Source organism: Moraxella canis, assembly GCF_002014965.1.
Taxonomy (GTDB): Bacteria; Pseudomonadota; Gammaproteobacteria; order Pseudomonadales; family Moraxellaceae; genus Moraxella; species Moraxella canis.
Genome location: NZ_MUXT01000007.1, coordinates 1 through 50,487, shown reverse-complemented (window position 1 = coordinate 50,487; position 50,487 = coordinate 1). Strand labels below are relative to the sequence as shown.

Below are 50,487 nucleotides of genomic sequence, written 5' to 3'. Positions count from 1 at the left end.
TATTTTAAATTAACAATGCCGAAAAAAATACACCCCCAATACCAAGAGATCCCCAAATAGTTCGGCAAATCAGGCAGGAAAAAGCCAAACCAATTGCCGATAAGCTGCACCAATGGTTACAAGAAAAAAGGCAGTTAACCACTAAAAATGCCAGTATTACTAAGGCGATTGATTATTGCCTGAAACGTTGGCAGGCACTGACTTAGTATCTAGATGATGGCAGGCTGCCGATTGATAATAATTGGGCGGAGAATCAGATGCGTCCGTGGGCACTTGGGCGTAAAAACTGGTTGTTTGCCGGTTCGCTGCGAAGTGGGCAGCGGGCTACGAATATTATGTCAATCATTCAGTCAGCTCGCTTAAATGGCTTGGATTTATCTGCTTATTTGACAGACTTGCCAAGACGCCTGCCTACTCAAGAGGATCTGGATGAGTTGTTGCCTCATCGCTGGGTGCCACCGCAATAAGGGTTGGTCGGATGCTTACAAGTTAAATCTTAACTTTCTTAGTAATAGCAAATCCCTATTTACATTCTTTAGTATACCCAGTTTTTATCTACGATATTTTCAGTATAGCTAAAAACCAAAAAAAAAGCTTGTCACAAATTTTTGACAAGCTTTTTTATTTAGAGAGTTTATATATCAGCCCAATTGAGTTACTATGAAATAAACTATGGTTCCTAGGTAGTTGCCAATAACATAGCCTACAGTTCCTATTACCATGATAGGTCCAACTAGCTTAGTCCATCCTTGGCTTATCGCTAAAGCGGCAGCTGTGGTAGGACCTCCAATATTAGCATTGCAAGCCAAAACCACTTCTTCAATATTAAATCTAAAGATTTTACCAATACCCATAGTTAGTATCAGATTGACTAAAGCGACTATAAGTACGAATATAAATAATAAAGGGGCATTGGTTATAATTAAACCTATTGATGCAGGGATACCAATTACTACAAAAAATAGGTAAATACAATAAGTCCCCAATTCCTGACTACCATTTAGTTTTTCAAATGAACTTTTAAAGAAAGATACAATAATAAATGTAATTGTGGTAAGTAATAAGTATTTATCTGTAATTAAGTTTATGATTAAATCCACAAAAATATTATTACTATCTCCTAATAAAGCCTTCAAAAAAGCAGAAAGTTTAAAAGAAATCAAAACTATAACCATGGATGCAGCCAAGTTAATTGCTATGTCTTTTAAAGAAATTAAGCTTGGCTTCCAATAAGCTTCAGATAGGGTTTGAGAGTTTGATGTAATAAAATCACTTTCTACAGCAGAAGTATGAGGAGAACCCCAAACACGTCTTACGAATGGCATGTTTGCTATAGCAATTAACACCAAGAAATAGGTAGCCATCATCATGTTATCTGCAACAATCGTTGCAGCATTAATACTTTCTGTTGGTGACAGTTTAGCAGACATAGCTGCATAGTTGACACCACCTCCACTATAAGAAGCTGAGATAATGCCACTAATCTTATCTAACTCAGGTATATAATTATGCAATATAAGAAACCCTAATACAGCGCCAATCATTGTCGCTACTGAAGATATTAGAAAAAGCAATAAGAGCTTCCAACTTTCCTTTACTAACGATTGCAAGTTAGTATTGAATAAGAGAAGAGGGATGGCTAGTGGAACTATATAACCCCAAACGATATCATAAGTAGGAGCATCAGTAGGTATAATCTTAAGGTTCGACGCGGCTATCGCAATTAATAGCGCTATGACCGCTCCTGGCACTTTACTAGCCCATTTAAAACGCTGCTCGATGAAAATTGCTGATGTAGCAGCGACCATAACGAATGTCCATAATGCCAAGTGGTCATTCGGCTCAATTAAAGTTTGCATACTGTTCCTCCTTAAACATAACCAAACTATCTTATATAAGGTTTTTAAATATTTAAATCTTAACTTCGCTTACGCTAGCGTAGAAGGCGCTTTTCTGCTTATTGTAACAGGCCCATAACTGGTTACCATAATCAAAGTGCCACCATTCAGAGGGTAGGTTACTAAATCCAGAGTTAATCATTGCCCAAAAAAGTAGTCGACGATAATAGCAAGCAGGATGGTCAGGTAATTTTTCATAAAAACCAGTATAGGATCGTTCGCTTGGTTCATCGAAACCAGAGCCCATATTAATCCAACTACCTGTTTCTATATCAAATAAAGTGACATCTATAGAGCCTCCGGTTGAATGAGGACTTATAAAATCCTGATTTGCAGGAGCCACAAATTTTAACAAAAGTTCATTACGCTCACTCAAACTAAGTTGCGGATATTTAAGATCAATAATATTACCAACTTGTCGTTGAAGCTCTAGCTGTACTGCTTTTGGTCTCCAAGCATCCAATACTATAATTCCTAGGTTTTCTGGAAGCAATTTAGCTGCTTGATGTAGTTTTTTTATTACGGAAGAACGTGCAGCACAGAAGTCTATGGAGTTAGGTACTTTTTGATGAAAATAAAAAGGATAAGATCTGATCTTTTCATCATTGGAAATAATATGTAAATCCTCGGAACAGTCAATCACCTCTATAAACTGCAAATCTTTCCATTCATACTCAGCCATTAAAGGTATAACATCTAACATCATAACCGTTATCCAATGTATATTCAATGAGTAATTAAAACAGTTTTATTTAATAAATATATAAATCGAATTCAATTATAACCATATAAAGTTTAATCTAGAGTATCATATTAGCTTCTTATAGTAAATATATTAGGGACTGACGTAGATAATATTTAAATCCCACACCATTTTCTCAATGTTTTAAGCTTTTGAGATGGTGTGCCATAGTTAAAACGAAATTCACATTCTTTGATAAAAAGATGAAAATATTTCTTGTCAATGCCATTGTACTTTCTAAGCACTCGTTTGGCTTGATTCCAAAAGTTTTCGACGCCGTTGATGCGATCGTGGTCTTTTGCAAACTCTCTTGAATGGTTAATTCTAAAATGCTTAAAATCACTCACATCAAGATCATGATAGCTTTTGTAGCAGTCTGTTTAAACAATACTATCAGGCTTGATTTTTCTTGTAATAATAGGCATTAGCATATTGGTTTTGGTGACTTTAACAACAACGGTATAAACTTTGCCATTTCGCGTTAAAAGCCCAAATACTGCTTGCCACTAGCGCCACGCCCATGCTGATCTTTACGAATACCGCCAAAGTAACTTTCATCAAGCTCAATCTCTCCGTCAAATAATTGGCTAGCTTCAAGATTGAGATTGCCTTTTATCACAAGTCTGATTTTGTGGTAAAATAATATGGCTTTATTGCACTGAATACCAAGCAAATCCGCCGACGTTCTAGCAGTAACTTTTGTGACAAAAAATTCAAGCAGTTTTAACTGTAATTTTTTACTTAATTTACAATGAGTTAGCTTCATATTTGCAGTATATCATATGTGCTAATCTACGTCAGCCGCATTTTCTTTAACTTTAGTGTTAGTTTCGGTTGAATGTATCACTGTATTCTGCTCTTTTCTTGCTCATGATAGATTCTTATTTAAGTTGATAGTTTAGCCAATGTTTTTCTCTGTTTTTTCATAATATATCAACTTTTAACCCATATTTGTACGAATCCAGCCAGCCAATATCATGGTAAACAAGCCATATAGAGCGTTGCGATGCCACCGTTCACACAAGAGAATATAGTGGCTTATTCGTAAAATTTTAAGTTTTTCTAGACAAATAACCATATATATTTTCGCTCTTCATGTTTTTATCAAAAGTATACTACTCAAAACACCAGCGGGTATAGAAAATACTTTAACACTATCATTTATACCCTTAGCAATTATCATGATTTTATTACCTATTTCACTGATACCTTATTACCTTTTGAATACAAAAACTATCATCACCCCAATTATTTAAAAACGGATTGTTTTAAGAGATTAACCAAAGCCAATGGGCGCTCCAATATCACGCCATCAAAGATATTTAAGCCATTTAACAGTCGATAGGCTTTTTGTAAAACTGGGCTCAAAAATCTTGTTTTTGGTCTTAAAATCCCTAAATTATCAATTAAGATTAAACGGTTTAAAAAGACAGATTTCCAAGAGAAAATTGATGAATTTTGAGCGCATTCAAGACAAATTAGCCATTTTGGCAGATGCCGCCAAGTACGATGTTTCTTGCTCATCAAGCGGTGGCAAACGAAAAAACCAAGGCGGGCTTGGCAACTCATCAGCTTCTGGCATTTGCCACAGCTACACCGAAGATGGCAGATGTGTATCTTTACTAAAAATTTTATTCACCAATCATTGTATCTATGACTGCGCGTATTGCACCTCCAGACGCAGTAATGACACGCCGCGTGCGGCTTTTACGGTCGAAGAAGTCGTTGAGCTGACCATGCAATTTTATCGGCGTAATTATATCGAGGGGCTGTTTTTAAGCTCTGGGATTTTTAAATCTGCCGATCACACGATGGAAAGGCTGATCAAAGTTGCCAAAACTTTACGCGAGGAGCATAAATTTTTTGGCTACATTCACCTAAAAACCATTCCCGGCGCCTCCCCCGAGCTTATGAAAGAAGCAGGTCTTTATGCCGATCGTTTGTCGGTCAATATGGAAATCCCAACCAAATCAGGGCTTGCCTTATTAGCGCCCGAAAAAGACCACGAAACCATCAAAGCGCCGATGCAGACCGTCCAAGAGCAGATCATTGAATTTAAAGACAGTAAAAAACACCACAAACACGCGCCCAGTTATACCCCTGCAGGTCAATCCACGCAGCTGATCATCGGTGCCGCCGGCGAAAATGATCACCAAATCGTGCGCTTATCGAGCCATTTTTATCAAAAATACGACCTAAAGCGCGTGTACTACTCAGGCTATGTGCCGATGCTGTCTGACAGCCGCCTGCCCGACATCTCAACGCCAGTGCCGTTTGTGCGCGAGCATCGACTGCATCAAGCCGATTGGCTGATGCGCTTTTATGGGTTTGCACCTGAGGAGATCGTCACCAAGGATGATCCGTTTTTGGATTTAGAATGCGACCCAAAACTGGCTTGGGCAATTCGTCATCGCGAGCATTTTCCAGTCTTTATTCAGACCGCGCCTTATGAGATGATTTTGCGAGTGCCGGGCATTGGCGTTAAGGTCGCCAAAAAAATCATGAAAACACGCAGGCATACCCAAATCACCCTTGATCACCTCAAAAAGCTTGGCGCCATGGTGAACCGCGCGCGTTATTTTGTGGCGACCACTAGCCCAAATCCTTATTTGAATCAATTAGACAGTGCGAATTTTCGCCAAATCGTGCTTGACCAAACCACCAGTAAATTCAAGCCAAGCAATCAGCCTGACTTGTTTGGCTAAGATTGGTGCTTGGTATGATAGATAGCTCAATGGATACTGTGCTGAGTTTTGATGGCAGCTTTGAGGGCTTTTTGAGCGCTGTGTTTGAGGGTTATGCGCTCAAGCTTTTGGGCGCTGATATTGTCAATCAGCACCGATATGTGCCGAGTTTTTTACAGACCGTCATCGACTGCCCGACCGATCCTGCCAAAGCCGCCCGAGTGATGACCAAGCTACAAGCGCTGTGCAGCAAAAAAGAGCTCAATGAGATTCTGTCAGCTTTTTTATCCGAAAACGACCAAGTGTACAGCAGCTTATACCGCTTAATTCAACAAAAAATCAAGCGTCCAAAACAAGCCATGTTGTCAAATCTGGGCGATCCGGATACGCTACTGGTCTCAAACTTGGTTCAAAAAGTTCGCCGAGAGCGTCATCGCATGTGCGCTTTTGTGCGCTTTGAGCATGGCGATGACGACTTGTATTTTGCCAAGATCATTCCAGATTTTGATGTCCTGCCGCTGATTGCGCAGTTTTTTCGGCGCAGATTTGCCAAGCAAAATTGGCTGATTTTTGATGTGCATCGCCACTATGGCATCTACTATAACGGCGCAGAAGCCAAGCCGTCTTTGGAGATGATTGTCGATATCGACCAAAAGATGATTCACGCCCCCAAAGTTTTTCATAGTGATATTGAATCCAAATACCAAAAGCTTTGGCAGGTGTATTTTAAACATATCAGCATCGAGGAGCGTAAGAATATCCGCCATCATGTACAGCAGCTGCCCAAGCGCTATTGGCGCTTTTTGACCGAAAAACAAGGCATTGAGATACCCTAACTTAGTCTGATCATTGAATATTTTTGTGCCCATCCCTTGAAAATTTTCTCCTTAACCATTATGAAGATGGGGAATTTATGTTAATTTTTTGGGGTAATTATGACCGAGCAAACTACCGAACAAACCGTCACAGAAGAGGTCGCGTCTGAGGCGACGACAGCCGATCAAGTTGAGGCACTTCAAAGTCAAATCCAAGCGCTAGAAAGTGAAGTCAAAGAAGCCAAGGAAGCGGCTGCCCGCGCAAATGCCGAAAGCTACAACGCCCAGCGCCGCATGGAGCAAGAAACCGATAAAGCCAAGAAATTTGCGCTACAAAAGTTTGCCAAAGAGCTTTTGGATGTGGTCGATAATCTTGAGCGCGCCATCGATGCCAGCCACAAAGCGGGTGCTGATGACGCCACACTTGAAGGGCTACAGCTGACCCAAAAATCTCTACTGACCGTGCTAGAAAAAAATGGCGTGACTGTAGTGGGTAACATCGGCGATGCCTTCAATCCTGAGATTCATGAAGCAGTAGGCATTTTCCCAGATGCCGAAAAAGACATCATCGGTCAAGTCCTACAAAAAGGCTACACTCTAAACGAGCGCACTTTAAGACCTGCGATGGTACTGGTCGGAGCGTAGCTCGGAGCTTGGGGATTTATTGAATAATTTCAATGGCTTAAAACAAAATAAATTTTTTGAAAAAAGTTCGATTATCCCCTTGAAAAGCCAAAAATAAAACAAATATAACACTCAAGCTTGGTGAGATTTTAAATTAAACTTTAAAGCTGAGCTAAGCACCAACAATTTTCAACATTAAAATAATTTTAAATCTGGAGTAAATTATGGCTAAAGTTATTGGTATTGACCTAGGTACAACCAACTCATGTGTGGCAGTACTTGAAGGCGATAAAGTCAAAGTCATCGAAAACGCAGAAGGCGCGCGTACCACGCCGTCGATTGTGGCATTTAAAGACGGTGAAACTTTGGTGGGTCAAGCTGCTAAGCGTCAAGCGGTCACCAACCCAAAAAATACGCTGTTTGCGATTAAGCGTTTGATCGGTCGTCGTTTTGAAGACAAAGAAGTCCAAAAAGACATCTCGCTAGTACCTTTTAAAATCGTCAAAGCTGACAACGGCGACGCGTGGGTAGAAGTTAACGGCAAAAAACAAGCGCCACCACAAATCAGCGCCGAAGTGTTGCGTAAAATGAAAAAAACCGCCGAAGACTATCTTGGCGAAACTGTGACCGAAGCGGTTGTCACTGTGCCTGCTTACTTTAACGATGCGCAGCGCCAAGCCACCAAAGATGCTGGTAAAATCGCAGGTCTAGATGTTAAGCGTATCATCAACGAGCCAACCGCAGCTGCACTGGCATACGGTATGGACAAAAAAGGCGGCGATAAGACAGTTGCTGTTTATGACTTGGGCGGCGGTACTTTTGACGTGTCTATCATTGAGATCGCTGACGTTGATGGCGAGCAGCAATTTGAAGTTTTGGCGACCAATGGTGACACTCACTTGGGCGGCGAAGACTTTGACTTGGCATTGATCGATTATTTGGTTGAAGAGTTCAAAAAAGATCAAGACGTTAACCTAAAAGGTGATGCCTTGGCGATGCAGCGCCTAAAAGAAGCTGCCGAAAAAGCCAAAATTGAGCTATCAAGCAGCCAGTCTACCGAAGTGAACTTGCCTTACATCACCGCTGATGCCACAGGTCCAAAACACTTGGTTGTTACCATCAGCCGCGCTAAGCTTGAAAGCCTGACTGAAGAGATGGTTGCTCGCACGATCATTCCTTGCAAAACTGCTTTGGAAGATGCTGGCTTATCAGCAAGCGACATCGATGATGTGATTTTGGTCGGTGGTCAGACGCGTATGCCATTGGTCCAACAAAAGGTTCAAGAGTTCTTTGGCAAAGAGCCGCGTAAAGACGTTAACCCTGACGAAGCCGTTGCGATGGGTGCCGCCATCCAAGGTGCGGTATTGTCTGGCGACAAAAAAGACGTTCTACTGCTTGACGTAACTCCGCTGACTTTGGGTATCGAAACCATGGGCGGCGTGATGACACCGATCATTGAGAAGAACACCATGATTCCAACCAAAAAATCACAAGTGTTCTCAACAGCAGCGGACAATCAGCCAGCGGTATCTATCCAAGTTTATCAAGGTGAGCGTAAAATCGCCAACCAAAACAAACTTTTGGGCAACTTTGATTTGACAGACATTCCACCGGCACCACGCGGTGTGCCACAGATTGAAGTCACCTTTGACATCAACGCTGACGGCATCATGAATATCAGCGCCAAAGACAAAGGCACTGGCAAATCACAATCGATTCAGATCAAAGCAGACTCAGGTCTGTCAGAAGCTGAAATCGAAGAGATGATTCGCACCGCTGAAGCAAATGCCGCTGAAGATGAGAAATTTGCAAATCTTGCAAACGCTCGCAACGAAGCAGATGGTCGTATCCATGCTGTTCAAAAAGCCTTAAAAGAAGCTGGCGACAAAGTGACGGCTGAAGATACCGCTTCTGTAGAAGCTGCTATCAGCGCGCTTGAAGCTGCCACCAAAGAAGATGATGCCGATGACATCAAGGCAAAACTTGAAGCGCTAGATAACGCATTCTTGCCAATCAGCCAAAAGATCTACGCTGATGCAGGTGCCCAAGGTGCCGAGCCACAGCCAGAACAAGCCAATCCTGCCGATGACGGTGTGGTTGATGCTGAGTTCACCGAAGTCAAAGACAAATAATCGCTGATTGCTTCACCAAAATAGCCCATCATAGATGGGCTATTTTTATTGAACCGGCAACACAAAAGCCCCAAAATCATTACATTCGACTTTGAATAAAGTGTTATACTATGACTTATTTGATTAATTTGCTACTTCATTGCACGGAGAAGCCATGAGCGATATTTTAAATCAATTCATCCCCATCTTTTTTGTGACTTTTGGGATTTTTATTTTATTTTTCTTATTTATGGGTGTTGGGTATCTCATCAAAAAAAAGCCGCTTAAAGGCTCTTGTGGCGGTGTGGCGACCTTGATGGGTGATAAATATTGCCAATTTTGTGGTAATGATCCCAATAAGTGCGAAAGCAACATTGATAAGATTGATGAAACAGCTCGCGAAAAACTCAATAAAATCGCCAAACAAGCTTAAACAGCATCAATAAAATCAGTCAAATGTATGATCATTTGACTGAGTTTATTTGGGTGATGATTATGCTCATCAAACAAGCGGCATCTGCCCAAATCCTTGTCTTTGGCGCATCACTTCATACAGCATCATCCCTGTCGCCACGCTCACATTCAGACTTTGGGGACGATCAGCGATCGGCGCCATAGGAATATAGACCAAAGTATCGCACAAAGTCTGCGTCAATCTGCGCATACCTTCGCCCTCTGAGCCCATGATGATGGCAACCTTGCCCCCAAAGTCGCACTCAAACGCTGGCTTAGCGGTATCATCAAGCGCCGTCCCAAATACGAACACGCCTGCTTTTTTGAGTTTCTCAAGGGTGCGAGCTAAATTGGTCACACTGATGACACTGATGACCTCCGAAGCCCCCACCGAAACCTTCGCAACCGTTGGTGTCATCGGTGCAGACTGATGGCGTGGGATGATCACTGCATCTACGCCCATCGCACAAGCGCTACGCAAGCAGGCACCCAAATTATGGGCATCAGTGATCTGATCAAGCACCAAAAACAGCGCCTCATCTTTGTCCATAAGCTCATCTAGCACCGCCTCATCTGCCATCGGCGTAGGGCGTGCCAAAGCGACAACGCCTTGATGCTGCGGACTGTCACAAAGCTCGGTCAGGCGCTCGCGCTGAGCGCTTTGGATACTGATCCCAAATTGCTCAGCAGACGCTGCGATACGTCGGTGTTCTTCGCTCATTTGACCATCATCACGCCTCTGAATAAATAAGCTTAGCACCTCTTCAGGGCGGCGTTTGAGCAGCATGCTGACAGCGTGGATGCCGTAAAAATAAGGATTTTTGGGTTTGGCTGGCTTAGCTTGACGAGATATTTTATTTAGTTTTTCTTTAGAATGAGATTTTAAGTTGCGGTGATCTGATTTTTGACCGTGTTTTTTCATGGTAGTATCTTTGAGTGATTACATTGATTATCATACCAGTAAGATCGGTATGGCTTGGTTTGGGTTAGGCTAAAGAATGTTGGTGAATAACCTGGCGAATCTCATCAGGCTCAAGCGTCACAAGCTCATCAACCATCGCGTCAGGCTCATGAGCATGGATGATATTCTTAAGTCGCTCGCCGAGTGCCAGATAGCGGTACCGCCGATGATGCGAAAGCCCCCGCCATGCTTGATACGCCATCTCACTGCTGATAATGACAAAGATATCGGCTGTTTCGTTAATGATTGTTAAATTTTGTTGAAAATTCTCCACCAAATCTGCGGGGATGAATCGCTCATACCAACGAATAACATCAATCTTAACGCCCCGCGCTGTTAATGTGTCGTTTAATAGCTTGCGCCCACCAACACCCCGCCAAATCAAAAGCCTACTGCCCGATGTCAGCGCTTGGATCTCAGCCATAGCCAGCATGCCTTCATTATTGGCAATCTTTGGTAAAATGACAGATATTCCACGATCAGTCAGCACTTTGGCAGTCGCCGAGCCGACAGCAACGATGGGCGCATCAGGCAGTGTTTGTTGCCAATCACGCCCACCATGTAGATCATCCAAATACTCAAGCGCACGCCGCGCCGACTCAACACTGGTCACCACAAGCGCATCGTAGTGATGATCAAGCCATGCGTGCATCATCGACACTTCAGCTTGTGTCATGGGCAGCGTTTCGATGTCTAATAGCGGCAGATCAATGACCGTCATATCCGTCATTTGGCGAATGGCTTGTCCGCGGTGCTTAGGTCGGGTATTGATGAGTAACGTTGGCATCATGGATTAATGTGCGTTTTGATAAACTTGTTTTAAGATATTATCCGCGCCTTGGGTTAGTAGCTCGTGCGCGATGTCCACTCCAAGCTGTTCGGCAGCTGGTTCATCCATCTGAGTTTCACCAGTCAATCTGAGTGATTGCTTCGCTTTTAATAAAGTCTTGCCATCCACCGAGCCGACGCGTCCGCGCAGGGTCAGTACACCCTCTTCAATCACGGCAAACCCTGCGATCGGCACCTGACAGCCGCCTTCAAGCGCGCGGTTCATGGCACGCTCAGCCAGCACGCACAGGCGCGTCTTAGGATGGTTTAGCGGGGATAGCAGCGACTTTATTTCTTCATCATCTTGGCGGCATTCAATGGCAAGCGCCCCTTGACCCACCGCAGGCAGCGACAGATCATCATCAAGCTCATGACGAATTCGCTCATGTAAACCCAAGCGCTCAAGACCACTGGTCGCCAAGATGATGGCGTCATATTCTCCTGCATCCAATTTGCCTAGCCGAGTGCCAACATTGCCGCGCAGACTTTTGATGTCCAAATCAGGTCTCGCCTGACGCAGCTGACACTCGCGGCGTAAACTGGATGTGCCAAGAACTGCCCCTATGGGCAAATCATCCAAACGCTCAAAACGATTAGACACAAACGCATCTGTCGGCGCATGACGCTCACAATACGCCCCAAGCATCAGCCCTTCGGGCAATACCATCGGCACATCTTTGAGCGAATGCACCGCAATGTCAGCGCGCTTATCATACAAAGCCTGCTCAAGCTCCTTAACAAACAGCCCCTTACCACCAATTTTAGCAAGCGGCGTGTCCAAAATCTTATCGCCTTTGGTGACCATCTCAAGCAGCTCAACTGACAGCGATGGGTATAATTGCTCAAGTTTCGCTTTGATAAAATTTGCCTGCCACAGCGCCAATGGACTTTGGCGTGTGGCGATGGTTAGGGTGCGCGTGGTCATATTTGATCCAAATCTTTGATAAATTTAACCTATTATAAGAAATTTGGCGAGCAAATACCAACATCTACCATGGATTTATTGATGATCTTTATGCTGATTATTATTAATTAGATATTTTTATTAATCAATTTATAAAATTGAGACAAAAGCACCATCACGCGCTGCCCAAAATTATGGTATACTTTGGGCACGTTTTTATCATTTGAAAGTCATACAAGGAATCACCATGAGCGAACAAACTTCAAGTATGTGGGGTGGTCGTTTTTCAGAGGCGACGGACAGTTTTGTGGCGGAATTTACCGCGTCGGTCAATTTTGATAAGCGCATGGCGCGCCAAGACATCCAAGGCTCAATCGCCCACGCCACCATGTTGGGTGCGTGTGGCATCATCACCCAAGACGAATCTGATCAAATCATTCAAGGTCTGACTCAAATTCAAGCCGAGATCGACAAAGGCGAGTTTGAGTGGTCGGTGGTGCTTGAAGATGTTCATATGAATATCGAAAGTCGCTTGACGGCGCTCATCGGTGATGTCGGCAAAAAGCTGCACACTGGTCGCAGCCGTAATGATCAAGTCGCTACAGATATCCGCCTGTGGCTGCGTGATGAAACAGATAATATCTTGGGGCTACTTGCCAAGCTACAAACTGGGCTACTTGATTTGGCAGCCAACCACACTCACACCATCATGCCTGGATTTACCCATCTTCAGACGGCTCAGCCTGTCAGCTTTGGGCATCACGTGATGGCATGGTTTGAGATGCTGGTGCGTGATAGCGAGCGTTTCGTGGATACGCGCCGCCGCATTAATCAAATGCCACTCGGATCTGCTGCACTGGCAGGCACTACCTATCCGATTGATCGCACCATCACCGCGCGTCTGCTTGGCTTTGAGGACATTTGCCAAAACTCACTGGATGCGGTGTCTGATCGTGATTTTGCCATTGAGTTTACTGCCAATGCGTCTATCTTGATGATGCACTTATCGCGCATGAGCGAAGAGCTGATCTTGTGGATGAGCGCTCAGTTTGGCTTTGTGCATATTCCTGATCGCTTCTGCACAGGCTCATCGATCATGCCACAAAAGAAAAATCCCGATGTCCCAGAATTGGTACGCGGTAAGGCAGCGCGCGTGTTTGGACAGCTCACCACTTTGCTGACGCTCATGAAAAATCAGCCGCTTGCCTACAATAAAGACAATCAAGAAGACAAAGAGCCACTGTTTGACTGCGTGGACACCCTAAGTGGTAGCTTGCTTGCCTTTGCCGATATGCTACCAAACATCACCCCAAATGCCGATAATATGCGTGCAGCGACCATGAAAGGCTACGCCACAGCAACGGACTTGGCAGATTATTTGGTCAAAAAAGGCTTGCCGTTTCGTGATGCGCACGAAGTGGTCGGTAAAGCAGTTGGGCTTGGCGTCTCAAAAGGCGTGGATCTGAGCGAGCTTTCGCTAGATGAGTTAAAAAGCTTTAGCCCACTCATCGGCGACGATGTCTTTGACTGTTTGACGCTTGAAGGGTCGTTGAGCGCGCGCGACCACATCGGTGGTACCGCGCCCAATCAAGTTTTGGCAGCGATTGAGCGCGGTCGTGAGCGGATCATCCATCCCACCAAAACCGCTTAAGGCTTAAGAAAGCCATTTAATCTAAAAATCCCATGCCATGCAGCATGGGATTTTAATTTCAAGATATTATTAAACCAAATTCACCCAATTAACGCACTTGAAGGCGCTTGGCATCAATCTCAATGCGGCGGTCATCACGATCAATCTCACCGTGAATGATCACAGTTTTACCCACCAAAGACTGTGGATTATTTTGATAATAATCATCATCAATCTCAACGATGATACTGCCTGTACCGTCTTGAAGCTCAAATTTTTCGTCGCCGACATAGCGTGTCAATTTACCTTGTACAACCACTTTTGTGTCATCACGCAAGGTCTTAGCCTGTGCGATGGTGCTATTTTGGGCAGCAGGCATCACAGCGGGGGCTTTGGTAGCTTGAGTTTGGTTGTTGGCGTGCGCAGTGCAAGCACTCAAAGTAATTGCAGCCACTGCTGCCACAGCGATATGTTGAATTTTCATAAACACCCCAAATAAGGTAAAAGCGAGATTTGATGCCATTAAACCACAAAAATCTTAAGCAAATTTTAAGCAAAACGGCGGTATTGTAACTGTGTGTTTAAAGTTATCTTAATCAGCTTAGATGATCGGATCAGATCATTCAGCCAAAAATCCGCCGCTTTGGCGCGCCCAAAGCGAGGCATACACGCCGTCTTTGGCGATCAGTTCATCATGACTACCCATCTCAACAATACGCCCTTCGTCCATCACCACCAGTCTATCCATCGAAGCGATGGTTGATAACCGATGAGCGATGGCGATGACGGTTTTGCCTGCCATCATATCATCAAGACTTTGGGTGATGGCGTGTTCAACTTCACTGTCTAGCGCACTGGTTGCTTCATCAAGCAATAAAATCGGCGCATTTTTGAGCATGACGCGGGCGATGGCAATACGCTGGCGCTGACCACCTGACAGCTTGACACCGCGCTCGCCGACCTGGGTATCAAGTCCTGTATTACCCTGCTTGTCTTTTAGGGTCTGGATAAAGTCCCACGCATGCGCTGCTTTGGCGGCAGCGATGATCTCATCATCGGTGGCATCTGGGCGACCATAGGCGATGTTTTCACGCACCGTGCGATGTAGTAGGGATGTATCTTGGGTGACCATGCCGATATTTTGGCGCAAAGATTCTTGGGTGATGGCTTTGATATCTTGATGATCGATGCAAATTTTGCCGCCATCAACATCATAAAATCGCAAAAGCAAATTGACCAGTGTGGACTTGCCTGCACCTGAGCGACCCACCAATCCGACTTTTTCGCCTGCTTTGATGGATAAGGTAAAATCGTCTAATAAAGGATGGGTTTGATTTTTTTTGCCATAATTAAAGACCACCTGACTAAAGTCAATCTGACCGTGTTTCACGTGAAACTCTTTGGCATTGGGATCATCCACCACATGATGCGGCGTGGTCAAAGTCTTCATGCCATCTTGGACAGTCCCCAGATGCTCAAACAAACTTGCCGTCTCCCAAAGCACCCAGTGCGTCAAGCCCTGCAAGCGAATCGCAAGCGCCCCTGCAACTGCCACCGCGCCTGCACCCACCACGCCAGACATCCACAAATACACGCTCATCGCAACCGATCCTGAGACCGTCAAAACCGCGATCATAGAAACCAAAATCTCAAGCAATGAGATGAGACGCATTTGGTTATGCACCTTGCCCAAAAAATGCTGCATGGCTTCCTTAGCATAGCCAGACTCTCGGCGTGAATGGCTAAATAGCTTCACCGTGCCGATATTGGCATAAGCATCAGTGATCCGTCCTGTCATCAAAGCGCGCGCGTCCGCCTGAGCTTGACTGGTGCGCTGCAGCCTTGGTAATAAAAACACCAACAAACCAGCCACCGCCAACACCCAAAACACAAACGGCACCATCAGCAGTGGATGAATGCCTGTCAAAACTGCGCCAGCACCCATCAAAAATGTAATGATAAAGACAAACACGCCAATCAGCGTCATCACCACATCACGCACCGCCAGCGCTGTTTGCATCACTTTGGCTGACACACGACCAGAGAATTCATCTTGATAAAACTGCATCGACTGACCCAGCATATGCTGATGAAAAATCCAGCGCAGACGCATGGGAACCACGCCTTGTAGGACCTGATGCTGAACAGTCGTCTCAAACAAAAGCACCAAAGGAATGAACGCGCTGATTGCCAGCATGATCAATAAATCTGACTTTTTTTGTGCCCAAAATTCACTGGGAGAATACAAATTGAGCCAATCAACAATTTGCCCAACCCACGCGTAGACATACGCCCAATAAATCCCAGAAATCGCCGTCAGCACGGTAAATAATAAAAGCCAACCGCGATAGCCATAAGTACAGGCATAAATAAAAGAAGCCAGCGAATGGGTATGGGTAGGTAAGCTGATATTAGGAAAAGATTCTAAACGTTTTTCAAAATATGAAAAGAACGACATAAGTGACCAATTTTATGAATAAAGTCATTCATTATAGCAGAATTATAATGGCTTGCCGAACACCCATCCGACAAGCCATCTTGACAATACGCCAAAACATGCAGCAGGATCACACCTCGTGATACAGCTTGCTGCCTTCTTCTTTATATTTCGCTTTCATTTCCGCCAAGCCTTGTTCTATGTCTAGCCCCTTGGCATAATCACGCACATTTTGGGTGATTTTCATGGAACAAAACTTCGGGCCACACATCGAGCAAAAGTGTGCCGACTTATGAGCCTCTTTTGGCATGGTCTCATCGTGCATGGAGCGAGCGGTGTCTGGGTCAAGTGCCAAATTAAACTGGTCTTCCCAGCGAAACTCAAAGCGTGCCTTAGACAGGGCATTATCACGCACCTGAGCGGCAGGGTGCCCTTTGGCAAGGTCAGCAGCGTGGGCGGCGATTTTGTAGGTGATGATGCCGTCTTTGACGTCTTTTTTATTAGGCAGACCCAAATGCTCTTTTGGCGTAACATAGCAAAGCATCGCCGTGCCATACCAGCCAATCATCGCCGCCCCAATCGCACTGGTGATGTGGTCATAACCAGGGGCGATGTCGGTGGTGAGCGGACCAAGTGTATAAAACGGTGCTTCTTGACAGACTTCTAGCTGCAAATCCATGTTTTCTTTAATCATGTGCATCGGCACGTGTCCAGGTCCTTCAATCATCACCTGCACATCATGCTCCCACGCTCTTTGGGTCAGCTCACCAAGTGTGCGTAGCTCGCTAAACTGTGCTTCATCATTGGCATCTTGGATACAGCCAGGTCGCAGTCCGTCGCCTAAGCTAAATGACACATCATACGCCTTCATGATTTCACAAATCTCATCAAAATGCGTGTACAAAAAGTTTTCTTGATGATGTGCCAAACACCACTGTGCCATGATAGAACCACCACGGCTGACGATGCCTGTCAAGCGACCCGCGGTCAGCGGTACATAACGAAGCAAGACGCCAGCGTGAATGGTAAAATAATCCACGCCCTGCTCAGCTTGCTCAATGAGCGTGTCTTTAAAAATCTCCCAGGTCAAATCTTCTGCCACGCCGCCTACTTTTTCAAGGGCTTGATAAATCGGTACGGTGCCAATCGGCACAGATGAATTACGGATAATCCACTCACGCGTTTCATGGATATTTTTGCCGGTCGATAAATCCATAATGGTATCCGCCCCCCAACGTGTCGCCCACGTCATCTTAGCGACTTCTTCTTCGATGCTAGACCCTAGGGCGGAGTTACCGATGTTGGCGTTGATTTTGACCAAAAAATTACGCCCAATAATCATCGGCTCACATTCAGGGTGATTGATGTTGGCAGGGATAATCGCACGTCCTGCCGCCACCTCAGAACGCACAAATTCAGGGGTAATCTCTGTTAAATTATTCGCCCCAAAATTCTGTCCTTGATGCTGACGCATGTCCACGCCGTCACGCTGACGCTGATTTTCACGAATGGCGATGTATTCCATTTCAGGGGTGATGATGCCTTGGCGTGCGTAGTGCATTTGGGTAACGTTTTTGCCAAGTTTGGCACGGCGTGGATTGGTGATGTGTGCAAAGCGAATGGTCTCGGTGCGGATGTCTTTGAGCCTTTCACGCCCAAACTCTGAGGTCAAGCCGTCTAATTGCTCGGTGTCATCACGCTCACTAATCCAGCCTTGGCGTAGTTTGGGTAAGCCTTGGTTTAGGTCAATCTTGACATCAGGGTCGGTATAGACGCCCGAGGTGTCATAGACCAAAATCGGTTCGTTTTTTTCAAGTCCGTCTTGGGCAAGTCCTGTGGGCGTGTCCGTCAGGCTGATTTCACGAAAGGGCACTTGGATGTCGGCTCGTGAGCCTTGGACATACACTTTGCGTGATGCAGGTAAGATACGGGTTAAATCTTTGGCGTCTTCATCATGTTGGGCGATGATTTGGTCAAGATTCGTGGCAGATTGGCTCATAATGTGTCCTTAAATTGGCTACAAATCAAGCCATTTAAAGACCATGCCAGCGGTGGCTTATCTTTAATTAACTTGATTCCTACGCAGGTATTAACCTTACAGGTTCAACGGTATTTGTTTATAATTCTTATGAATCTCATCATAAAAATAAAACAATCTCAACAGCTGATTGGCTGTACTCCGTCAAGTTATAAAATCAGTATATCATAATTTTGCTTCAGTGAATATTTTAATCAATCAGTGTTTTTGGCTTGTCAGCGATTGCGTCCGCCTGTTATCATATGCAAGCATACATATTTTGCCTACTTAGGAACATCGCATGAAAGTTTTGGTTTTAGGCGGCGGCGTCATCGGCACTACGACGGCGTATTATCTTGCCAAAAAAGGCGTCCAAGTCACTGTCATCGAGCGTCAGCATACCGTTGCTGAAGAGACAAGCTTCGGTAATGCTGGGCAGATCTCGCCAGGCTACTCAACGCCTTGGGCTGCTCCACAAATCCCCATGAAAGCTGTCAAATGGCTGTTTCAAAAGCACGCACCCTTGGCGATTCGTCCTGATGGGTCAAGCTTTCAGATGGCATGGCTTACCCAAATGCTCAAAAACTGCACCAGCGAGCGCTACGCCATCAATAAAGCGCGCATGATGCGAGTGGCTGAATATAGCCGCGACTGCTTTGGGCAGCTTCGTGAAGACACCGGCATCGGTTATGAGCACCGCACCCAAGGCACGCTTCAGCTGTTTCGCACCCAAGCACAGCTTGACCAAGTCGGTAAAGACATCGAAGTCCTCAAAGAATGTGGTGTGGACTATGAGCTATTAGACAAAGACAGCCTAAGCCAAGCTGAGCCTGCTTTGGCGCATGCGTCAGCACAGCTAACCGGCGGTCTGCGACTGCCGCACGACGAAACTGGCGACTGTAATTTATTCACCAAAGCCTTGGCTGAAATCTGCAAACAAATGGGCGTAGAATTTCGTTTTAACACCACGATTGACAAAATCACTCACGATCACCAAAAAATCACCGGCGTCATTGCGGATGGCGAGCTGATTACCGCGGACAGCTATGTACTTGCATTGGGCAGTTATTCACGCGCGATGGCAAAATCCTTGGGGCTTGATTTACCAGTGTATCCGGTTAAGGGATATTCGCTAACGGTGCCCATCACTGATGAAAGCCGCGCGCCCATTTCTACCGTCATCGATGAAACCTATAAAATTGCCATCACGCGATTTGATCGGCGCATCCGAGTGGGCGGCATGGCGGAGCTTGGCGGTTTTGATCTGAGCTTACGCAAGCAGCGCCGCGATACACTTGAGATGGTGACCAAAAGCCTGTTTGATGGCGGAGATTTGGCGAATGCAACTTTTTGGACAGGGTTAAGACCCATGACGCCAGATGGCACACCCATCATCGGTCAGACGCATTTTGAGAATCTGTATCTCAATACAGGTCACGGCACGCTGGGCTGGACCATGTCCTGCGGCTCTGGCAGCCTCATCAGTGATATTATTACCCATCAGACGCCTGACATCAGCCTTGAGGGGCTGTCATTGGCGCGTTATCAGTCAGTCTAAATAAGGAAAACTTATGAGCACAATCCAAAAATTTGACAGCAATGACACCTTAAGCGAAGTGGCGGTTCATGGCGGTGTGGTTTATTTGGCAGGTCAAGTACCTGACGATGATAGCCTTGACATCGTTGGGCAGTCACGCCAAGTCTTTGCTAATATCGATAAGGCATTGGCTTTGGCAGGCACTGATAAAAATCATCTGCTATCTGCTCAAGTATTCATCAAAAATTTGGATGATTTTGAAGGCTTTAATAACGCTTGGAAAGAATGGATGGCAGGCTCAACTCCGCCAGTAAGAGCAACCATCCAAGCCAACTTGGTCAATCCAAACTGGCTCGTTGAGATCATGGTAACAGCCGCCCAATCATAACCCAAAAAAAATACCGCAGCCGATGAGCTGCGGTATTTTTTAATTGTGATACAACTGCCTAACCACTTCACCAATCGTTTTGATGCCTTGGTCAAGCGTGTGGTCGTCTTGGGCGATCGACAAGCGGATACACTCTTTGGCGTGTGGATAATCCGCCGTCTGCATACCCACAAAAAAATGCTCGCTTGGGATAATCAGCGTGCCTTGCTCCTTTAAAATCTGATACAGCTTGGTCGTAGAAATCGGCAAACCCTCAAACCATACCCACAGAAAAATCGCACCTTCAGGCTGATGGATATAAACTGGATAATCTGCAAATTCTTCTTGGAGACGGCGGATGGCAAATGCGGATTGTTTTTTATAAAATGGGGAGATAAGCTCATCAGACAGGCGAATAATCTCATCATTTTCAAATAACGGTGTGGCAATCGCCGCCCCAAAGCGCACCGGCGATAGATTCACAATGGCGTTCATGTTGCTGACAGCCTTAGCAATCTTTGGATGCGCAATGATAATGCCCGTGCGCACGCCCGGCAGACCAACCTTTGATAGGCTAAAGCATAAGATGGTCTCATCATCCCACTCAAGGCTTGCGCCGGTGTGGATGATATTTGGAAACGGTGCACCATAGGCATTATCAATGATCAACGGGATGCCATGCTTTTTGGCAAGCTGTTTTAGATGCGCCATCTCACTGTCTGTCAGCACATTGCCTGTAGGATTGGTTGGGCGTGAGCAGCAAATTGCGCCAATTTGATTATTATTTAATTCTTCTAAATTTTCAAGAGCATCAAAATCAACTTTATATTTAAAGAATCCTTCATGACCTTCATGCGTGGTTTTTTCTATGATTGGCGGCAATGACACAAAATGGGATCCCTCAACTTGTACATCTGCATAGCCCACATATTCAGGCGCTAAGGGCAGTAAGATGGATTTATGGCTGCCATCACAAAACTGTCCTGCAAATAAATTAAACAGATAAAAGAACGCGTTTTGAGAGCCGTTGGTCAGTACGATGTGATCAGAGGTCAGCCCCCAACCATAGCGACGATTGAAAAATTCAACAAGCACTTTGATAAATTTGGCGTCACCTTGCGGCGACGCATAATTACTCACACTTTCTATCGCTGCGCCGCTGGCAGCGATCTGCTGGAGCGCTGCCTCATACGCTGCCGATACCTCTGGGATGTTGGCAGGATTACCGCCGCCAAGCATATTGATCGGCGTATCACTGTTTAGTGCACTGCCCAAATCATCCATCAGCTGTAGGATGGGGCTATCTTGAATAAATTTTTCGCCAAATTTTGAAAATTGCATTTCAAACCTTATGATTATTTTAATGTTTCATGTGAAACATTATTCAATGTATTTGACTTTTAAAGGCGGAAAACCATTAAACTCAACCGATGAATAAGAATTGGTATAGGCGCCTGTCGTCAGCCAGTAGAGTTTATCGCCGATCTCAAGGTCTTGAGGCAGCTTATAAGCTGCATCTTCATACATGATATCGGTGCTGTCGCAAGTTGGACCTGCCAAAATCACCGTACCTTTTTCGGTGGCGGTTTCCATTTTTGGCGTATAGACTGGATATTTGATCGCCTCACCCAAAGTTTCGATCAAGCCTTGGAATAAGCCCACATCTGTGTACACCCATCGGGTCAAATCAGTGCGTGATTTACGACTGATCAAGACAACTTCTGAGACCAAAACGCCACTGTCGCCCACCATAGAGCGCCCTGGCTCTAAGATAATTTCGGGCATCTCATCTTCATCGAAGTCTTCGGACAAATAGCGGTGAATCTCTTCGGCATAGACTGAAATTGGGTTGACTTCACTGATGTAATTGGTTGGGAATCCGCCGCCCAAATTGATCATTTGAAGCTTAATCCCTTCTTCATATTTCATCCAGTCAAACATATATTTAACCTTAGCAAGCGCATCATCCCACGCTGCCACATCTTTTTGCTGACTGCCCACATGAAATGAGATGCCATAAGGGACAAGACCTAGATTTTTTGCTTGGACAAGTAAATCGATCGCCATGTCAGGATGACAGCCGAATTTGCGTGAGAGCGGCCATTCGGCGGTGTCAGCACCATGCACCAAAATACGGACAAATACCTTAGAGCCAGGCGCGTTATTAGCGATATTAATTAGATCTGCTTTAGAATCTGTGGCATATAAAGTAATGCCTTTATTGTAGGCATACTTCACATGATCTGCTTTTTTGATGGTATTACCATAAGAAATGCGATCAGGTGACACGCCACAGTCCAGCACACGATCCAACTCATAAATCGATGCACAGTCAAAATTTGAGCCCAAATCAGCCAAATATTTGACCACTTCGGTGGCCGGACTTGCTTTCATGGCATAATGGATTTTTGCCTTAGGAAATAGCACGACCATCTCTTCATATTTGGTCTTAATTCGACTCAAATCAACCACCAATAAAGGCGTCTCTTGACCTTCTGCCGCTTGGGTAAATTTTTGCCACTGAGCTTGGCTAAAATATTGATCAATCTTAATCACTAAGACTTGCTCCTATAAAATTTTTTAAAGCTGTGTTGATGTGTTTTGTTAAGCAAATAATGAAACGCATCAAAAAAGCTTGCTTAAGTTTATTATAGCAAGCTTTTGGCGGTCGGGCTATGCTTTTGAGCATCGATCTTGTCAGTCGTCACGAGTGCGCACTTCTAATAGCTCAATCTCACAACGCAGCGGTGAGTTGGGCGGAATTTTACCAATCGCACGATCACCATACGCCAACTGCGCAGGCACGATTAATTCTCGCCTACCGCCAACTTGCATGGGCGCCACACTAACGCCTGAGTCATCAAAGCCTAGCACGCCCAAATCCCAACCTTTGATCACGCGACCTGTGCCGATCACGCACTCAAACGGACGACCACGGTGCGCAGAAGCATCAAACACCGTACCATCCATCAGATAGCCGGTGTATTCAGTGAGAATCAAGGCACCTTTAACGGCAGTTTTGCCTGTGCCAACCACAATATCTGTCGCTTTTATCATAAGCTTTACTTCTTATTCGGTCACTGAAGTATTGCTTGCCAAAGTGATGCGAGTGGTGTGTTCGGTTGACACTTTTTCAACTTGTGATAACGCTTCAGCCACTTTTTGTGCACTTAGGCTGTCTTGTGCCAGTGTGCTACTTTCGATGCCTTGGGTGTCTTGGGCGGTTGAGCCACTGACTTTTTCGATGGTGACGCGCGCACGACCTTGAGAAAGCGGTGCAATTTTAGCAAATGCGCCTTTTGACAAATCCAAGGTCACGCCATATTTACTAAAGCCGCCGCGGTCGTTCACTCGACAAACAACTGATTTACCATTGGCGGTATTGGTCACTTTAAGATGCGTACCAAATTTATGGCTGTTGCTGGCACAGGTCATCGCATTTTGGTTAAAACGCTCGCCATTTGCCGTTTTGCGACCATGAAATTTATCACCATAATAAGTGACGGTCGCCGCTTGAGCAGACAAGGCAGACAGCGCCAAAGCAGCTACAAAAATCTTTTTCATCATCTGATCCTTAGGCTTTTAGCCTTTGGTGGATTTATGTTGATTTCAGTGCAGTTTCACTAAAATCTCAAAAATAATGGCGTATCATAGCCAAATCCCATGATAATTACAAGGATTTACATATTCTTTGACAAATTTTTAACAATTGATATTTAATGTTACTAAAGTATTGCTAAGTCTGTCTTGTTTTTGATTGCCTTCAAATAAATAAGCTCAATATCTAAATTGAGCTTATTTATTAGGTGAGTTGCTATCAAGCGATCTAATCAGCGCAGGGGCTGATGTAAATTTAGACGAATGATTTCATTGTCATCCGCCAAATTTGCATTACGCCCTGACGAGCTTGGAAAATTATTATCATTAAGCACTGTAATAGTGCGATCATCTTCAATGATAATATCTTCGATGGTAAAAAATGGGAAAGTAAATCTTTGACCCACACCCATATCACCTGCTCGAACAGGACCGTACAAATGATCAGGATTATCAATGTTCATCAGATCAACAAGATCGGTGCGATCAACTGCTTGACCTGACTGGCCAAGTGTAATGCGGATCAATTTTTTATAGCCATTCCAATCGTTTTCGGTATCATCTCGCTCAATCACAATCCCTGATCGGTTATCAATCATCTGAAAATCACCAATCGCTGTCGCTCTTTCATCCAGCACAAACCAGTAATGGTTGCCTGTATAAGCTTTTTTCTGAACATCAAATTCAGAGATCAGCAACTGCTTGGTGCTTGCATCAGTTAATGGCTTTTCTAGCGTGGGGTATAAAAATTTGCCGTCAGCCGACAGCGCCATCCCTTCAAAGCCGCCACTGCGCTGCACGGTAGCAGGTGATGAGTATTTAGTGTCTAAAGGGTTTTGAGGTGAGCGCAGCTGCTGATTTTTCTGATTCGGATGTGGCAATGCGATCGGCGGATCAATCAAAACGCCTTGTTTATCAAAATGCAGTAAAAAGGGTCCAAACTCTTCACCGATCCAATAACTGCCGTCAGAGGTTCGCTGAATAGACTCAGGGTCAAAGTCTGCACCTGTTAAGAGTCTGTCAGCTGAGCTTTCATTGACAATTTCAAAGGGGATGAGCTTGTTAGGGTCGCGAAGCTGAATAAAATCCAATACTTTCACCTCGCCACTACCCCCTTCTTTGGAGCGAAAATCGACATCAAGATGATAAATCCGCAATAAAAAATCTGCCGAATTATCCTTGGCGCCATAACCATTATCTGCCAACACAGTATAGCTGCCATCATGGTTTTTTAGGGCGCCAGAAAACCCCTGAACCGGTTGTGCCTTAAAGGGTGCAACGATGCCATTAGCTGTCTTAGCTGCCCTACCTGAGATTGGACCTGTGGCATAAGTTTCGACATCCAGTTTGGCAAACCCTGTCAAAGTTGCCGCAGGATTTGCCCATGCCATAGATGACAAACCCGCCATCAGCGCTAAGAAAATATGTGTTTTGGCGATATACAGTTTCATTATAACTCCATAAATAGTACTTTTGATGGCATTGTAGTCAGCAATGATGACAATAAGACTTAGTTTTTATGACAATTTAAAGATCATAAAGTAAGTTAAAGCTCATAAAGTAAAGATCAAAAAAAAATCGCCCAACCAAGGCGGCTGAGCGATCAGGTCTCATCAGATATGCTGATTATTCCCATTCAATCGTCGCAGGTGGCTTACTTGAGACATCATAAACCACACGAGAGACATCCTTGATCTCATTCATAATACGCGTTGAGATTCTATCCACCAACTCATAAGGCAAATGAGCAAAGCGAGCGGTCATAAAGTCCACGGTCTCGACCGCACGCAGAGCGATCACCCACGCATAGCGTCTGCCATCGCCGACGACGCCCACCGATTTGACAGGCTGAAACACCGCAAAGGCTTGTGCGGTCTTATCATACCAGCCTGATTGGCGAAGCTCCTGCATAAAAATATCATCCGCTAAACGCAAGATATCGGCATACTCTTTTTTAACTTCACCCAAGATACGAACGCCTAAGCCAGGACCAGGGAAAGGATGGCGATAAATCATATGATGCGGAATGCCCAGTGCAACACCCAATTTACGGACTTCATCCTTAAATAAATCACGCAAAGGCTCGACCAGCTCAAACGCCAAATCATCAGGCAGACCGCCCACATTGTGATGTGATTTGATCACATGGGCTTTGCCTTGTTTGCTGGCTGCCGACTCGATGACATCAGGATAAATTGTGCCTTGAGCCAAGAACTTAACGCCATCAAGCTTACGCGCCTCTTCTGAGAACACTTCGATAAACTCGCGTCCAATAACTTTACGCTTAGCTTCAGGATCAGTCACGCCTGCAAGCGCACTCAAAAAACGTGCCTCACTGTCAGCACGAATCACACGAATACCCATATTGTCGGCGAACATTTGCATCACTTGATCGCCTTCGTTTAAGCGCAAAAGCCCATTATCCACGAACACGCACGTCAGCTGATCTCCGATCGCACGATGTAGCAGTGCTGCAACCACAGAGCTGTCCACACCGCCTGATAAGCCAAGTAAGACTTTTTGATCGCCAATTTGCTCTTGAAGCTGCTGGATGCGCATCTCGATGATATTTTCAGAATTCCACGCATTGCCGCAGCTACAAATGATGTGGACAAAGTTTGAGATCAGCTCCACACCTTTTTGGGTATGTGTGACCTCTGGGTGGAACTGCACGCCATAAAATCCACGGCTTTCGTCAGAAGCAGATGCATAAGGGCAGCTTGGGGTGGATGATGTCACAGTAAAGCCTTCTGGCAAGCTGGCTACTTTATCCCCGTGGCTCATCCAGACTTCGGATTGATTTTTTTCGTCGCTAATTTTGCTAAGCAGCTTATCTTGATGTGCGATATCAATTTTGGCATAGCCAAATTCATGCACATCACCCGCTTCAACCCTACCACCCAACTGCTCAGACATGGTCTGAAAACCATAGCAAATCCCCAAAACAGGCACGCCAAGCTCAAATACCGCTTCTGGTGCTCGTGGTGAGCCTGCTTCATGAACGCTTTCAGGACCGCCAGACAAAATAATCCCTTTGGGATTAAATGCACGAATCTCTTCATCAGACATATCAAAAGCGTGCATTTCAGAGTACACGCCTGCTTCGCGGACACGGCGGGCAATGAGTTGGCTGTACTGTGAGCCAAAATCAAGAATAAGAATGCGGTCTTGGGTAATGTTGGTCATTGAGACACCTTACAGATAAGTAGAATAAACGGCATAAAATTTGCGCTATTTTAGCATTTTTTGAGTCTAAAAATAAGTGGCTAATGCGCTTGAGCGCTTAAATTATCATGCATCAAGCCATGCTTTTAGCGCAGTCTAAAAAACCGATGCTTTTTAGGCATCGGTGTTATGATTTAGGCATCAATATCGGCATTGAGTGCATTTTCTTCGATGAAGATGCGGCGCGGCTCAACTTCATCTCCCATTAGGCAGCTGAATAAATGATCAGCTTTGATGGCATCTTCGATGGTGATTTTGAGCATTCGGCGATTTTCAGGATCCATGGTGGTCTCCCAAAGCTGCTCTTTGTTCATCTCACCCAATCCTTTATAGCGCTGCACATCCACACCGCGGCGCGCAGCAAGCATCAGCTGCTGCCAAAGATGATCAAAATTTTTGATTGCCAAATCTTTGTCACCACGGCGTAAAAACGCATCTTCTGACAGCACAGTATTCCACTCAGCAGTCAAGCGCAAAAGACGCGCATAGTCAGATGAACCCAAAAACCCTGTATCCAACAAATACTGATGTGGCAGGCGGTGAATATGAACGGTAACGCGCGGCAACCACTGTCCACTGCTGTCATCTTCGCCCAAGACTTGCACCGCTTCAACTTTGGCATCAAGCTTTGGCTCTAAGTCTTTGAGCTGATTTTCAAGCGCCAAAGCCCACTGGCTGACCGCCTGCTTATCACTGATCGCAGACACCTCAAGCTTAGGCAAGAAAGTCAGCGCATCCAGCAGATGAGACGGATATTTTGATTGCAGGCGTGTTTTAATCGCTTGGCTTTGACTGTAGTCCTTAAGCAGTTTTTCGAGCGCGACACCCGTCACAGGCGGCGTGTCTTTACTCAAAAACAGCTGATGATCATCAATGGTTGATGATAATAAATAAGCATCCAAAGCTTCGGTATCTTTTAAGTACACTTCCTGCTTACCGCGCTTAACCTTATACAAAGGCGGCTGAGCGATATAAATATAACCGCGCTCAATCAGCTCCGGCATTTGACGGAAAAAGAAAGTCAGCAGCAAAGTGCGAATATGGCTACCATCCACATCGGCGTCGGTCATGATGACGATTTTGTGATAGCGAATTTTATCAGGATTATATTCATCAGGTCCAATGCCTGTGCCCAGTGCGGTGATGAGCGTACCTACTTCAGCACTTGAAAGCATCTTATCAAATCGCGCTCGCTCGACATTCAAAATCTTACCTTTCAAAGGCAAGATCGCCTGCATTTTACGATTACGTCCTTGTTTGGCTGAACCGCCCGCAGAATCACCCTCGACGATGAATAATTCAGACAAAGCAGGGTCTTTTTCTTGGCAATCAGCCAATTTGCCTGGCAAGCCTGCGATGTCTAAAGTGCTCTTACGGCGCGTCATCTCTCGGGCTTTACGCGCTGCATCGCGTGCTCTTGCGGCATCGATGATTTTACTTGCAATGGTCTTGGCAGCAGCAGGATTTTCAAGCAAATATTCTGATAAGCGCTCATGCATGGTGGTTTCTACCACAGACTTGACTTCGCTTGATACCAGTTTATCTTTGGTTTGCGAGCTGAATTTTGGATCGGGCACTTTGACCGAAATGATGGCAGTCAAGCCTTCTCTGGCGTCATCCCCTGTGATTTGAACCTTTTCTTTTTTGGTGATATTTTCAGAATCAAGGTAGTGGTTAAGACAGCGTGTCAATGCCGAACGAAAACCAGACAAGTGCGTGCCACCATCTTTTTGGGGGATATTATTGGTAAAGCACAGTACTTTTTCGTTGTAGCTGTCTGACCATTGTAGCGCCACCTCAACACCAATGCCTTCTGCACCATCTGCGCTGAAATGAAAAATGTCGTTTAAGGTCTGTTTATTACCATTGATATAGCCAACAAATTCAGATAAGCCGCCTTTATGCTCAAACACCTGAGAGGTGCCTGTGCGCTCGTCGGTCAAGACGATACGCACCCCTGAATTCAAAAATGACAACTCACGCAACCGCTTGGCAAGGATATCATAGTCAAACTGCTGCACACCCTTAAAGATTTCAAAGCTTGGATAAAATCGAACCTGAGTGCCTGTCTGAGTGGACGGCTCAAGCTTAGACAGCGGAGCGTCAGGCACACCGTCAGTATAGCTTTGGGTGTGAGCATGACCATCACGCCAAATGTTTAAGACCAGCTTTTTGGAGAGCGCATTGACCACCGAAACGCCCACACCATGCAAACCACCAGATACTTTGTATGAATTGTCATCAAATTTACCGCCTGCATGAAGCACCGTCATAATCACCTCTGCCGCCGATACCCCTTCTTCAGGATGGATATCAACAGGGATGCCTCGGCCATTATCCATCACCGAGACAGATTCGTCATCATGGACGATGATATTAATCTCATCGCAGTGACCAGCCAGCGCCTCATCAATGGCGTTATCCACCACTTCAAATACCATGTGGTGTAAGCCGGTACCATCATCGGTGTCGCCGATATACATACCTGGGCGGACACGCACCGCCTCAAGCCCGCGCAAAACTCGGACATTTTTGGCAGTGTATTCAATGTCTTGTGCATCGACCTGTGGATTATTGTTGGTGCTATCGGTCATGAAACTTCCTTAAATATGGCGGTTAATTTTTAAGAAAATTACCCACGATGATTCATAAAAAAAACAGGGCTTATTATAGCATTTTTTTTACAAAAAGTCATTGTCATGCCTAGCTTTTGGCGGGTATTTTGTAGGCCTTATGAGGTGTAACACTCTTGAAATTCGCCTTGTTCCACATGAAACATCTTATAAGATAAATTTTCGGTATTAGGCTGACTTGACACAAAAGTCGCCGTAGAGATGTCAGGCTTAAGCGCTAAGATTTTTTGGTGCGTCTGTGCATTCAGACTGGTGATGATCACTTGACAAGGCAACGACAGCACTGTTTTGAGCAAAATTTCAATGGCATCATCATCAAGCTCAGCATCAAGATCATCAATCAAGACCACTGGCGGATGAGCTGTCTGCACCGATGCTTCCTGGATAGCATGGCACATCAGCTTTAGCTGAGACAGCTTCAGGGCGGTGATGAGCAGTTTTTTTTCACCGCGCGATAAAACATGCGTGGCTTGTTCGCGGATCTTTTGTCCTTGCTCGTTTTGAAAATGGATTTTGACATTGATATCCGCGCGGTGCGCACCGATGCGCGTATAACCTAAGTCGATGTCTTGATTAAGACGCGCCTTTAGGGTTTGGCTCAGGGGTTCTGAGTGGTCAAAACCTGCCAAATATTGAAGGCTAAGCGACGAATGATACTCAGGCAAAAGCTGCTTAATCATCTCATCAAAATACCCAACCCATTGATCAAAAACTGCCAAACGATGCTCGTGTAAAGCATGGGCATAAAATCCAAGCTGCTCATCCCAAGCAAAAAGCTCGGGCAGCTTATGATGAATGCCAGGCTGTTTTAATAGGGCATTTCTTTGCTTGAGTAGGCGCTGATATTGTAACCACTGATGATAAAACTTAGGCTGAATATGAAAAGCCAGCCAATCAAGCATCTGACGCCGAGAGACGCTGCCTTCATCCAATAAGCTCATGCTAACAGGATCGATGAGCAAGGTTGGCAGATGAAAGCTTAGCGTACTTTGGGTTGGGACGGTGTGATCATTAAATCTTAAAATGGTGTCTGACTTGCCTGTCTCGTCGAGCTTTTTTTGGATGGCAAGCGTGCATGGGTCTTCAAATGTTGTGCGCGCCCACACAGTGCAAGCGCTTTGATGGTGGCGGATGTATCGCCTAGGCTCATGGTGGCGAAAGCTTTTGCCTCGTGACAACAAAAACACCGCCTCTAACAGCGATGTTTTGCCACTTCCATTAGCCCCCACAATCAAATTACACGCCGCAAGTGTCAAATTCACCTGCTTAAGATTGCGCAGCTCATGTATTTGCAACTGCTTAATCATAGATTAGCGACGCATCGGCATGATGACATAGCGATGCAGATCATCGCCCGCTTGATAAATCAGCGCAGGTGAGCTTGGCTGATTGAGCTCAAGGCGAATCTCTCCTTCTAAGACATTGAGCACCGCGCGCAGATATGCCTCATTAAAGGTCAACTCAATGGCGTGACCGCTATAATTAACCCCAAGCATTTCTTCAGCTTCGCCAAGGGTTTTGTTGGTGACGCCCACTTTACAAAAATCTGTGGTGTCAAAATTCATCAAAACGCCTGGCTCATCTTTGGTATTTAGTACCGAGATGCGGCGCAGCACATCGACCGCTTCATCTTTATTAAATGAAACAATTTTATCATTATTGGCGGGGATCACGCGGCGATAGTCAGGAAATTTACCCTCAATCAGTCGTGCAGACAGCTTCACCGCGATCTCATTGCCAGTGTCTTCATCTTTTAGCACCAAGCCGACTTGTAAAAATTCTGTATCAAAACCAAGCTCAACGATATTAGACTCATCAACCGTTTTGGCAAGCTCAATCAGCAAGCGCTCCAATTCAGCCACTGCCTTACCTGGAATGATGACTTGATTGGGCGTATAAGTCTCGTCCAGAACTCGATGCGCCACTGCCAAACGGTGTCCATCTGTCGCAACTGCCGTCAGTGTATTTTCCCCAATATCAAACAGCATGCCCGTCAAATAATAACGCACATCTTGGGTCGCCATCGCAAAGCGCGTATGATGGATCAGGCTGCTAAGATCACCTTGGCTGATTTTTATCACACTCAAAGGCGCCGCCGTGCCGATGCTTGGAAAATCATCCGCAGGCAGGCAGCTTAATGTATATCTGCCCGTGCCACTGGTGATGATGCAGCGTGTGGTGTTCTCAGGCACATCAATCATCACCGTCTCTTCTGGCAGTGACTTACAAATGCTAAAAAACATCTCAGCTGGCAAGGTCGTGCTGCCTGGCTGGATACAGCCACCTTCAGGCAAAGCAAATCGTGTGGTCAGCTCAAGCTCCAAATCCGACGCTGTCAGTGTCAAAAATCCTTCTTCGAGCACCAATTTGATATTTGCTAAAATTGCAAAACGATGGCGCTTGTCTGCTGCCTTTACCACCAAATTGATGGCTTTGAGTAATAAGTCGCGATTGATAGATAATTTCATAAAAGCTCACTGAATGTGTTGGTTGCCAGGGCGGTGTTTAGACATATTCTAACATCATCTTCAAAGAATGATAATCCTTTTGAATTTTGGCATCTTGGGCGCGCAGCTCTTCGATCTTCTCACAGGCATGCATGACTGTGGTGTGGTCACGACCGCCAAACACCTGCCCAATTTCTGGGAAGCTGTCACGCGTCAATTCGCGAATGAGTGCCATCGCCATCTGTCTGGGTCTGGCGATGTGGCGCGCGCGTTTTTTGCCCATCAAATCCTTTGGGGAGATTTCATAATACTCAGCCACCAAATCACGAATGCTCTCAGCATTCAATGCCCGAGCGCGCGCTTGAACTTGGTCTTTGATGGCGTCTTTGACAAGTGGCAAGCTGACCGGCTCATTACGCAAAATGGTCGCAGACAGCTGCACGCGTTTAAGCGCCCCTTCCAAGCCACGCACATCTGGCGGTAGGTTTTGCGCCATATACAACGCACACTCTTTGGGCAGTAGCAAATTGAGCACTTGGGCTTTTTTTTCCAAAATCTGAACGCGCATCTCCATATCTGGTGGCTCAATCGACAGCTGCAAACAGCTTGATAAGCGAGAAATATAGCGCTCACCAAAACTGGTCATCTGTGAAGGCGGACGATCTGAGGCGAGCACCACTTGCTTTTGGGCGCCGCCGGCTGAAAACGCATCAAACAGCTTCATCAAAATTTCGGTAACCTTGGGCGCCTTTGAGCCACTGACCATATGCACATCATCAATGATCAGCAAATCCGCTTGGCAAATTTCTTTTTCCATCTGTGCGATGTCATTGGTACGAAACGCTTCCAGCGTGATCTTATAAAAGTGATCTTTGGTAAAATAAAAAAACCGCTTGCCGTATTTTTGATAGCGATGCGCCATGGCATGCATCAAATGCGTCTTGCCCAGACCTGATGAGCCATAGATAAAGATGGGACCGTAGTTATGTTTACTGTCTTTTTTAGAAAGTTCATTACAAGCGTTATACGCAGAGGCATTGGACTTACCTTTGACAAATACATCAAAAGTAAATCCTGGATCAATGGGCAGCCCTTCAACAATGCCCGGTTTTTTGGTGGTAGCTTTGTTGGTTTTGGTTTTTTTGAGCGCAGCGTCACTTGGCGTCGTACTCACCACCATCTCGATACGAACCGATCCGATCGCCCCTTTGCCATGCTGACGAGCAAGATCGGTGATTTGGCTTAGATAATTGTCTTTGACATGCCGCACCCACATCATGTTAGGCGCAAGCAGCAAAAGCTCAGTCTCATTCACTTCTGCCTTTAGGGGTGCGATCCATTGACGAAAGTCTTTATCCGCCATGGCAAACTGTAAATCAGGCAGGCACAGTTGCCACACACGCTCACCCAAATCATTTGGCGAGACGCTATCTTGCACTGGCAAATCTTCAAACAGACTCATGACTTATCCTAATTTAAAAAACAGCTCAAAGTAGATTTTGTACTGCGCATGACCCAAATTGCGCTCAATCGGTGGAGTGAAATAGTATCATAATTTGCTCAAATTACAAGCGTTATTTTTGTGGATAACTTTATGAATAACCTTGTGGATAACCAAAAATACTGACTTTTCCACAGTTTACGCACATTTTATAAACATTAATTTCCACAAGATAAGTCAATGAAAAATATAATAATATTGTGGTTATCCACAAAAATTTTTGGTTTATATTATTATTATAATTAGGTTTAAGATTAAATAATAAGGCGCTTTGGATTCTGTGGATAACTTTTAAAACTCGCCTTGAAAAAGCTTATCAAAGTCAATTATTTACCGCTCAAATATTAAACCTTTTGGGTGAAACAAAATTAAGTTTATGGCATAAAAATTTAAATTGAGTTCAATAACGAATTGACAACTCAAAAAATATTTGATAGTATTATCAAGTTTTTCACTCATTTAAAGTGAAAACATTAACTAGTTAATTGTAATTTGAGTTGTTCATCAGTTTCACTTTTGACAACTTTTGGCACCCTTAGGTGCTGACATCTTTAAAGGTGATTTATGAAACGTACATTTCAACCAAGCGTTTTAAAGCGCAAACGCACTCATGGTTTCCGTGCCCGCATGGCAACCAAAAAAGGCCGTCAAGTTTTGGCACGTCGCCGTGCTAAAGGTCGTCATCGTTTGACTGTGTAATATCCAGTCAAATTAAAAGCACCGATCATACGGTGCTTTTTTATGCCAAAAATATACGATGCCATGGCTTAATTATGTTAAAATCATGCCTATTTGTACAAAACCTGCCATTATGACACCTGTCCTAACTCAAACCCCTATAGATATAGCCGCCTCTTCGCCAACTGCTTACAGCTTTGAAAAACGCCACCGCCTGCTGACACCTGCTGACTTTAAAGCAGTGTTTGACTCACCCATCAAAAAGGTGCATACCCCGCATTTATTGGCATTCATTGCTCAAAATCAAGGCATAGCGTCAAGATTGGGTCTGGCAATCACCAAAAAAAAGCTAAAAAAGGCAGTGGATCGCAATCGACTCAAGCGACTGTGCCGCGAAAACTTTCGCCATCATCACGCTTCTTGGATGGCGATTGATGTGGTTGTTATTGTCAAAGTTGGCTATCCTAGAGAGTTTGACATCGCTACGGAAGTGGCAGAATTATTTAATAAAATTAATAAATTATACTCTGATAAATCGGCTGATTAGTTTTTGAATAGTTAGATATGTTAAAAAATATTCTACTACGATTTATCGAGATTTATCGCCGATGGATCAGTCCGATGATGGCGCCAAGATGTCGTTATTATCCCACCTGTTCGGCTTATAGCCGTCAGGCCATTATCTGGCATGGCGCCGCCAAAGGGCTTGGATTGAGCGTCCGCCGGATCAGCCGCTGCCATCCTTGGGGCGGCAGTGGCATTGATTTTGTTCCGCTACCTTTGGCTCGCTATCACTATCAGCCAAGCCGTATTTGTTTTTCTTATGTGCTCAAAGATGCTTTGAGTTATCGAGTGCGGCTTAATCATTTGATGAAAATCACTTAGTGCTAGGATTTATTCGCTCAAAACCTAAAAATCACCTTGTTAACCATGATTTATCGGTAACTTAAGCAATATTTTCTAGGATTTTACAGCTATTTTTAGTACAATAAAGGGTTTGAAAATCGATTTAGGCTAATGGCCTGTGTTGTTTATTGCTAATGGATTTGAATTTATGCAAAAAATTCTAAGAATTTTAATCATTGTGGCGATGCTGATCACAGCGTATTTGCTGATATTGGCGTGGCGTGATGACTATGCAGGAAAACCTGCAACCACGCAGCCAGTGGCAGCTCAAACCACTCATTCGGATGTGCCAACAACGCAGGCAACAGGCGACATACCCAGTCTGAGCGCAGGTTCTGTGGCGGATACGACCAGTGCAAACTTGATCAGCGTCAGTACTGATCGATATGAGATTAAGATTAATCCTGTGGGTGGCGACATTGTTTATGCTGCATTAAAGCAGTACAATGCCACCAAAGACAGTGCTGAGCCGTTTGTGTTGCTTGAGACGGATTCTCGCACTTATGTGGCACAGTCTGGATTGATCGGACGAGATGGCATTGATACCGCTGACGGTCGTGCGGTTTATCACAGTCCGCGCAGCAGCTATGTACTTAATCCAAGTGCTGGGTCTTTACAAGTACCTTTAACCTATCAAAAAGATGGCTTGACCATCACCAAGACCTATACATTTAATGCTGGTCATTACCCAATCAATTTAAGCTATAACATCAACAACAACTCTGATCAGCCATGGCAAGGTCAGATGTACGCGCAGCTAAAGCGTGACAGCAGCGAAGACCCTGGGTTGGATGATAAGGGCATGCTGAGCATGGCAACTTATCTGGGCGGTGCCTGGGGTACGCCAAGCGACCCTTATAATAAGCTTAAATTTTCTGATTTTGGCGATAATATCAATATCAGAAGTAAAGATGGCTGGGTTGCGATTGTTCAGCATTATTTTGTCTCCGCTTGGACGCCATCAAACAGCTTTGATGCCGACTTCTTTGCGCGCACGACCGGTAATGATTTTTATATCGGTTATAATAGCCCAGTGATCAATGTGGCATCCGGTAAGCAGATTACCTTAAATAGCACGCTATATGCAGGTCCAAAAGTACAGTCTGAGATGGCGCCGGTGGCCGAAGGCTTGAATCAAACCGTGGACTATGGACTGCTGTGGCCAATCTCAAAAGTGCTCTTTGCCATTTTGGATAATATCAATAAAGTGATTGGCAACTGGGGCTGGTCGATCATCGTTTTGACCTTGATCATTAAAATTGCACTATTTTGGCTGTCAAATAAAAGCTATGTTTCGATGGCGAAAATGCGCGCCATCGCCCCAAAACTGCAAGCACTCAAAGATAAGCATGGTGATGATCGCATGGCGATGAGCCAAGAGATGATGCAGCTGTACCGTGACGAAAAAGTCAATCCTATGGCGGGCTGTTTGCCAATTTTGATTCAGATGCCAATTTTCCTGGGGCTTTATTGGATGTTGGTTGAGTCGGTGGAACTGCGCCATGCGCCTTGGATCGGCTGGATTACCGATTTGTCAGCGATGGATCCTTGGTTTATTTTGCCGATTTTTATGGGTGTGACGATGTTTGTGCAGCAAATGCTCAATCCGCAGCCAACCGATCCGATGCAAGCAAAAATGATGAAAATTTTACCCGTAGTTTTTGCAGTGTTTATGCTGTGGTTCCCAGCAGGTTTGGTGCTATACTGGACGGTGAATAACTTATTTAGTATGATTCATCAGCATCTTGTCAATAAGCGCGTGGAGCGCCAGATGCAAGCAAGACAAGCTTAATTTGATCTCTTAAAATCCCACAAATCCTAAATTTGTGGGATTTTTTATGGCTGTCGTCATGCTCTTATGAGGTAATAAATTTATGAGCCAATAACCAGTGCTAGCAATTTTTTGTGCAATGATGATAGAATAAAAGGTTAACTTAGCAAAAGATCTTATCAGTCTATGACAACCAATATCCAACAACTACCTACCATCGCCGCCATCGCCACCCCTATCGGTCAAGGCGGCGTTGGTATCATTCGACTGTCAGGTAAGGATGCTTATCGCATCGGCTGCTTGATTACCGGGCGCTCAACTCTGACGCCCAGAGTAGCGCATTTTGGCGGTTTTTATGGTCAAGAGGGAGTGATTGATGAGGGTGTGGTGATTTATTTTAAGGCGCCGCACTCATTCACTGGAGAGGATGTGGTGGAGCTGCAAGGTCATGGCGGCATGGTGCTACAAAATATGCTGCTAGCTCGAGTGTTTGAGCTTGGCGCGCGTCAAGCCACAGCGGGGGAATTTACTTACCGAGCTTTTGAAAATGATAAAATTGACCTGGTGCAGGCTGAAGCTATTAGTGATGCCATCTCAGCCACTTCGGTTGCTCAAGCAACCAGTGCCATTCGCTCTTTGACTGGTGAATTTTCCCAAAAAATCAATAAGTTATTAGATAAGCTTATTCATCTTCGTTTGTATGTGGAGGCATCGATTGATTTTCCTGATGAAGAAGATGTTGATTTTTTGTCAGATGGTGTCATAGAAAGCAAATTAACTGAAATCTTGGCAGGCATAGATCATATTTTGGCGACAGCAAAGCAAGGTCAGCTGCTACGCGATGGCGTGCATGTGGTGCTTGCCGGTAAACCCAATGCGGGTAAATCCAGCCTACTTAACCGCCTATCAGGCACTGAGCGCGCCATTGTCACTGATATCGCTGGTACCACGCGAGATACGCTTGAGGAAACCTTGGTGTTGGGTGGTCTGACGGTGCATTTGACAGACACAGCTGGGCTTCGTGAAACCACCGATCATGTCGAAAAAATTGGCATCAAGCGAGCATTTGATGCGATCCGTCAAGCGGATGTGCTGATGATGGTGTATGATGTCACAACAGAAACTGATCCGTTGGCATTGGCTGATCAGCTGTTTTGTGAAGGTATGAACGAGGATGTCAGCGATATGATTCGCCAAAAATTGATCTTGGTGGCAAATAAAAGTGACTTATTGGCATCGAAACCGGTTTTGCGGGTTTCGCAAGAAACCAAATCAGCGCCAAAGCTTGTTTATGTCTCATGTGAAACAGGTGAAGGACTTGATGAGTTGATTGAAGTTTTAACCCAAAAAGTGGGCTTTCATCCCCCTGAGAACAGTTTGATTGCCCGCACTCGTCATATCGATGCTTTGAATCGTGCCAAAGCGTTCGCCATCGAGGCGCATGAGCAGCTTACCATATACCATGCCGGAGAGTTGGTCGCAGAGAGCCTAAGGCAGTCGCAGCAAGCATTGGGCGAGATCACAGGTCAGATGAGTGCAGATGAGCTGTTGGGTAAGATTTTTTCTAGTTTTTGTATTGGGAAGTAGTGCCTTATCACCAGTAAATCTTAACAATCCTATTGGTGGATATTTTTATAACACATTAGATTTGATTATTTTTAGTTAATAATAAAAATTCAGGAGTTTTGATGCATTGCCCATTTTGCAATAAAGCAGATACCAAGGTAACCGATTCTCGGTTAGCTGCCGAAGGTGCGCAAGTGCGCCGCCGTCGCCAATGTTCGGCGTGTGGTGAGAGGTTTACAACCTTTGAAATCTGTGAAATCGTGATGCCAAGAATCATCAAAACCAATAGCCGAATCGAACCTTATGACCAATCAAAACTTAGACGCTCAATTTCACTACCGCTCCAAAAGCGCCCCATCAGCGCCGATGAAATCGAAGCTTGTATCAGTCGCATAGAGCATGAGCTTAGAAAAACCGGTGAGCGAGAAGTATCAAGTAAGATCCTAGGTGAGATTGTGATGAATGAATTAAAAACGCTTGATGATGTGGCTTATGTGCGCTTTGCCAGTGTGTATCGTGATTTTCAGGACATTGGTCAGTTTCAGGCTGAGCTTGACAGGATTAATCTGCCAAAACACGGTGAATCTTCATGACTGACAAATCATTTACTCAGCAAGATATTTATTATATGCAGCTTGCCATCGCAGAGGCAAAAAAAGGCATTTATACCACCAGGCCTAACCCTGCCGTTGGCTGTGTCTTGGTCAAAGATGGCATGGTGATCGGTCAAGGATACCATCCAAAAGCCGGTCAGCCGCATGCTGAGATTTTTGCCTTGGCTGATGCCAAAGCGCAAGGTTTTGACACCGAAGGTGCAACAGCCTATGTGACACTTGAGCCATGCAGCCATACGGGGCGTACACCGCCTTGTGCTGATGCGCTCATTGCTGCGGATCTGAAGCGGGTTGTCATCGCAAGTTTAGATACCAATCCCAAAGTTGCCGGTAATGGCGTTAAAAAACTTCAAAATGCGGGAATTGAGGTCTTGGTGGGTGTGTGCGATCAGCAAGCTGCCAGGTTAAATTTGGGTTTTTTGAAGGCGATGAGGACGGGCTTGCCTTATGTGAGGCTAAAGACCGCAAGTAGTCTGGATGGACGCACAGCGATGGCATCGGGCGAATCCAAATGGATTACAGGATCGGAGGCACGCGAAGATGTGCAGCGGCTGCGCGCTCGGAGCGCCGCGATCATTACAGGGTCCGGCACCATCATGGCAGACGATCCTGCGATGACGGTGCGAAGCAAGCAGCTTGGCGTGGATCTAAAGATGATACCTAAGCCCAAGGTAGCCATTGTCGATCGTAGAGGCAGATTATCAGCATTAGATAATTATCAAGTCCTAAATCACGAGGATACCTTGATTTGGCGCGATGATTTACTTAGCCTGCTACAAACTTTGGTATCACAATACGCTTGCTATGATGTATTGATAGAGGCGGGTAGTGAGCTGTCTGGGGCGTTTATCACAGAAGGCTTGGTCGATGAGTTGATCGTATATCAAGCGCCTTGTATTTTGGGTCAAGATGCCCGTCCGATGTTTGCATGTCAGCTTGATCAATTAGCGCAGCAGCATCGATTTGAGCTGCATTCTGTCGATAAAATTGGCAACGACATTCGACTGATTTATCAAAGTTTAACTTAATTTATTTTAGTGAATTGGTTAATTAAACTTGGTTGTCCACAGCTTATTTTAATGAGTATTTTATGATTGAGTATTAAGAAAACTGATTTTTTAGGCTTGTGGATAACTGTGATTATTAAGGATTTTATATAATCCAAATTATGATTAACTCTTTGATTTTTATAATTATTAATATTTACTTTAAGAGCAAATATTAGCCTGTGGAAAACTTAATGGCGTGATTGTACTTGTAATTTGTATCACTGTCATCATAAAAAAGTTTTCCACAATTTTATGAGAAATTATTATGTTTACAGGAATTATTGAAACCACAGGTAAGCTCAAATCCATCACCCAAATTGGCGGTGATATTCAGCTCGTGATCCATGCGCCAGAGATGGATTTTAGCGATGTCAATCTTGGCGATTCGATCGCATCAAATGGCATCTGTCTGACGGTGGTAGATATTGGTGATAAGACCTATGCGGTGGACGTATCGCGCGAAACGCTGAGTAAAACGGCTTTAAAAAATTGGCGCACTGGCGATACGATCAATCTTGAAAAAGCCATGCTGCCAACTACACGTTTTGGCGGGCATATTGTGGCAGGGCATGTAGATGGTGTAGGTGTGATCCGCCACATCTCAAAAGACGCCCGTTCGATTTATATAGAAATTGAAATTCCAAGTGAGCTTATGCGCTACACCGCCGACAAAGGATCGATCACTGTTGATGGGATTAGCTTGACAACCAATGCCATCAAGCCCGAACAAAACATCGTGTGCCTTAATATCATTCCGCATACAGCTGAATGTACTAACATTGATCGGCATTGGTCAGTGGGCGGACTTGTGAACATTGAGGTGGATTTGATTTCTCGATATCTTGAAAGATTATTGCTGACCTCCAACCAAGCACAAAAATCTGCCGGTAACATTTCCCAAGAGCTGCTGAATAAGGCGGGATTTTATCTTTAATTATTAAATTTTTATTTATTAAAAAAAATTTATATTATTTAATATAACTAATATTTTAATTATTTAATATTAAAATATTAGTTATAAATAATAAAATAAAATTAATTAATAAATATAAATAAAGGAATTTTATGGATCATCTTACTCAACCAAAACTGCGTGTCATATTTGCAGGGACGCCTGAATTTGCTGCGGTCAGCCTAAGGCGTCTCATTGATTTACAAGATGTCTTAAATATACAAATCGTCGCAGTTTATACGCAGCCGGATCGTAAGTCTGGACGAGGTCAAAAATTGACCGCTTCAGCGGTTAAGCAAGTGGCGCAGGCCTATGATATACCAGTTGAGCAGCCGGTGAGCTTTAGCCTAAAGTACCAGCCCGAAGATGGGATTAGTGGCGCTGTTTCACGTGAAACTTTGGCTAATTATCAGCCTGATGTGATGATTGTCGCAGCGTACGGGCTGATTTTACCTTTGGGTGTTTTAAAGATACCAAAATTTGGGTGCTTGAATATTCACGGATCACTGCTGCCCAGATGGCGCGGCGCGGCGCCCATTCAGCGTGCCATCATGGCAGGGGATCCAGAAACTGGCATTACGATTATGCAGATGGCAAAAGGTTTGGACACAGGCGACATGCTTTATAAGGTAGCGTGCCCGATTTTGGATACCGATACTGCTCAGACACTTCATGATAAGCTGGCAATCATTGGCGCTGATGCGATAACCACGGTATTACAAAATCTATCGCATTTTCAGTCATTGGCAGAAACTCAAGATGATAGCTTGGCAAATTATGCCGAAAAAATCCACAGCCAAGACGGATTGATCAATTGGAATCAAGATGCCTTGACAATCCAGCGTCAAATCCGTGCGCTCAATGCTTATACTTATTATAAGTCGGAGCGTATCAAGGTGTTAGCGGCGCTACCCATCAAATCTGATCAAACCACATCAGCGCCAGTTGGCCAGATCGTAAGCGTGGGCAAGAATGCCATTTTGGTTGCCTGTGGCGCTAGCGCCAAGGGTGTTCAGCATCTGATTAATATTACAAGTATGCAATGGCCAGGTGGTAAGCCACTGACAGCCGAACAAATCTGCCAAAGCAATAAAATCTGTGATGGCGACTATTTTGAGATGAATTCTAATGACAAATAATATAAAAAAACTACAAAATCATGAGCTTTCATCTCGATCAAAAGTGATATTAGTTATTGAAGAAATTTTAAATGGTAAATCACTATCAGAGCTGCTTGATCCTTTACTAGAATCAACAGAGGTGAGTAGCCGAGGATTTGTGCATGAACTGCTACTAGGCACCTTGCGCCAGTGGTGGGCATTATCTAGAATTTCTGAAAGCTTGATTGAAAATCCTGTGACGGATCAAGGGGTGCAGGCTGCCATAAATATCGGTTTGTACCAACTGATCTATATGAATACCCCAGAATATGCAGCGATTAATGACACGGTCGAGGCATTAAAGCAGCTTGGTAAAGGGCATGGCGCAGGGCTTGTCAATGCCATTCTTCGAAAAACCCAAAAGTCAAAAGACAAATTCACCAAAAAAGTCAACAAAAATCACAGTTTGCCAAATTGGTTGGCTAAGCAGCTCAAACAAGACTGGGGTGGGTATTATGATGAGTTAGGCAGAGCACTTAGATTTGCCGCGCCTATTTTTTTAAGAGTTAATACTAAGTTTTCAGATGTCGCCTCTTATTCTCAGATTTTAGATGAGCATCATATCCAGCACAGCGTGGTATCGCTTGGATATGATCAGGCAGAAGCCATCAGGCTAGATGGCGGTGTGAAAATCAGTGAATTGCCTTATTTTGATGCAGGATGGGTGTCTATCCAGGATGCGCATGCGCAGTTGGCAGGGTTTTTGTTAACCCCTACTCTACAAGCGCAAAGCGACAATTTATCAGTCTTAGATATGTGCTGCGCCCCAGGGGGTAAAACCACGCATTTGCTTGAGATGTTTCACATGAAACATCTGACCGCCGTTGACAGTGAAAGCGCTCGATTAAAAAGAGTCCACGAAAACATCAGTCGCCTTAAGTTTGATACACAAAATATTTCAGTGATCCCTGCTGACGGCACCTCTTGGCGCTCAGATCACTCATTTGATGTGATTTTGCTTGATGCGCCCTGCACCGCCACAGGTGTCTTGCGTCGCCATCCAGATATTGGACTATTAAGGCAAGCACAAGATGTTGAGACTACCGTTCAATTACAAAGAGCCATATTAGATAATCTTTGGTCGCAGCTAAAAGTTGGCGGCGTGCTTTTGTATGTGACGTGCTCGATCCTAAAGGCTGAAAACGAGATGCAAATCAGTGATTTTATGGCAGTTCATAATGATGCGCAAGCCATGCCTTTTGACCTTGGCTTGCCGCATCAAATCAAGCAGCACATAGGCTATCAATGCTTGCCTTTGGATACTAAAGGTGGCGATGGCTTTTATTATGCTTTGCTGACCAAAACTGCATAATAATGACCGTTTTATAAATGCGACTTAGATAGGTTGGTAAATACTGACCATAAGGCTTTAGATGATTAATTGGGTTTTGGGCGCTAACTTTAATCCGTATCTTAAATAGCTTATTGATCGGTGATCATAACACTTAAACAGATCGAATTAAATATTTTAAACATATGGCTAAATTGGCAACATTTAAAATTGACGGTGTATCGGTGTTAATCATAAAAAAAAGTGGCGCGATCATCAGTCCGTCGATAGTTCGCCAATCGCTGAAAATTTGTGCTAAAATTAGCTCAATTTATCGTTAAGACATTAAGACAGTTGGAGTTTTTATGCAATATATCAGTACCCGCGGCAAGACTCAGCCGATGCAGTTTAGCGATGTACTTTTGATGGGGCTTGCGCCTGATGGGGGTCTGATGCTGCCTGAAACTTATCCAAGCATTGATGAAGCCACTTTGGAAAAATGGCGAAAGCTTAGCTATACCGAGCTTGCCTTTGAGATCATGTCGCTGTTTGTGACTGATATTCCTTCAGATGATTTAAAAAATATTATCAATAAAACTTACACTCAAGCAGCATTTGGCAGTGAGGACATTACGCCTGTGACGCGTCTTTATGATCGGTTGGCACTGCTTGAGCTGTCAAATGGTCCGACGCTTGCTTTTAAAGACATTGCCATGCAGTTTTTGGGTAATGCGTTTGAGTATGTGCTCAAACAAAAAAACGAGCGCCTTACTATCATCGGCGCTACATCTGGTGATACAGGCAGTGCAGCTGAATATGCGCTACGTGGTAAGGACAATATCGAAGTTTTCATGATGTCGCCTGAGGGTAAGATGAGTGCTTTTCAGCGGGCGCAGATGTATAGCTTGGATGATGCTAATATTCACAATATCGCGGTGGAGGGGATGTTTGACGACTGTCAAGATATCGTCAAAGCCCTTCAAGAAGATGCAGAATTTAAGGCTAAATATAGCTTAGGCACGGTCAATTCGATCAACTGGGGTCGTATTTTGGCGCAAATTGTGTACTATTTTAAAGGTTATTTTGGTGCAACTACCGATAATAGCCAAAAGATCAGTTTTTGTGTGCCTTCTGGGAACTTTGGCAATATTTGTGCTGGTCATATCGCACGCGAAATGGGCTTGCCGATCGATCGATTGATCGTCGCAACCAATGAAAATGACGTCTTGAATGAATTTTTTAATACGGGCAAATATACGCCGCGCACTTCAAGCGAAACCTATGTCACGTCTAGCCCATCGATGGATATTTCAAAAGCGTCCAACTTTGAGCGTTTTGTGTTTTTGCTGCTTGATAAGGATAGTGCACAGGTCGCCAAATTATTCGGTGATGTCAAAAGTGGCAAGGGGTTTGATTTGTCGGATAATCTAAACCTGGTGAATAAAAAATTTGGATTTATTGCCGGTAAATCCACGCACCAAGACCGCTTGGCAACGATCAAAAAAGTCTATGATGACACGCACCGATTGATCGATCCGCACACCGCTGATGGGGTAAAAGTGGCGCTTGAAGTACAAAAAGCAGATGAGGTGATTTTGGTTGCCGAAACAGCATTGCCTGCTAAGTTCCAAGAAACCATTGTGGAGGCGGTAGGCGAGATGACCTTGCCGCGTCCTGAACACACCCAAGGCTTAGAAGATAAACCTCAATATGTCACCGTGGTGCCGAACGATGCTCAGGCGGTGGCGGCATTGATTGAGCAACATGTCGCTGCGCGCTGATTGATGAGCTATTCATCACTAACACCTAAGCAGTCGATGCTTGCCTTGTGGTATGTGACCAATACTTCGTTGATCTCATATTATAAGCTTGCCAATCATTATGGCGACGCAGCGTCTGCATTGAACCAAACTCAAGGTGCTTGGCAATCGCTTGGCATCCATGCGGCGCATATCAAGCGCTGGCAAGATGCCAAAGATGTGTTGGCTTTTCTTGATAAAGTTCACCAAGATGTGGCTCTTAAGATATACGGCATCAGCTATGTGGGCGATGAAGATTATCCCGATGCACTAAAAAGTATCTACGATCCGCCGCCGGTACTTTTTTATCGTGGTCATTTGGCGCGCCTTAAAGACCGCCAGATTGCCATCGTGGGTAGTCGATCGCCGACTGAAGCCGCCCAAAAAATCACTTTTGATTTGGCGCAGTATCTTGTCCAGTCAGGGTATACCGTCACCAGTGGTCTGGCGCAAGGCGTCGATAAGCAGGCGCATCTGGGCGCGCTGTCTCAATTACCTGCCTTATCGGGTCGTACTGTGGGTGTCATGGGAACGGGCATCGATGTGTGCTATCCACGCAATCACAATGCGCTTTTTGCCCAGATCATCGAAGATGGCGGCTGCTTGGTCAGTGAGCTTTTGCCTGCGACACCAGCCAGCAAACACACTTTTCCCCGCCGTAATCGTCTGGTGGCAGGTCTATCACTTGCCACAGTGGTTACGGAAGCGGCGCTTCAAAGTGGCTCTTTGATTACGGCTCGTCTCTCAGCAGAACAAGGCAAGCAGGTGTTTGCGGTACCAAGCCACATTCACAATTCTAATGCCGAAGGCTGCCTGCATCTGATTCGTGAAGGGGCGACATTGATATACCATCCTGATCAAATTTTAGAAGATCTAAGTCAGCAGGATCAAGAGTTTTTTAATGCCTTACCAAAAAGCTTTAGCCAAGGTATGTCAATATTTAGCGAAGAGTCAAGTCAGTTAAGCACTCGCTCATCCCAAGTCTCTGACACAGATACTTTGACAAACCCAAGCCCACAGGCAGTTATCAATAGTCTGCCGCCCACCGCTCACACTGCCTTTGTGCCAGAGCATTTGGCGGATTTATATGCTTTGATTGGCGAGCCTTGCGATCTGGATCAGCTTGTTATTAGCAGTCAAAAAGAGACCGGCAGTCTATTAGCAGAACTGATGGAGCTTGAGATATTGGGCTTGATCAAGCAGGTAGGGGGACGCTATGGTAGGGTCTAAACCAATTTTTGTGGCTGATGAGCTGGATTTGGCTGCCAGCTATTTGCAGACAGGCGGTGTGCTGGCATATCCTAGCGAAAGCGTCTGGGGGCTTGGCTGTGATGCACTCAATGCTGACGCCATTCATCAAGTCATCAATCTTAAGCACCGTGATATTGGTAAAGGTTTGATTGTGTTGACAGATTCTGCCGAACGCTTAAAACCTTTATTGAATGTTTCACATGAAACCTCTTTAATTGATCATATGCAAACATTCTCGGATGAGTTTGCGCAGCAACATTCCCGCGCCTTGACATGGCTTGTGCCCATTGAGCCGTCGGCATTACCCTCAGTGCTGATCGGCGCACATGACACTTTGGCGGTGCGCATCACCACGCATCCTTTATTAAAGGATGTATGCCAAGCCTTGATCTCACCTGCTAACCCTTATGGCTTTTTGGTGTCAACTAGCTGTAATCCTGCTGGGCAAGCGCCCGCCCAAAATTTGACACAAGCAATGGAATATTTTGGCGATCAAATCGCTTACTTGGATGTGGATGGGTTGGGCTTTGATCAGCCAAGCTGTATTAAGGATCTGTTAACAGGTGATATCTTAAGATAGATAAGTCATGAAGGTCAGCCTAAAATGAAAAAGCACCCATCAGGTGCTTTTTTGCTGAACATCCAAGATTATTTTAGACGGCGTTTGCCTGACAAAATTTCATAAATAAATAATAAAATCATCGCACCGATCACAGAAAAGATCAAATAGCTAAACCCTGAATGCGCATTAACCCCTATCATACCTGCAATGAATGCACCGACATATGCTCCTGCAATGCCCAAAATTATGGTCAGTATCCATCCCATACTATCAGCACCAGGCTTGAGTGCTCGCGCCAATAATCCCACAACAAAACCCACAATCAACACCCAAATCATTGAAAACATCGCCATTTCCTTAGTTATAATAATTACTTTGACAACCATTATAGCGATTACTACCGGTAAAATGGTTTATAATCCTGTAAATGAAGTATAGCGTGTGTGAGTATTCTTGCTTAAGCTTATCAAACAGCCCTCGATATCAAGGGCTGTTTAATGATTATTTATCTACCGTTTCAACCACATTCAAATCAAATCCTGACAGGGCATTGAATTTGATTGGGCTTGATAACAGGCGCATGTCCTTGACGCCTAGGTGTTTGAGGATCTGCGCGCCAACCCCAATGGTCTGATAAGGTGCGCGGCGAGTTGGTGAAGCTGTAGAGTGTTTATCTTTAAGCGCCTCAAAGCCATCAGCAAGATTGAGCGCATCATCATGACCGATCCATACCAGCACACCATGCTCTGCGGTGGCGATCTCTGCCAATGCATTTTGGATATTCCAGCGGCTGCCGCTGGTATGAATCCCAAATAAGTCTTTCATGGGCGAAAAGCTATGTACGCGCACTGTGCTGACGCCGCCAGTAGGCTTGCCTTTGACAAATGCCAAATGAACATCATCTGAACCAAACTCACTGAAACGATAGGCGGTAAAGTCTCCATGTTCGGTTTGGACGGCAAAGTGCTCAACTTCGCTGACGGTTTGTTCTGTTGCCATGCGATATTGGATCAAATCAGCGATGGTGCCAATTTTTAAGCCGTGTTCTTTGGCAAATATTTCTAAGTCATCGCGGCGCGCCATTTCGCCATCTGGCTTGATGATCTCAACGATGACCGAAGCGGGCTCAAGCCCTGCCAGACGCGCCAAATCACAGCCTGCTTCGGTGTGACCTGCACGGTGTAGTACGCCCCCTTTTCGAGCCATGATGGGGAAAATATGCCCTGGTTGGACGATGTCGGTTGGCTTGGCATTGGCTGCGACGGCGGCTTGGACAGTACGCGCACGATCAGATGCCGAGATGCCTGTGGTGACGCCTTCAGCAGCTTCGATGGATAAGGTGAAATTGGTGCTGAATTTTGCGCCATTTTTATCGCTCATCAAAGGCAGCTCAAGCTGCTGACAGCGCGCTTCGGTCAAGGTTAGGCACACCAAACCGCGTGCGTGCGTGATCATAAAGTTAATCGCCTCAGGCGTAATGTGATTTGCCGCCATGATCAAATCGCCTTCATTTTCGCGGTCTTCGTCATCCATTAAGATGACCATTTTTCCTGCTTTGATGTCTTCGATGATTTCAGGAATAGTATTTAAAGCCATAATGTTCTCTTGTTGGGATTTGGGTTATCTTAGCATATTTGCCATCAACTATGGGGGCAGATTTGATTTTATAAAGGCATTGGGCTATGAAGATGGGCAGATTTGGCGTTTAAGATTTTAGCCAATTAATAAAGGCAAAACTGGCTTGCTCTTTTTGGTTATCGGCAAAGTCATAAAATCGCATGCCCATCAGTGCATCGGGCAGATACTGCTGTGGGTGATAGTGATTGGGATAATCGTGCGGGTAGATGTAGCCTGCGCCATAGCCTTCAGCTTGCATGAGCTTGGTGACACCATTTCTTAGGTGTAGCGGGACGGGAGACTGATCGGTTTCGGCAAGCTTGAGCGCGCGATTGATGGCGTTGTAGCTTGAATTTGACTTTGGGCTAGTTGCCAAATAGATAATCACTTGCCCCAAAATAATGCGCGCCTCAGGCATACCGATGGACTGAACCGAGCGCAGCCCAGCATCCGCTAAGAGCAGTGCATTAGGATTGGCAAGACCGATGTCTTCGCTAGCTAAGATCACAAGCCTTCTTGCCACAAAGGCGGGATCCTCACCTGCCGCCAATATCCGAGCCATCCAGTACACCGCCGCGTCTGCATCCGAGCCGCGCACGGATTTGATCATCGCAGAGATCAAATCGTAGTGACCATCACCAGATTTATCATAGCGCACCAAGGACTGACCTGCCACAGCAGCGACAGAAGCGTTATCGATGATGATCGGCTCAGGCGCTGCTGCCACAAGTTCAAGCAAATTCAGCGCGCGCCTGCCATCGCCTTGAGATAAGTCAATGAGCGCCGTTAGATCATTGATTTGAATGTCTTTGGTTTTTAGCAGGGTGTCTTGTCGTATTGCACGCACGACGAGCGCGCGAATTTCATCATCACTCAAAGGCTCAAGCCGATATACCTGACAGCGTGACAGTAGCGCGTTATTGACGCTAAAAGAAGGATTTTCGGTGGTCGCACCGATAAAAGTGATCTCACCTGTCTCAACTGCTTGTAATAAAGCATCTTGCTGCGCTTTATTAAACCGATGAATCTCATCCACAAAGACGACAGGCGGCTCATGAAATAGCCCATCGTCCGATCTTAGCACTTCTCTGAGCTCTTTGACGCCGCTACTGACCGCTGATAAAGGGCGAAACGGACGACCAACAGCATCAGCCAGTAGCATCGCAAGCGTCGTTTTGCCAATCCCTGCCGATCCATGCAAAATCATAGATGGCAAAAACCCTTGGCGTACGATATTAAAAATCGGTGCGCCGTCACCGAGCAGATGAGTTTGACCGATGACGGCATCAAGGGTGGTTGGGCGCATGCGTTCGGCAAGAGGTGTCATGAGGGTCTCTTTGCTAGGTTGGATTTTGATTGGCTTTGTGCTATTTTAGCACAATCAATCCTGTCTTGACGGTCATTTATGAAGATCAGCTGCCCATGTCGTTATCCTGCCCAGTCTCGCCCCTTAAGCTTGGGTGAGCGGCAAATGGCGCTCAGCGTGTTTGGTGATGCGCTCAAACTGGATGATATTCGCCTAAAGACCGCATGGTGGGTTATCCAAGGCTATGCTGTCTCGCCTAATGGTCATATCTATTTTCATCCCAAAGATTTTTGTGAAGATTTTTCATCTCAAAGTTTGGTGATGCGCGCTTGGCTCATTCATGAACTGGTGCATGTCTGGCAGGTGCAGCAAGGCATCAGGGTGTTTTGGCGGGCGTTATTTAACCGACGCTATCGGTATCAATGGATACAAGGAAAGGCGTTTTTGACATACGGCATCGAGCAGCAGGCGCGCATGGTTGAGGATTTTTATATGCGCCGTGAGCGTGGCAAAGACTGCAGTGAATGGTATGCTTGTGTGCCCTTTTTAAAATCTGGTATTGTTCAAAACCTATA

The 50,487-nt window shown here is 45.1% G+C and carries 42 protein-coding genes, 3 pseudogenes and 1 riboswitch; of the genes and pseudogenes, 23 read left to right on the top strand and 22 right to left on the bottom strand.

What is annotated here, in order from left to right; all coding sequences use genetic code 11:
• Positions 1-47 precede the first annotated feature (47 nt).
• Positions 48-467, top strand: a pseudogene (locus B0180_RS06175) (IS66 family transposase); the annotation flags it as partial.
• A 174-nt stretch (positions 468-641) separates the two neighbouring features.
• On the opposite strand, the gene B0180_RS06170 reads toward B0180_RS06175, so the two are convergent.
• The 3 genes and pseudogenes from B0180_RS06170 to B0180_RS06160 all read right to left on the bottom strand — a co-directional run bounded on the left by B0180_RS06170 (position 642) and on the right by B0180_RS06160 (position 3,406).
• The gene (locus B0180_RS06170) at positions 642-1,859 is read right to left on the bottom strand and encodes a DUF819 family protein (protein ID WP_078256139.1); all 1,218 of its coding nucleotides are present in this window, start codon (positions 1,857-1,859) and stop codon (positions 642-644) included.
• Positions 1,860-1,911: 52 nt separating this feature from the next.
• Positions 1,912-2,604, bottom strand: coding sequence for a M15 family metallopeptidase (locus B0180_RS06165; RefSeq protein WP_078256138.1), 693 nt, complete (start codon positions 2,602-2,604; stop codon positions 1,912-1,914).
• Positions 2,605-2,756: 152 nt separating this feature from the next.
• A pseudogene (locus tag B0180_RS06160) lies at positions 2,757-3,406 on the bottom strand (IS1595 family transposase).
• A gap of 685 nt (positions 3,407-4,091) precedes the next feature.
• Between B0180_RS06160 and B0180_RS06155 the strand changes: the two are divergent.
• From B0180_RS06155 to nqrM, 5 genes are all read left to right on the top strand, one after another.
• Positions 4,092-5,345 carry a putative DNA modification/repair radical SAM protein gene (locus tag B0180_RS06155; protein WP_078256137.1) on the top strand — a complete coding sequence of 418 codons (1,254 nt, stop codon included), beginning with the start codon at positions 4,092-4,094 and terminating at the stop codon, positions 5,343-5,345.
• Positions 5,346-5,359: 14 nt separating this feature from the next.
• The gene (locus tag B0180_RS06150; RefSeq protein ID WP_078256136.1) at positions 5,360-6,160 is read left to right on the top strand and encodes a TIGR03915 family putative DNA repair protein; all 801 of its coding nucleotides are present in this window, start codon (positions 5,360-5,362) and stop codon (positions 6,158-6,160) included.
• Positions 6,161-6,259: 99 nt separating this feature from the next.
• Positions 6,260-6,784: a nucleotide exchange factor GrpE gene (gene grpE / locus B0180_RS06145; RefSeq protein ID WP_078256135.1), complete on the top strand. Its 525-nt coding sequence runs from the start codon at positions 6,260-6,262 to the stop codon at positions 6,782-6,784.
• A gap of 203 nt (positions 6,785-6,987) precedes the next feature.
• Entirely contained in the window at positions 6,988-8,895 is a 1,908-nt protein-coding gene (dnaK, locus tag B0180_RS06140; RefSeq protein WP_078256134.1) for a molecular chaperone DnaK, read from the top strand.
• 154 nt (positions 8,896-9,049) lie between these two features.
• A complete protein-coding gene (gene nqrM, locus B0180_RS06135) occupies positions 9,050-9,307 on the top strand; it encodes a (Na+)-NQR maturation NqrM (protein WP_049238003.1) in 258 nt (85 codons plus the stop codon).
• Between the two features lie 69 nt (positions 9,308-9,376).
• Here nqrM and rlmB read toward each other — a convergent pair whose 3' ends face one another.
• The 3 genes from rlmB to hemC form a co-directional block, all read right to left on the bottom strand.
• Positions 9,377-10,249, bottom strand: coding sequence for a 23S rRNA (guanosine(2251)-2'-O)-methyltransferase RlmB (rlmB, locus tag B0180_RS06130; protein ID WP_078256133.1), 873 nt, complete (start codon positions 10,247-10,249; stop codon positions 9,377-9,379).
• A gap of 64 nt (positions 10,250-10,313) precedes the next feature.
• Positions 10,314-11,078: a uroporphyrinogen-III synthase gene (locus B0180_RS06125; RefSeq protein WP_078256132.1), complete on the bottom strand. Its 765-nt coding sequence runs from the start codon at positions 11,076-11,078 to the stop codon at positions 10,314-10,316.
• Between the two features lie 3 nt (positions 11,079-11,081).
• Positions 11,082-12,041, bottom strand: coding sequence for a hydroxymethylbilane synthase (gene hemC / locus B0180_RS06120; protein WP_078256131.1), 960 nt, complete (start codon positions 12,039-12,041; stop codon positions 11,082-11,084).
• 226 nt (positions 12,042-12,267) lie between these two features.
• Between hemC and argH the strand changes: the two genes are divergently transcribed.
• Positions 12,268-13,671, top strand: a complete 1,404-nt coding sequence (argH, locus tag B0180_RS06115; protein WP_078256130.1) for an argininosuccinate lyase — start codon at positions 12,268-12,270, stop codon at positions 13,669-13,671.
• A gap of 88 nt (positions 13,672-13,759) precedes the next feature.
• Here argH and B0180_RS06110 read toward each other — a convergent pair whose 3' ends face one another.
• The 3 genes from B0180_RS06110 to thiC all read right to left on the bottom strand — a co-directional run bounded on the left by B0180_RS06110 (position 13,760) and on the right by thiC (position 18,086).
• Positions 13,760-14,134: a NirD/YgiW/YdeI family stress tolerance protein gene (locus B0180_RS06110; protein WP_049237993.1), complete on the bottom strand. Its 375-nt coding sequence runs from the start codon at positions 14,132-14,134 to the stop codon at positions 13,760-13,762.
• A 135-nt stretch (positions 14,135-14,269) separates the two neighbouring features.
• Positions 14,270-16,108 (bottom strand): ABC transporter ATP-binding protein, encoded by a 1,839-nt coding sequence (locus B0180_RS06105; protein ID WP_078256128.1) that lies wholly within the window; start codon positions 16,106-16,108, stop codon positions 14,270-14,272.
• 109 nt (positions 16,109-16,217) lie between these two features.
• Complete coding sequence (gene thiC / locus B0180_RS06100) at positions 16,218-18,086, bottom strand: phosphomethylpyrimidine synthase ThiC (protein ID WP_078256127.1); 1,869 nt, start codon at positions 18,084-18,086, stop codon at positions 16,218-16,220.
• 59 nt (positions 18,087-18,145) lie between these two features.
• Positions 18,146-18,279: riboswitch (TPP riboswitch) on the bottom strand.
• A gap of 126 nt (positions 18,280-18,405) precedes the next feature.
• Between thiC and B0180_RS06095 the strand changes: the two genes are divergently transcribed.
• Together B0180_RS06095 and B0180_RS06090 are read left to right on the top strand one after the other, a co-directional pair.
• Complete coding sequence (locus tag B0180_RS06095; protein WP_078256126.1) at positions 18,406-19,662, top strand: D-amino acid dehydrogenase; 1,257 nt, start codon at positions 18,406-18,408, stop codon at positions 19,660-19,662.
• A gap of 13 nt (positions 19,663-19,675) precedes the next feature.
• Positions 19,676-20,029, top strand: coding sequence for a RidA family protein (locus B0180_RS06090; RefSeq protein ID WP_078256125.1), 354 nt, complete (start codon positions 19,676-19,678; stop codon positions 20,027-20,029).
• Positions 20,030-20,068: 39 nt separating this feature from the next.
• Here the strand turns inward: B0180_RS06090 and B0180_RS06085 are convergent, their stop codons facing one another.
• From B0180_RS06085 to dnaA, 10 genes and pseudogenes are all read right to left on the bottom strand, one after another.
• Positions 20,069-21,349, bottom strand: coding sequence for a valine--pyruvate transaminase (locus B0180_RS06085; protein ID WP_078256124.1), 1,281 nt, complete (start codon positions 21,347-21,349; stop codon positions 20,069-20,071).
• A gap of 39 nt (positions 21,350-21,388) precedes the next feature.
• A complete protein-coding gene (locus B0180_RS06080; protein ID WP_078256123.1) occupies positions 21,389-22,564 on the bottom strand; it encodes a type III PLP-dependent enzyme in 1,176 nt (391 codons plus the stop codon).
• A gap of 141 nt (positions 22,565-22,705) precedes the next feature.
• A complete protein-coding gene (locus B0180_RS06075) occupies positions 22,706-23,065 on the bottom strand; it encodes an FKBP-type peptidyl-prolyl cis-trans isomerase (protein WP_078256122.1) in 360 nt (119 codons plus the stop codon).
• Between the two features lie 12 nt (positions 23,066-23,077).
• Entirely contained in the window at positions 23,078-23,572 is a 495-nt protein-coding gene (locus tag B0180_RS06070) for a septal ring lytic transglycosylase RlpA family protein (protein WP_078256121.1), read from the bottom strand.
• 266 nt (positions 23,573-23,838) lie between these two features.
• Positions 23,839-24,972: pseudogene (locus B0180_RS06065) on the bottom strand (esterase-like activity of phytase family protein); the annotation flags it as partial.
• 259 nt (positions 24,973-25,231) lie between these two features.
• The gene (gene guaA / locus B0180_RS06060; RefSeq protein WP_078256119.1) at positions 25,232-26,791 is read right to left on the bottom strand and encodes a glutamine-hydrolyzing GMP synthase; all 1,560 of its coding nucleotides are present in this window, start codon (positions 26,789-26,791) and stop codon (positions 25,232-25,234) included.
• A 173-nt stretch (positions 26,792-26,964) separates the two neighbouring features.
• Entirely contained in the window at positions 26,965-29,424 is a 2,460-nt protein-coding gene (gyrB, locus tag B0180_RS06055; RefSeq protein ID WP_078256118.1) for a DNA topoisomerase (ATP-hydrolyzing) subunit B, read from the bottom strand.
• Between the two features lie 137 nt (positions 29,425-29,561).
• Positions 29,562-30,770, bottom strand: coding sequence for a DNA replication/repair protein RecF (gene recF / locus B0180_RS06050; protein WP_078256117.1), 1,209 nt, complete (start codon positions 30,768-30,770; stop codon positions 29,562-29,564).
• 3 nt (positions 30,771-30,773) lie between these two features.
• Positions 30,774-31,931 (bottom strand): DNA polymerase III subunit beta, encoded by a 1,158-nt coding sequence (gene dnaN, locus B0180_RS06045; protein ID WP_078256116.1) that lies wholly within the window; start codon positions 31,929-31,931, stop codon positions 30,774-30,776.
• Positions 31,932-31,968: 37 nt separating this feature from the next.
• On the bottom strand, positions 31,969-33,372 hold the full coding sequence (gene dnaA / locus B0180_RS06040; protein ID WP_078256115.1) for a chromosomal replication initiator protein DnaA: 1,404 nt from the start codon (positions 33,370-33,372) through the stop codon (positions 31,969-31,971).
• A gap of 603 nt (positions 33,373-33,975) precedes the next feature.
• On the opposite strand from dnaA, the gene rpmH reads away from it, so the two are divergent.
• The 13 genes from rpmH (at position 33,976) to B0180_RS05975 (ending at position 47,007) form a co-directional block, all read left to right on the top strand.
• Positions 33,976-34,110 carry a 50S ribosomal protein L34 gene (gene rpmH / locus B0180_RS06035; protein ID WP_003662232.1) on the top strand — a complete coding sequence of 45 codons (135 nt, stop codon included), beginning with the start codon at positions 33,976-33,978 and terminating at the stop codon, positions 34,108-34,110.
• An 85-nt stretch (positions 34,111-34,195) separates the two neighbouring features.
• Positions 34,196-34,636 carry a ribonuclease P protein component gene (rnpA, locus tag B0180_RS06030; RefSeq protein WP_233424941.1) on the top strand — a complete coding sequence of 147 codons (441 nt, stop codon included), beginning with the start codon at positions 34,196-34,198 and terminating at the stop codon, positions 34,634-34,636.
• Between the two features lie 17 nt (positions 34,637-34,653).
• On the top strand, positions 34,654-34,974 hold the full coding sequence (gene yidD, locus B0180_RS06025) for a membrane protein insertion efficiency factor YidD (protein ID WP_078256114.1): 321 nt from the start codon (positions 34,654-34,656) through the stop codon (positions 34,972-34,974).
• A gap of 169 nt (positions 34,975-35,143) precedes the next feature.
• Complete coding sequence (gene yidC, locus B0180_RS06020; protein ID WP_078256113.1) at positions 35,144-36,787, top strand: membrane protein insertase YidC; 1,644 nt, start codon at positions 35,144-35,146, stop codon at positions 36,785-36,787.
• A 165-nt stretch (positions 36,788-36,952) separates the two neighbouring features.
• A complete protein-coding gene (mnmE, locus tag B0180_RS06015) occupies positions 36,953-38,353 on the top strand; it encodes a tRNA uridine-5-carboxymethylaminomethyl(34) synthesis GTPase MnmE (RefSeq protein WP_078256112.1) in 1,401 nt (466 codons plus the stop codon).
• 101 nt (positions 38,354-38,454) lie between these two features.
• Positions 38,455-38,925 carry a transcriptional regulator NrdR gene (gene nrdR / locus B0180_RS06010; RefSeq protein WP_078256111.1) on the top strand — a complete coding sequence of 157 codons (471 nt, stop codon included), beginning with the start codon at positions 38,455-38,457 and terminating at the stop codon, positions 38,923-38,925.
• Positions 38,922-39,974, top strand: coding sequence for a bifunctional diaminohydroxyphosphoribosylaminopyrimidine deaminase/5-amino-6-(5-phosphoribosylamino)uracil reductase RibD (gene ribD, locus B0180_RS06005; RefSeq protein WP_078256110.1), 1,053 nt, complete (start codon positions 38,922-38,924; stop codon positions 39,972-39,974). Before nrdR ends, ribD begins: the two co-directional genes overlap by 4 nt.
• 286 nt (positions 39,975-40,260) lie before the next feature.
• Entirely contained in the window at positions 40,261-40,929 is a 669-nt protein-coding gene (locus B0180_RS06000) for a riboflavin synthase (protein ID WP_078256109.1), read from the top strand.
• A gap of 131 nt (positions 40,930-41,060) precedes the next feature.
• Positions 41,061-42,086 carry a methionyl-tRNA formyltransferase gene (fmt, locus tag B0180_RS05995; protein WP_078256108.1) on the top strand — a complete coding sequence of 342 codons (1,026 nt, stop codon included), beginning with the start codon at positions 41,061-41,063 and terminating at the stop codon, positions 42,084-42,086.
• On the top strand, positions 42,076-43,419 hold the full coding sequence (rsmB, locus tag B0180_RS05990; RefSeq protein ID WP_078256107.1) for a 16S rRNA (cytosine(967)-C(5))-methyltransferase RsmB: 1,344 nt from the start codon (positions 42,076-42,078) through the stop codon (positions 43,417-43,419). The genes fmt and rsmB overlap by 11 nt, the downstream gene beginning before the upstream one ends.
• Positions 43,420-43,742: 323 nt before the next feature.
• Positions 43,743-45,158 (top strand): threonine synthase, encoded by a 1,416-nt coding sequence (gene thrC, locus B0180_RS05985; protein WP_078256106.1) that lies wholly within the window; start codon positions 43,743-43,745, stop codon positions 45,156-45,158.
• 3 nt (positions 45,159-45,161) lie between these two features.
• A complete protein-coding gene (dprA, locus tag B0180_RS05980; protein ID WP_078256105.1) occupies positions 45,162-46,406 on the top strand; it encodes a DNA-processing protein DprA in 1,245 nt (414 codons plus the stop codon).
• Entirely contained in the window at positions 46,393-47,007 is a 615-nt protein-coding gene (locus B0180_RS05975; RefSeq protein ID WP_078256104.1) for an L-threonylcarbamoyladenylate synthase, read from the top strand. The genes dprA and B0180_RS05975 overlap by 14 nt, the downstream gene beginning before the upstream one ends.
• A 68-nt stretch (positions 47,008-47,075) precedes the next feature.
• Here B0180_RS05975 and B0180_RS05970 read toward each other — a convergent pair whose 3' ends face one another.
• The 3 genes from B0180_RS05970 to B0180_RS05960 all read right to left on the bottom strand — a co-directional run bounded on the left by B0180_RS05970 (position 47,076) and on the right by B0180_RS05960 (position 49,933).
• Positions 47,076-47,336: a GlsB/YeaQ/YmgE family stress response membrane protein gene (locus B0180_RS05970; protein ID WP_078256103.1), complete on the bottom strand. Its 261-nt coding sequence runs from the start codon at positions 47,334-47,336 to the stop codon at positions 47,076-47,078.
• A gap of 154 nt (positions 47,337-47,490) precedes the next feature.
• Positions 47,491-48,585 carry a bifunctional 3,4-dihydroxy-2-butanone-4-phosphate synthase/GTP cyclohydrolase II gene (ribBA, locus tag B0180_RS05965; protein ID WP_078256102.1) on the bottom strand — a complete coding sequence of 365 codons (1,095 nt, stop codon included), beginning with the start codon at positions 48,583-48,585 and terminating at the stop codon, positions 47,491-47,493.
• Positions 48,586-48,694: 109 nt separating this feature from the next.
• Positions 48,695-49,933: a replication-associated recombination protein A gene (locus tag B0180_RS05960; RefSeq protein ID WP_078256101.1), complete on the bottom strand. Its 1,239-nt coding sequence runs from the start codon at positions 49,931-49,933 to the stop codon at positions 48,695-48,697.
• A 78-nt stretch (positions 49,934-50,011) separates the two neighbouring features.
• Between B0180_RS05960 and B0180_RS05955 the strand changes: the two genes are divergently transcribed.
• Positions 50,012-50,487 (top strand): type IV secretion protein Rhs (locus B0180_RS05955; protein WP_208609389.1); only part of this gene is annotated, 476 nt, incomplete at its 3' end.

Coding starts and splice junctions, on each gene's coding strand:
- B0180_RS06170 (WP_078256139.1), bottom strand. CDS start 1,859: ATGCAAACTTTAATTGAGCCGAATGACCACTTGGCATTATGGACATTC.
- dnaK (WP_078256134.1), top strand. CDS start 6,988: ATGGCTAAAGTTATTGGTATTGACCTAGGTACAACCAACTCATGTGTG.
- B0180_RS05970 (WP_078256103.1), bottom strand. CDS start 47,336: ATGTTTTCAATGATTTGGGTGTTGATTGTGGGTTTTGTTGTGGGATTA.
- nqrM (WP_049238003.1), top strand. CDS start 9,050: ATGAGCGATATTTTAAATCAATTCATCCCCATCTTTTTTGTGACTTTT.
- dprA (WP_078256105.1), top strand. CDS start 45,162: ATGAGCTATTCATCACTAACACCTAAGCAGTCGATGCTTGCCTTGTGG.
- B0180_RS06095 (WP_078256126.1), top strand. CDS start 18,406: ATGAAAGTTTTGGTTTTAGGCGGCGGCGTCATCGGCACTACGACGGCG.
- B0180_RS06165 (WP_078256138.1), bottom strand. CDS start 2,604: ATGATGTTAGATGTTATACCTTTAATGGCTGAGTATGAATGGAAAGAT.
- B0180_RS05960 (WP_078256101.1), bottom strand. CDS start 49,933: ATGACACCTCTTGCCGAACGCATGCGCCCAACCACCCTTGATGCCGTC.
- rlmB (WP_078256133.1), bottom strand. CDS start 10,249: ATGAAAAAACACGGTCAAAAATCAGATCACCGCAACTTAAAATCTCAT.
- rsmB (WP_078256107.1), top strand. CDS start 42,076: ATGACAAATAATATAAAAAAACTACAAAATCATGAGCTTTCATCTCGA.
- B0180_RS06070 (WP_078256121.1), bottom strand. CDS start 23,572: ATGAAAAAGATTTTTGTAGCTGCTTTGGCGCTGTCTGCCTTGTCTGCT.
- B0180_RS05975 (WP_078256104.1), top strand. CDS start 46,393: ATGGTAGGGTCTAAACCAATTTTTGTGGCTGATGAGCTGGATTTGGCT.
- argH (WP_078256130.1), top strand. CDS start 12,268: ATGAGCGAACAAACTTCAAGTATGTGGGGTGGTCGTTTTTCAGAGGCG.
- rpmH (WP_003662232.1), top strand. CDS start 33,976: ATGAAACGTACATTTCAACCAAGCGTTTTAAAGCGCAAACGCACTCAT.
- yidD (WP_078256114.1), top strand. CDS start 34,654: ATGTTAAAAAATATTCTACTACGATTTATCGAGATTTATCGCCGATGG.
- B0180_RS06000 (WP_078256109.1), top strand. CDS start 40,261: ATGTTTACAGGAATTATTGAAACCACAGGTAAGCTCAAATCCATCACC.
- B0180_RS06110 (WP_049237993.1), bottom strand. CDS start 14,134: ATGAAAATTCAACATATCGCTGTGGCAGCAGTGGCTGCAATTACTTTG.
- ribD (WP_078256110.1), top strand. CDS start 38,922: ATGACTGACAAATCATTTACTCAGCAAGATATTTATTATATGCAGCTT.
- dnaA (WP_078256115.1), bottom strand. CDS start 33,372: ATGAGTCTGTTTGAAGATTTGCCAGTGCAAGATAGCGTCTCGCCAAAT.
- nrdR (WP_078256111.1), top strand. CDS start 38,455: ATGCATTGCCCATTTTGCAATAAAGCAGATACCAAGGTAACCGATTCT.
- ribBA (WP_078256102.1), bottom strand. CDS start 48,585: ATGGCTTTAAATACTATTCCTGAAATCATCGAAGACATCAAAGCAGGA.
- B0180_RS06085 (WP_078256124.1), bottom strand. CDS start 21,349: ATGCAATTTTCAAAATTTGGCGAAAAATTTATTCAAGATAGCCCCATC.
- rnpA (WP_233424941.1), top strand. CDS start 34,196: ATGCCTATTTGTACAAAACCTGCCATTATGACACCTGTCCTAACTCAA.
- thrC (WP_078256106.1), top strand. CDS start 43,743: ATGCAATATATCAGTACCCGCGGCAAGACTCAGCCGATGCAGTTTAGC.
- hemC (WP_078256131.1), bottom strand. CDS start 12,041: ATGACCACGCGCACCCTAACCATCGCCACACGCCAAAGTCCATTGGCG.
- B0180_RS06090 (WP_078256125.1), top strand. CDS start 19,676: ATGAGCACAATCCAAAAATTTGACAGCAATGACACCTTAAGCGAAGTG.
- thiC (WP_078256127.1), bottom strand. CDS start 18,086: ATGAGCCAATCTGCCACGAATCTTGACCAAATCATCGCCCAACATGAT.
- dnaN (WP_078256116.1), bottom strand. CDS start 31,931: ATGAAATTATCTATCAATCGCGACTTATTACTCAAAGCCATCAATTTG.
- gyrB (WP_078256118.1), bottom strand. CDS start 29,424: ATGACCGATAGCACCAACAATAATCCACAGGTCGATGCACAAGACATT.
- fmt (WP_078256108.1), top strand. CDS start 41,061: ATGGATCATCTTACTCAACCAAAACTGCGTGTCATATTTGCAGGGACG.
- B0180_RS06155 (WP_078256137.1), top strand. CDS start 4,092: ATGAATTTTGAGCGCATTCAAGACAAATTAGCCATTTTGGCAGATGCC.
- B0180_RS06125 (WP_078256132.1), bottom strand. CDS start 11,078: ATGATGCCAACGTTACTCATCAATACCCGACCTAAGCACCGCGGACAA.
- B0180_RS06105 (WP_078256128.1), bottom strand. CDS start 16,108: ATGTCGTTCTTTTCATATTTTGAAAAACGTTTAGAATCTTTTCCTAAT.
- mnmE (WP_078256112.1), top strand. CDS start 36,953: ATGACAACCAATATCCAACAACTACCTACCATCGCCGCCATCGCCACC.
- B0180_RS06075 (WP_078256122.1), bottom strand. CDS start 23,065: ATGATAAAAGCGACAGATATTGTGGTTGGCACAGGCAAAACTGCCGTT.
- yidC (WP_078256113.1), top strand. CDS start 35,144: ATGCAAAAAATTCTAAGAATTTTAATCATTGTGGCGATGCTGATCACA.
- grpE (WP_078256135.1), top strand. CDS start 6,260: ATGACCGAGCAAACTACCGAACAAACCGTCACAGAAGAGGTCGCGTCT.
- B0180_RS06150 (WP_078256136.1), top strand. CDS start 5,360: ATGATAGATAGCTCAATGGATACTGTGCTGAGTTTTGATGGCAGCTTT.
- recF (WP_078256117.1), bottom strand. CDS start 30,770: ATGATTAAGCAGTTGCAAATACATGAGCTGCGCAATCTTAAGCAGGTG.
- guaA (WP_078256119.1), bottom strand. CDS start 26,791: ATGACCAACATTACCCAAGACCGCATTCTTATTCTTGATTTTGGCTCA.